The 57,671-nt window shown below is 50.3% G+C and carries 51 protein-coding genes and 1 pseudogene (2 of these 52 only partly in view); 23 read left to right on the top strand and 29 right to left on the bottom strand.

The genetic code is table 11. The features are described 5' to 3' along the window. The 3 genes and pseudogenes from ulaC to ulaA all read right to left on the bottom strand — a co-directional run. Positions 1–263 (bottom strand): annotated as a pseudogene (gene ulaC, locus A7K98_RS21475) (PTS ascorbate transporter subunit IIA); its annotated part reaches 196 nt to the left of the window's first position; the annotation flags it as partial. 9 nt (positions 264–272) lie between these two features. Then, positions 273–578 carry a PTS ascorbate transporter subunit IIB gene (gene ulaB, locus A7K98_RS09315; protein WP_087488305.1) on the bottom strand — a complete coding sequence of 102 codons (306 nt, stop codon included), beginning with the start codon at positions 576–578 and terminating at the stop codon, positions 273–275. Positions 579–590: 12 nt separating this feature from the next. Beyond that, on the bottom strand, positions 591–1,991 hold the full coding sequence (gene ulaA, locus A7K98_RS09310) for a PTS ascorbate transporter subunit IIC (RefSeq protein ID WP_087488304.1): 1,401 nt from the start codon (positions 1,989–1,991) through the stop codon (positions 591–593). Positions 1,992–2,340: 349 nt separating this feature from the next. Here ulaA and ulaG point away from each other — a divergent pair, with 349 nt between their 5' ends. The 3 genes from ulaG (at position 2,341) to A7K98_RS09295 (ending at position 4,727) form a co-directional block, all read left to right on the top strand. After that, the gene (ulaG, locus tag A7K98_RS09305) at positions 2,341–3,405 is read left to right on the top strand and encodes an L-ascorbate 6-phosphate lactonase (protein ID WP_087488303.1); all 1,065 of its coding nucleotides are present in this window, start codon (positions 2,341–2,343) and stop codon (positions 3,403–3,405) included. A gap of 63 nt (positions 3,406–3,468) precedes the next feature. After that, complete coding sequence (ulaR, locus tag A7K98_RS09300) at positions 3,469–4,224, top strand: HTH-type transcriptional regulator UlaR (protein WP_087488302.1); 756 nt, start codon at positions 3,469–3,471, stop codon at positions 4,222–4,224. A 20-nt stretch (positions 4,225–4,244) separates the two neighbouring features. Next, complete coding sequence (locus A7K98_RS09295) at positions 4,245–4,727, top strand: RES family NAD+ phosphorylase (protein ID WP_087488301.1); 483 nt, start codon at positions 4,245–4,247, stop codon at positions 4,725–4,727. 73 nt (positions 4,728–4,800) lie between these two features. Here A7K98_RS09295 and A7K98_RS09290 read toward each other — a convergent pair whose 3' ends face one another. The 5 genes from A7K98_RS09290 to A7K98_RS09270 all read right to left on the bottom strand — a co-directional run bounded on the left by A7K98_RS09290 (position 4,801) and on the right by A7K98_RS09270 (position 8,918). Then, positions 4,801–5,403, bottom strand: coding sequence for an alpha/beta hydrolase (locus A7K98_RS09290; protein WP_087488300.1), 603 nt, complete (start codon positions 5,401–5,403; stop codon positions 4,801–4,803). A gap of 9 nt (positions 5,404–5,412) precedes the next feature. Further along, on the bottom strand, positions 5,413–6,354 hold the full coding sequence (locus A7K98_RS09285) for a glutathione S-transferase family protein (protein WP_087488299.1): 942 nt from the start codon (positions 6,352–6,354) through the stop codon (positions 5,413–5,415). Positions 6,355–6,367: 13 nt separating this feature from the next. Continuing rightward, entirely contained in the window at positions 6,368–6,772 is a 405-nt protein-coding gene (locus tag A7K98_RS09280; protein ID WP_087488298.1) for a DoxX family protein, read from the bottom strand. Positions 6,773–6,875: 103 nt separating this feature from the next. Next, the gene (locus A7K98_RS09275; protein ID WP_087488297.1) at positions 6,876–7,787 is read right to left on the bottom strand and encodes a LysR family transcriptional regulator; all 912 of its coding nucleotides are present in this window, start codon (positions 7,785–7,787) and stop codon (positions 6,876–6,878) included. A gap of 129 nt (positions 7,788–7,916) precedes the next feature. Next, the gene (locus A7K98_RS09270; protein WP_087488296.1) at positions 7,917–8,918 is read right to left on the bottom strand and encodes a zinc-binding alcohol dehydrogenase family protein; all 1,002 of its coding nucleotides are present in this window, start codon (positions 8,916–8,918) and stop codon (positions 7,917–7,919) included. Positions 8,919–9,105: 187 nt separating this feature from the next. Here A7K98_RS09270 and A7K98_RS09265 point away from each other — a divergent pair, with 187 nt between their 5' ends. From A7K98_RS09265 to A7K98_RS09240, 5 genes are all read left to right on the top strand, one after another. Further along, complete coding sequence (locus A7K98_RS09265; RefSeq protein WP_087488295.1) at positions 9,106–10,023, top strand: LysR family transcriptional regulator; 918 nt, start codon at positions 9,106–9,108, stop codon at positions 10,021–10,023. A gap of 60 nt (positions 10,024–10,083) precedes the next feature. After that, on the top strand, positions 10,084–10,698 hold the full coding sequence (locus tag A7K98_RS09260) for a TetR/AcrR family transcriptional regulator (RefSeq protein WP_087488294.1): 615 nt from the start codon (positions 10,084–10,086) through the stop codon (positions 10,696–10,698). Between the two features lie 355 nt (positions 10,699–11,053). Continuing rightward, complete coding sequence (locus A7K98_RS09250) at positions 11,054–11,650, top strand: TetR/AcrR family transcriptional regulator (protein WP_087488292.1); 597 nt, start codon at positions 11,054–11,056, stop codon at positions 11,648–11,650. Positions 11,651–11,752: 102 nt separating this feature from the next. Next, the gene (locus A7K98_RS09245) at positions 11,753–12,787 is read left to right on the top strand and encodes an NADP-dependent oxidoreductase (protein ID WP_087488291.1); all 1,035 of its coding nucleotides are present in this window, start codon (positions 11,753–11,755) and stop codon (positions 12,785–12,787) included. Positions 12,788–12,908: 121 nt separating this feature from the next. Beyond that, positions 12,909–13,199 (top strand): DUF1330 domain-containing protein, encoded by a 291-nt coding sequence (locus A7K98_RS09240; protein ID WP_087488290.1) that lies wholly within the window; start codon positions 12,909–12,911, stop codon positions 13,197–13,199. Positions 13,200–13,265: 66 nt separating this feature from the next. On the opposite strand, the gene A7K98_RS09235 is transcribed toward A7K98_RS09240, so the two are convergent. Both A7K98_RS09235 and A7K98_RS09230 read right to left on the bottom strand, forming a co-directional pair. Continuing rightward, positions 13,266–14,195: a 2-hydroxyacid dehydrogenase gene (locus tag A7K98_RS09235; protein ID WP_087488289.1), complete on the bottom strand. Its 930-nt coding sequence runs from the start codon at positions 14,193–14,195 to the stop codon at positions 13,266–13,268. Beyond that, a complete protein-coding gene (locus tag A7K98_RS09230; RefSeq protein WP_232461612.1) occupies positions 14,195–15,040 on the bottom strand; it encodes a GNAT family N-acetyltransferase in 846 nt (281 codons plus the stop codon). Before A7K98_RS09230 ends, A7K98_RS09235 begins: the two co-directional genes overlap by 1 nt. Before the next feature lie 298 nt (positions 15,041–15,338). Between A7K98_RS09230 and A7K98_RS09225 the strand changes: the two genes are divergently transcribed. Beyond that, positions 15,339–16,115 (top strand): lysine/arginine/ornithine ABC transporter substrate-binding protein, encoded by a 777-nt coding sequence (locus A7K98_RS09225; protein ID WP_087488288.1) that lies wholly within the window; start codon positions 15,339–15,341, stop codon positions 16,113–16,115. 66 nt (positions 16,116–16,181) lie between these two features. Here the strand turns inward: A7K98_RS09225 and A7K98_RS09220 are convergent, their stop codons facing one another. Then, on the bottom strand, positions 16,182–17,357 hold the full coding sequence (locus tag A7K98_RS09220; protein ID WP_087488287.1) for a M20 aminoacylase family protein: 1,176 nt from the start codon (positions 17,355–17,357) through the stop codon (positions 16,182–16,184). 648 nt (positions 17,358–18,005) lie between these two features. On the opposite strand from A7K98_RS09220, the gene A7K98_RS09210 reads away from it, so the two are divergent. Genes A7K98_RS09210 through A7K98_RS09200 form a run of 3 tightly spaced genes read left to right on the top strand, consistent with a single transcriptional unit; the run spans position 18,006 to position 21,533 of the window. Next, a complete protein-coding gene (locus A7K98_RS09210) occupies positions 18,006–18,509 on the top strand; it encodes a sugar dehydrogenase complex small subunit (protein WP_087488285.1) in 504 nt (167 codons plus the stop codon). Positions 18,510–18,561: 52 nt separating this feature from the next. Then, positions 18,562–20,166, top strand: a complete 1,605-nt coding sequence (locus tag A7K98_RS09205) for a GMC family oxidoreductase (protein ID WP_087488284.1) — start codon at positions 18,562–18,564, stop codon at positions 20,164–20,166. Between the two features lie 11 nt (positions 20,167–20,177). After that, positions 20,178–21,533 (top strand): cytochrome c, encoded by a 1,356-nt coding sequence (locus A7K98_RS09200; RefSeq protein WP_087488283.1) that lies wholly within the window; start codon positions 20,178–20,180, stop codon positions 21,531–21,533. Positions 21,534–21,649: 116 nt separating this feature from the next. Here the strand turns inward: A7K98_RS09200 and A7K98_RS09195 are convergent, their stop codons facing one another. The 3 genes from A7K98_RS09195 to A7K98_RS09185 form a co-directional block, all read right to left on the bottom strand. Further along, complete coding sequence (locus A7K98_RS09195) at positions 21,650–23,845, bottom strand: TonB-dependent receptor (protein WP_087488282.1); 2,196 nt, start codon at positions 23,843–23,845, stop codon at positions 21,650–21,652. A 441-nt stretch (positions 23,846–24,286) separates the two neighbouring features. Then, positions 24,287–25,939, bottom strand: coding sequence for a multidrug ABC transporter permease/ATP-binding protein (locus A7K98_RS09190; RefSeq protein ID WP_087488281.1), 1,653 nt, complete (start codon positions 25,937–25,939; stop codon positions 24,287–24,289). Positions 25,940–26,002: 63 nt separating this feature from the next. Beyond that, positions 26,003–28,204: a TonB-dependent receptor gene (locus tag A7K98_RS09185; protein ID WP_087488280.1), complete on the bottom strand. Its 2,202-nt coding sequence runs from the start codon at positions 28,202–28,204 to the stop codon at positions 26,003–26,005. 171 nt (positions 28,205–28,375) lie between these two features. Between A7K98_RS09185 and fhuF the strand changes: the two genes are divergently transcribed. Genes fhuF through fhuB form a run of 4 tightly spaced genes read left to right on the top strand, consistent with a single transcriptional unit; the run spans position 28,376 to position 32,737 of the window. Further along, positions 28,376–29,047 carry a siderophore-iron reductase FhuF gene (gene fhuF, locus A7K98_RS09180; protein WP_087488279.1) on the top strand — a complete coding sequence of 224 codons (672 nt, stop codon included), beginning with the start codon at positions 28,376–28,378 and terminating at the stop codon, positions 29,045–29,047. Positions 29,048–29,051: 4 nt separating this feature from the next. Continuing rightward, positions 29,052–29,864: an ATP-binding cassette domain-containing protein gene (locus A7K98_RS09175; RefSeq protein ID WP_087488278.1), complete on the top strand. Its 813-nt coding sequence runs from the start codon at positions 29,052–29,054 to the stop codon at positions 29,862–29,864. Further along, a complete protein-coding gene (gene fhuD, locus A7K98_RS09170; RefSeq protein ID WP_087488277.1) occupies positions 29,854–30,783 on the top strand; it encodes a Fe(3+)-hydroxamate ABC transporter substrate-binding protein FhuD in 930 nt (309 codons plus the stop codon). Before A7K98_RS09175 ends, fhuD begins: the two co-directional genes overlap by 11 nt. Continuing rightward, positions 30,776–32,737, top strand: a complete 1,962-nt coding sequence (fhuB, locus tag A7K98_RS09165; RefSeq protein ID WP_087488276.1) for a Fe(3+)-hydroxamate ABC transporter permease FhuB — start codon at positions 30,776–30,778, stop codon at positions 32,735–32,737. The genes fhuD and fhuB overlap by 8 nt, the downstream gene beginning before the upstream one ends. A gap of 35 nt (positions 32,738–32,772) precedes the next feature. On the opposite strand, the gene A7K98_RS09160 is transcribed toward fhuB, so the two are convergent. Then, entirely contained in the window at positions 32,773–34,077 is a 1,305-nt protein-coding gene (locus A7K98_RS09160; protein ID WP_087490437.1) for a carbohydrate porin, read from the bottom strand. Between the two features lie 684 nt (positions 34,078–34,761). Between A7K98_RS09160 and A7K98_RS09155 the strand changes: the two genes are divergently transcribed. Further along, positions 34,762–35,976, top strand: coding sequence for an MFS transporter (locus A7K98_RS09155; protein WP_087488275.1), 1,215 nt, complete (start codon positions 34,762–34,764; stop codon positions 35,974–35,976). A gap of 90 nt (positions 35,977–36,066) precedes the next feature. Here the strand turns inward: A7K98_RS09155 and A7K98_RS09150 are convergent, their stop codons facing one another. Then, positions 36,067–36,984, bottom strand: a complete 918-nt coding sequence (locus A7K98_RS09150) for a bestrophin family protein (RefSeq protein ID WP_087488274.1) — start codon at positions 36,982–36,984, stop codon at positions 36,067–36,069. A 372-nt stretch (positions 36,985–37,356) separates the two neighbouring features. Between A7K98_RS09150 and mqo the strand changes: the two genes are divergently transcribed. Continuing rightward, positions 37,357–39,003 (top strand): malate dehydrogenase (quinone), encoded by a 1,647-nt coding sequence (mqo, locus tag A7K98_RS09145; RefSeq protein ID WP_087488273.1) that lies wholly within the window; start codon positions 37,357–37,359, stop codon positions 39,001–39,003. A 118-nt stretch (positions 39,004–39,121) separates the two neighbouring features. Here mqo and A7K98_RS09140 read toward each other — a convergent pair whose 3' ends face one another. The 3 genes from A7K98_RS09140 to A7K98_RS09130 form a co-directional block, all read right to left on the bottom strand. Then, a complete protein-coding gene (locus A7K98_RS09140; RefSeq protein ID WP_087488272.1) occupies positions 39,122–39,958 on the bottom strand; it encodes an aldo/keto reductase in 837 nt (278 codons plus the stop codon). 141 nt (positions 39,959–40,099) lie between these two features. Beyond that, a complete protein-coding gene (locus A7K98_RS09135; protein ID WP_087488271.1) occupies positions 40,100–40,723 on the bottom strand; it encodes a flavin reductase family protein in 624 nt (207 codons plus the stop codon). A gap of 103 nt (positions 40,724–40,826) precedes the next feature. Beyond that, a complete protein-coding gene (locus A7K98_RS09130; protein ID WP_087488270.1) occupies positions 40,827–42,059 on the bottom strand; it encodes an MFS transporter in 1,233 nt (410 codons plus the stop codon). A 235-nt stretch (positions 42,060–42,294) separates the two neighbouring features. Here A7K98_RS09130 and A7K98_RS09125 point away from each other — a divergent pair, with 235 nt between their 5' ends. Continuing rightward, a complete protein-coding gene (locus A7K98_RS09125; RefSeq protein ID WP_087488269.1) occupies positions 42,295–43,770 on the top strand; it encodes a catalase in 1,476 nt (491 codons plus the stop codon). Here A7K98_RS09125 and A7K98_RS09120 read toward each other — a convergent pair whose 3' ends face one another. Beyond that, positions 43,771–44,286 (bottom strand): very short patch repair endonuclease, encoded by a 516-nt coding sequence (locus tag A7K98_RS09120; RefSeq protein ID WP_087488268.1) that lies wholly within the window; start codon positions 44,284–44,286, stop codon positions 43,771–43,773. It lies immediately after the preceding gene. A 224-nt stretch (positions 44,287–44,510) separates the two neighbouring features. On the opposite strand from A7K98_RS09120, the gene eptA reads away from it, so the two are divergent. Genes eptA through pmrB form a run of 3 tightly spaced genes read left to right on the top strand, consistent with a single transcriptional unit; the run spans position 44,511 to position 47,934 of the window. Then, positions 44,511–46,148 carry a phosphoethanolamine transferase EptA gene (gene eptA, locus A7K98_RS09115; RefSeq protein ID WP_087488267.1) on the top strand — a complete coding sequence of 546 codons (1,638 nt, stop codon included), beginning with the start codon at positions 44,511–44,513 and terminating at the stop codon, positions 46,146–46,148. Beyond that, on the top strand, positions 46,145–46,801 hold the full coding sequence (pmrA, locus tag A7K98_RS09110) for a two-component system response regulator PmrA (RefSeq protein WP_087488266.1): 657 nt from the start codon (positions 46,145–46,147) through the stop codon (positions 46,799–46,801). Before eptA ends, pmrA begins: the two co-directional genes overlap by 4 nt. A 29-nt stretch (positions 46,802–46,830) precedes the next feature. Further along, a complete protein-coding gene (gene pmrB, locus A7K98_RS09105; RefSeq protein WP_087488265.1) occupies positions 46,831–47,934 on the top strand; it encodes a two-component system sensor histidine kinase PmrB in 1,104 nt (367 codons plus the stop codon). Positions 47,935–48,123: 189 nt separating this feature from the next. Here the strand turns inward: pmrB and phoC are convergent, their stop codons facing one another. The 9 genes from phoC to yddG all read right to left on the bottom strand — a co-directional run bounded on the left by phoC (position 48,124) and on the right by yddG (position 57,008). After that, positions 48,124–48,870, bottom strand: a complete 747-nt coding sequence (gene phoC / locus A7K98_RS09100; protein ID WP_087488264.1) for an acid phosphatase PhoC — start codon at positions 48,868–48,870, stop codon at positions 48,124–48,126. Positions 48,871–49,017: 147 nt separating this feature from the next. Then, a complete protein-coding gene (locus tag A7K98_RS09095) occupies positions 49,018–49,932 on the bottom strand; it encodes a metallophosphoesterase (RefSeq protein WP_087488263.1) in 915 nt (304 codons plus the stop codon). Between the two features lie 12 nt (positions 49,933–49,944). Further along, entirely contained in the window at positions 49,945–50,787 is an 843-nt protein-coding gene (locus tag A7K98_RS09090) for a carbohydrate ABC transporter permease (RefSeq protein ID WP_087488262.1), read from the bottom strand. Next, positions 50,775–51,698, bottom strand: a complete 924-nt coding sequence (locus tag A7K98_RS09085; protein ID WP_087488261.1) for a carbohydrate ABC transporter permease — start codon at positions 51,696–51,698, stop codon at positions 50,775–50,777. Before A7K98_RS09085 ends, A7K98_RS09090 begins: the two co-directional genes overlap by 13 nt. Further along, entirely contained in the window at positions 51,695–52,963 is a 1,269-nt protein-coding gene (locus A7K98_RS09080; protein ID WP_087488260.1) for an ABC transporter substrate-binding protein, read from the bottom strand. The genes A7K98_RS09085 and A7K98_RS09080 overlap by 4 nt, the downstream gene beginning before the upstream one ends. 37 nt (positions 52,964–53,000) lie before the next feature. After that, positions 53,001–54,089: an ABC transporter ATP-binding protein gene (locus A7K98_RS09075; RefSeq protein ID WP_087488259.1), complete on the bottom strand. Its 1,089-nt coding sequence runs from the start codon at positions 54,087–54,089 to the stop codon at positions 53,001–53,003. A 234-nt stretch (positions 54,090–54,323) separates the two neighbouring features. Then, complete coding sequence (locus A7K98_RS09070; protein WP_087488258.1) at positions 54,324–55,223, bottom strand: Kdo hydroxylase family protein; 900 nt, start codon at positions 55,221–55,223, stop codon at positions 54,324–54,326. 196 nt (positions 55,224–55,419) lie between these two features. After that, complete coding sequence (locus A7K98_RS09065; protein ID WP_087488257.1) at positions 55,420–56,058, bottom strand: glutathione S-transferase family protein; 639 nt, start codon at positions 56,056–56,058, stop codon at positions 55,420–55,422. 44 nt (positions 56,059–56,102) lie between these two features. Then, on the bottom strand, positions 56,103–57,008 hold the full coding sequence (gene yddG / locus A7K98_RS09060; protein ID WP_087488256.1) for an aromatic amino acid DMT transporter YddG: 906 nt from the start codon (positions 57,006–57,008) through the stop codon (positions 56,103–56,105). A gap of 358 nt (positions 57,009–57,366) precedes the next feature. Between yddG and A7K98_RS09055 the strand changes: the two genes are divergently transcribed. Further along, positions 57,367–57,671: the 5' end (the start) of a trimeric intracellular cation channel family protein gene (locus A7K98_RS09055; protein ID WP_087488255.1), read on the top strand. The gene runs 313 nt beyond the window's last position; only the first 305 of its 618 coding nucleotides appear in the window; its start codon is at positions 57,367–57,369; its stop codon lies beyond the right edge, outside the window.

Here is a 57,671-nt window from a genome sequence, read left to right as displayed (position 1 = left end):
GGAGTTTTCAGTGTGACCAGCGAAAACCCCGTCTTTTTGACACCCTCTTCCGGACGTCCATGGGGCATCGCCAGTCCGGGTGCAATAACAAAATACGGCCCGTGCTGCGCAACGCCATCCAGAATTGACTGGTAATACCGGGGTTCCACAACATCTGCCTTAACCAGCAAATCTACCCCCAGTTTTACCGCTTCTTGCCAGTTGCCAGCTTCAGCCTGTAGCAGAATGGAATTATTATCTGTCAGAGAATCACGTAATTTCATGGCGTGTCCTTACTTCACATCCTGCGGAAAATGGGTCTTAATCACTTCCACCAATTTTGGTCCGAAATCCGCCGGCGATAACATGTTGCGAACCCCCACGACATATTTATTACCTGTCACCGTGATTTCGCCCGCGATATGAGTAGAGGCAATGATGATATCCGCGCCATTTAGTTCACTTTTGTATTCGCCCACGGCACAGCTGTTCACTGTATGGTCAATATTTGACTGGGTTAAAAACTGGTCAACTTTCATTTTCATAATCATAGAACTGCCTTGTCCATTACCACACACAGCCAGGATCCGTACGGTCATATTCGATACTCCCTAGTAAACAGAAATGTCTGTTTTTGATTTTTCTGCGGCTTCTTCAGCTCTCAGTTCACGTCCTGCGAAGAACATATAAGCCAGAGCTATCAGAATAATGGCACTGATAAATGCCAGTCCCAGGGTGAAGAAACCCTGCATCATTGGCGGCGCAAGAATCGACCAGTCCGCCATTCCCATCCAGGCACTCATGCCCGTCAGCTTTATCGCCCAGACGCACCCGAATATTTCTACCATCCCCATAATCAGGCAAATTTTGATAGCTGCCCGCCAGCCACCAAAATGATTGGCAAAGACACCGATGGTCGCATTAGAGAAAAACATAGGAATGAAACCCGGAATAATCAGCACAGTGGAGCCACATCCCACCAAAATACCTACCGCGATCAACTGGCCGATGGTGCCCCACATAAAACCCCACACCACTGCGTTTGGCGCAAAGCTGTAAATGGCCGCGCAGTCAATCGCCAACACTGCCCCCGGGATAAGCCTTTGAGAAATACCATTAAAGGCCTCAGACAACTCGGCAACAAACATGCGCACACCCTGGGTGATGATAAAAATAGCCACAGCAAAGGAGAATCCGGTCTGCAGGATATAGACGGTCCAGTGGGTTTTCCCGGCCATCGCCTGGACCACATCAATACCAAAGGAGAGTAGAATGACGCCGAAGAAAACGGTCATCACAATGGCCGTCGACACGATATTGTCATGGAATATATTTAGCCAGCCGGGTAACTTAAGCTCTTCAACACTCTCTTCTTTTTTACCGAGGAAAGGGGCAACTTTACAGGCAATCCAGGAGGCAAACTGCTGTTGGTGACCGATGGAGAAACCACAGCCGTCGGTGACTTCCTGTGTCGGCCGATACATCATGTTGGAGGTGATGCCCCAGTAAAGCGAAACCAGAACCGCAGTACAAATGATGGTGGTCCACATGGGGTAGCCGAAGATATAGAAAGTAACCGCGATCAATCCGGCCTGCTGAAACATGATGTGCCCCGTCAGCATGATAGTGCGAATACCGGTCAGACGGCGCAGTAATACATAGATAATATTCAGTGCCAGCGCCAGCAGAACGGCATACCCTACCCAACTGTAGGCATCCCCCATTCGCTCGATGGCGGCCATCATTGAGGCGTAGGTATCAGAGATAGCTCCGCTTATTCCATACACTTCCGACATTCTGGCGACAACCGGCTTAAAGGTGCTGGTCAGAATTCCTGAACCGGCCTGCAACAACATAAAACCAATGATGGTTTTAATGGTGCCTTTAATAATTACGCTCACACTTTTGCGCAGCAGGATATAGCCCAGACAGGTCACGATACCCAGCAACAACGGCGCGTTAGTCATTACCTGATTAAAAAATACGGTAAAAACGCTATAGAGGATCTCCATAATTCTCTCCAGAAATGAGAACACGAGGGCAATCTCTGAATGATTGCCACCGCAACTCTACCAATCAGAAAAAATCAAAAAAGATCTTATGTGATTATTTGTGACAAAACCCGCAAATTATTTCCATGGTTATTGTATGGTTATATCGGAATCAATAACATTGAAATTAAATCCTTATAATACAACATTATGATTAAATTACATTTGAGTGAACATAGAGTAGCGCGATGTTAAACGTAAACTTTATAGCAGTTTATAACTGATTACCGAGGGGGCTTCTTTAATTACAGGGATGGTTATTAATCAATAATAATCATTTAATGATTACTTATGACAAAGGAGATACACAATGAGTAAAGTGACTACCATCACCCGAGAATCATGGATTCTGAGTACGTTCCCGGAATGGGGTTGTTGGCTGAACGAAGAGATTGAGCAGGAACAGGTTGCTCAGGGAACGTTTGCCATGTGGTGGTTGGGGTGCACCGGAATCTGGCTGAAATCTGAAGGAGGAGCCAATATTTGTGTCGACTTCTGGTGTGGCACAGGCAAACAGAGCCATGGGAATTTACTGATGAAACAAGGGCATCAGATGCAAAGTATGGCGGGAGTAAAAAAACTCCAGCCCAACCTGCGTACTACCCCTTTTGTCCTTGATCCGTTTGCAATCCGCCAGATTGATGCAGTACTTGCCACCCATGATCATAACGATCATATCGATGTCAACGTAGCTGCCGCAGTGATGCAAAACTGTGCCAGTGACGTCCCCTTTATTGGCCCGCAAACCTGTGTAGATATGTGGACAGCCTGGGGGGTTCCCAAAGAGCGCTGCATCGTGATGAAGCCCGGAGATGTCGTAAAGATTAAAGATGTGGCGATACATGCACTTGAGGCCTTTGACCGGACGGCTTTGATCACCTTACCGGTGGAACAAACCGCCGCAGGTACGCTGCCGGATGGCATGGATCAGCGCGCAGTGAACTATCTGTTTAACACGCCTGGCGGAAATCTGTATCACAGCGGTGACTCTCATTACTCTAACTATTACGCCAGGCACGGTAACGAATATCAGATTGATGTGGCACTGGGTTCTTACGGGGAAAACCCACGGGGTGTTACAGACAAAATGACCAGCGCCGATATGCTGCGCATGGCAGAATCGTTAAACACTAAGGTCGTGATCCCTTTCCATCATGATATCTGGTCAAATTTCCAGGCCGATCCTCAGGAAATTCGCGTGCTCTGGGAAATGAAAAAAGACCGGCTAAAATATGGCTTCAAACCGTTTATCTGGCAGGTTGGCGGCAAATTCATCTGGCCACTGGATAAAGATAATCTCGAGTATCATTATCCTCGTGGTTTTGATGATTGTTTTACTATTGAACCCGATTTACCCTTTAAGTCTTTTCTTTAACACTCAGGGGCCGGATAATCCGGCTCCGGCCATGACGGCCGATCAACGTGAACCGGTGCCATTATGACGGAAACACAGAGACATTATCTTTTGCTGGATTTACTGCGTGAACACAATGTTCTCAGTGTCAGCCAGATTACTGAATTGTTGGGTACTTCTCCGGCAACCGCACGGCGGGATATCGCACGGCTGGATAAAGAAGGAAAAGTTCGAAAAATTCGCAACGGCGCTGAAGCGGTAATTCCGGAACGTGAGCACTGGGTACCGCTTAATCCACATCAGGCTTCTAATCATGACGAGAAAGTACGAATTGCCAGAACAGCGGCGACCTTTATCCGTCCCGAGGATAGTGTGGTGATAAACTGTGGTTCCACGGCCTTCCTGTTGGGCCAGGAGATTTGCAATAAACCCGTACAAATCATCACCAATTACCTGCCGTTAGCCAACTACCTGATTGAGCATGATCATGAAAACGTGGTGATTATCGGTGGGCAGTATAGTAAAAAACAGTCAATCATCCTGCCAGCCCAGGAAAGCAGCAACTCTCTTTATGCCGGACACTGGATGTTTACCAGCGGTAAGGGGCTGACAGCCGAGGGCCTGTATAAAACAGATATGCTGACCGCAGTTTCCGAACAGAGAATGCTCGGTATGGTTGGGAAGCTGGGTGTGCTGGTGGACAGCAGTAAGCTGGGACAGCGTGCCGGCATGCTGTTTAGCAACACTGAAAATATTGATCTGGTCATTACCGGGCAACAAGCCGATGCACAGATCGTGCAACAACTCCGGGCACAGGGTGTCGAGGTTGTACTGGTATAAATCGTTGTACTGCAGGTGATATGACAACTCACACTATTTTTACCCGTGTCGATGGCCTGTTTTATCCTGCGACAGCCCCGGCTTTCCGGCAATATGCGCTGTCCGGCCCGGTCACCGCTGGCCGCTATTCTGCCATCGGCCAGCCGACACTTTATCTCAGTTCATCACCCGAAGGCGTAGAAGTTGCCATGCAGGCACATCGTAATCAGCGCTCAGCAGTCACTGAAATACTGTGGATTCGGGTGACTGCCAACAATATTTTCGATCTACGCGACCCGCTGGCTCTGCAATATGCCGGAATTAATATTGATGATGCGATTGCCCCGTGGCAGGAGATTATCGCTGCCGGCAATACTCCCCGTTCATGGCGGGTACGGCGTCAGCTGGAAGCATTAGGGGCCGCAGGACTGATAGATCCTTCGCGCAAAGCGCCTGGACTGTGGCACCTGGTGTTATTTCAATGGAATCAGGGCGCGGGAGTCAGCGCAGAACTGGCTGAATAAAAAATCCGCTGCCGGCCTGATAAACATGACCGGTCAGCGGACAGATATTGTGATCGGTTATCTTAACGCCGGATTACAGTGAGAAACGTTGGCGGATAAAATCAGCAGCCAGTGTGACTCCTTCGGCAGAGATAGTATGTGGAACCCCTGGCTCGAATACCGCGTTGACCTCTACTCCCAGTCCTTCCAGCACCTGCTGCGCATGGCGACTCTCAGTCCACGGGATAACCGGGTCAGACTGACCATGAACCAACAGTGCTGCCACACCTGCTGCTGGGTGAAAAGGCTCAGGTGATGCTAAACGTCCTGAAAACGCCACTACCCCGACCAGCGGTAATGCATTACGCACCAGCGCATCCAGAGACATAATACTGCCCTGAGAGAACCCGACCAGGATCAGTTGGTCCGCCGCGGTAATCTGGTGATCATTCAGGATCTTTTGTAGTGTGGCATCAAACGACGCCCGGGCATCTGCAATGCGTGAAGCACGATTCTGCTCTGTCACACCATTTACGCTAAACCATTGATAGCCAGAACCCATATCACAACGATGTGGCGCATCCGGTGAAACGAAAATCACATCAGGCATGGCCGCTTCCCAGAAATCACCTAATCCCTGCAAATCGGCACCATTACTGCCCACGCCGTGTAACAGTATGACTATTTTTTTACTCATCTTTGCCTCTCACAGTCCCAGATCCACAAGTGAAGGACCTTCGGGAACAATACCATTTGGATTCAGTGCTTTAATAGAATAATAGCCCTGTTTTATATGATCAATATTTACTGTCTCACGAATACCCGGAATATCCAGAATTCTTCGGGTATAGCGGCTAAGCGCCGGATAATCACTAAGGTGCTGCTGGTTGCACTTAAACAGACCGTAATAAGCCGCATCAAAACGTATCAGAGTGACAAATAACCGGATATCTGCCTCGGTTAACTGGCCACCGACCAGAAATTCACGCCCGTCACTCATCCGTTGTTCAAGGCTGGCCAGCATGGCAAATACATCGCTGAACGCTTCCTGATAACTCAGTTGTGTGGTGGCAAATCCGGCCCGGTAAACCCCGTTATTCAGTTTTGGATAGATCTCTGCATTCAGGTCATCAATCTCTTCCCGTAATGCCGCCGGATAAAGATCGATGTCATTGCGAGCCAGGCTGCCGAACCCCTGATTCATTATCCGGACAATATCGGCGGATTCATTATTCACAATCGTGCCAGTCTTTTTATCCCACAACACCGGCACTGTGGCCCGTCCGGTGTAGTGAGGGTCAGCCAGGGTATATATCTGATGGATCCACTGACTGTGATTGACATCATCTGCCACGGCACCAGGATAATCACCGAAATGCCAGCCCTGATCGAGCAACCACGGCTCGACGACCGAAACGCTGATCACTTCTTCGAGCCCTTTAAGCTTACGTGCCATCAGTGTCCGGGAAGCCCAGGGACAGATGTATGCGACATATAAATGGTAACGTCCCGCTTCTGCCGCAAAGCCGGTTTCGCCCCCGGGGGTAATCTGATGCCGAAATCCCGAAGTCTGGCGGACGAATCCGCCTTTTTTATCTACAGCCTGCACCGGATGCCAGTCAGCGCTCCATTGACCATTTACCAGCATATATCCTCCTGAATCAGTGACTAAATGTTGGTTTTAATGCGTATTTTCCGTCACCGGTTAACGCCAGTGCCAGCAGACCAATAATCCAGAAACCAGGGAATTCCCAGCCACCATTAGGATCGGTAAAGAAGAAGCCGGCATGGCCGTGTACCGTAATAATAGTCCCTAACAGTAACGGAATTAAGGCAACAGCCGCAATACGCGCATAAACCCCCAGAATAAGTGCCAGTGCGCCAACAAATTCAATCACCATAACCAGGTAAGCCAGTCCACCTGGCAGTCCCAGTGATTCAAAATATTTCGCGGTACCCGCCGGGGTGAATACGAATAATTTCAGACCCAGATGGGCAAGGAACAGGATGCCGAGAGCAATACGTAACAGCAGAGCTGCATAAGGGGTTGTACGGGTATCAGTCATGATTATTTCCTCAGTAAAGTGTTGTTGAGGAAAAGACTACCTGAATTACTGAGTCCCGATTAGACGCCCTGAAAGCGCATGTTAGTTTCCATTTTGGAAACAATCACCAGCCCTGCTCCCACGCTGGCTGACCGGCAAAAGCACTGGCCAGATAATCAATCATTGCTCTGGATTTATGTGCCAGATATCTGGCCGGTGGATAGAGAGCAAACAGTCCCAGCGGTGCAGGCGCAAACTCATCCAGCACCGTCACGACCCGATGCTTTTTCAGCGCATCACCGGCAATAAACGTAGGTAAACGACCGATTCCCAGCCCGGCAGTCACTGCCTGCAGACACACCTCAGCATTGGAAAATTTGAGCCTGCCGTGAATGGCCTGTTCCTGCAACTGCTTCTCCGGGCCAACGAAGGGCCAGCGATAAGGATCACGGAAATTGGTATCAACAATACAGTCATGATCTGCCAGTTCCGACCAGTGCTTTGGCGTCCCCTTGCGGGCCAGATATTCTGGTGAAGCCACCAGCAGGATTCGGATATCACAGAGTTTTCTTGCCATCAGACTGCTGTCAGCCAGCGCCCCGATACGCAGGGCAAGATCAAAGCCTTCATCAATAATATTCACCAGCCGGTCCGCATAACTGACATCCAGTTCGATATCCGGAAAGCGTTGAGCAAAATCAATCAGATGGGTGGTGAGTTGGGTTGTACCAAAGGTGACAGGCGCGGAAATTCGTAACCGACCGGCAGGAGAATCTGAAGTATTGCGGATAGCATCGTTCAGAGCATCGTACTCGCCAATCAGAGTGCGAATCCTTTCATAGTAGGCCACACCAACATCAGTAATAGTCAGGGAACGGGTACTGCGGCGAAATAACTGCACTCCCAGAATTTGTTCCAGCCTGGAAATTAATTTGGATGCCTGACCGTGGCTGGTGTGCAGACGTTGAGCGGCAGCAGTAAAACTGCCTGACTCTACCACGGCAATAAACATCCGATCGCAATCCAGTCTTTCCACGCGCAATTCTCCCGTACAATTTTTTCACGGCTCCTGGTCAGAGGAACCAGTCCGGCGCAGGCGGACTTGCCGCGCCGGAATTATCATACAGAAAAACAGTGGCGGTGAAAGTCAGTGCCGGATAAGTGTTTAAAAACCTTCCAGCACAATTTTCCCGCGTGCACGACCACTTTCAATCAACTGATGTGCTTTCCGCAGATTTTCGGCACTGATTTTCCCGTAATGCTCACCAAGAGTGGTCTTCAGTGTTCCGGCATCCACCAGCCCGGCAACTTCATTAAGAATTTCATGCTGCCGTTGAATATCCGGGGTAGTGTAAAGTGAACGGGTAAACATCAACTCCCAGTGCAGTGACACAGCCTTGCGTTTCAACGGTAACGCATCGAGTGTTTGTGGGTCATCAATCAGTCCGATACGACCTTGCGGGGCGACAATATCGACCAGTTGCGGGTAATGCAAATCGGTATGAGTCAGACTTGCCACATAATCGACCGCCTCGAGACCCACAGCCTGCAACTGCTGTTTCATCGGCTGGCGGTGATCAATCACATGGTCCGCGCCCAGTGATTTGACCCAGTCGGTAGTTTCTGAGCGTGAGGCAGTTCCAATCACTGTCAGCCCCGTCAGCTTCGATGCCAGTTGCGTCATTATTGATCCAACTCCGCCTCCGGCACCGACAATCAGTAATGATTTTCCCTGACCGTCACCCACTTCCAGCCGGTCAAACAACAGCTCCCAGGCGGTCAGTGAAGTCAGTGGCAGTGCTGCCGCTTCCGCATTGTTAAGACTGGCAGGTTTACGCCCCGTAATTCGTTCATCCACCAGATGATATTCGGCATAAGTGCCGGGACGAACCAGGGATCCGGCGTAAAATACTTCATCTCCTGGTGCAAAAAGTGTGACACCGTCACCTATCGCTTCCACTACACCACTGGCATCCCATCCCAGAATCCGTGGCTGTTCAGGATCGCCGCCATTACGTACCTTGGTATCGACCGGATTGACCGATATGGCATTTATTTTAACCAACAAATCATGTCCTGCAGGCTGCGGTTTAGTCGTTTCTGTTTCATACAGTGACTGTGGATCGGTCAGTGGCAAACCGGCTTTTTGATAAACAATCGCTTTCATAATTCTCTCCGGATATCGTTAACATAGGTTGGCAGTTTCCCGCCGTTGTCCCCATTTTTACCCTCCTTACGCGGAAGAAACAGCCGCTTTGCCGGGTAGCACTTTCACTATTATTGTGAAAATAGCTATACATTCCGGCGAAAAATATTGTAATTAATTCACCGGAAAAACAGATTACGGAGCTGAAATGGTACGTCTTGAAGATATCTGGTTATTTACCCGCGTGGCCGCACTCGGCAGTTTTTCTAATGCTGCCAGAGAGGCGGGTTTGCTGCCAGGTCAGGTCAGTGCCGCTATCGCCAGACTGGAGCAGCGGCTGGATACGCGTTTATTTGCCCGCTCTACCCGTAATCTGCGACTGACCGCAGAAGGCGAAAAGTATCTGCCGTTTGCCAGTGAAATGTTATCCGTTATGCAGGCAGGCCAGCAAAGTCTGAAAAGCGGCACAGATCAGCTACAGGGAACATTGCGGATTGCCCTGCCTTCAGACTGTGGACGTAATCTGTTATTACCCTGGATCAGCGATTTCTGTCAGCAACATCAGGGATTAACACTACAGTTATCGGTATCAGATCAACTGAGTGATGTTTTTCGTGATCCCATTGATGTTGCAATACGCTATGGCATTCCGGACAACCGGAGTTATGTGGCCAGAGTACTGGCTGACAGTAATCGTCGGGTTCTGGCAGCCTCGCCGGAATATCTGAAAAAACATGGCACTCCCGGGTCACTGGATGACCTACATCATCATCAGTGCCTGGTGTATAGCCTGAATGGTCACGTCTATGACAAATGGCAATTCCCTGAACAGGGTAAGCTTCGTCAGTTAAGTTTAAACAGTCGCTGGCAATGTGATGATGCCGACATTGTCCGGCGCTGGGCGGTGGACGGGCGTGGAATCGTTTATAAATCCTGGCTTGATGTCAGCAGTGATGTGCAGGCCGGGCGGCTTGAGATTGTCTTGCCGGAAATCCCCGGTGAAGCGGCCCCGCTGTATCTGATCTGCCCACATCGCCAGCAACTTTCCCCCGCCGTTCGGCAACTGTACAACGGTCTGAGTGATTACCTGCGAAAAATTACCCGCCAGCAGCCAGGCAGTGAATGATTTTTTCAGATGCGACAAATACGGCTTGATTAGGATCTGATCGGTTCCTAATATATCCGGATGAAAACCTCTTCTGAAACTCAACGTGCCGTTGGCCGTCCCCGTGAATTTGATTATGACCAGGTACTGGATGCAGCAATCCGCCAGTTTACTGTGGCCGGTTATCACGGTTCATCAATCAGCCTGCTTAGTCAGGCAACCGGGCTGACAGCCGGAAGCCTGTATAAAGCCTTCACCGACAAGCGCGGGCTGTTTCTGGCGGCACTGACCCGCTATGTGGATATTAACAATCAGCGTCTTGAAACATCCCTGTCAACTGCCGGTAATGGCATGCAACATATCAGGATTTTGCTGGATCACTACCTGGCCAACAGCAGTGGTGAAACAGGCAGGCTTGGTTGTCTGGTGGTTACCAGCGCCAGCGAACTGGCCTCCGGAGACCCTGAGATTGCCGCTCAGATAGCCCGGCTGATGAAACGCTACCATCAGCGGTTTGTGCGCTACCTGCAGCAAGGGATTACTGACGGTTCGGTCAGAGCAGATCTTGACCCGCAGGCCACCGCGTCACTACTGGTGGCTGTTTCTCAGGGGTTGCGGGTGCTGGGTAAATCCGGATTCTCCCTGCAACAGGCTGATGATATTCGCCAGACAATACTGAAGCTGACCCTGCCGTAAGGCATTCTGTTACGGCTTCACCCTTGTCCCGGATTTAACCCATAGCCGGTCTACAAAAGTCACCCGGCTCAGATAGCTGACTAAACGGTGGTGCCGGACCACGCGCATAATCACCCGTCAGTCTGAAGCAGATTATGATGTGAGTGGTTCACTGCCTGATCATGCTGGTCATTATCCCGCACAGCAGACTTCCAGCCTGCTGCTGTTTTATGATTCTCCCCCGCGAATTCGCAGTATCGCACAGCCGGGCTACCCTGTTATCCGGTCAGTCCCCTATACTGCGGGCCGACCGGATTACCGGCACCGGGCCCGGCGGTTTACCGGACCGCAAGCGCGTTAAGAGGTATATAGTCCTATGAATACATCATCCTCCGTTGCCGAAAACCGGCAGCGTGTTCTGCAGGTTGCAAAAGACATAATCAGCTGCAAGGGGTTTGCTGCGGTCGGACTCAACGAAATCCTCACCGCCGCCGGCATACCGAAAGGCTCTTTTTATTACTATTTCTCCTCTAAAGAAGAGTTTGGTGCTGCGATGCTGGAGGACTATTTCAGCCGTTATATGGAAGATATGGACCGGCTGATGAGCCTGAATCTGAGTGCCAGAGAGAGCCTGATGATTTACTGGCAAGACTGGCTGGAAACGGACAGTCAGCATATTCCTAAAGGGCATAAATGCCTGGCGGTCAAACTGGGTTCAGAAGTCAGTGATCTGTCTGACAGCATGCGTGAAGTGCTGGACCGCGGCACCGGTGAAATTATTCGTCGCCTGTCAATGCTGGTGGATATGCTGGCAAACCAGGAAAATTTCCGTATACCGCCGGAAGGCAGCCTGATGTTCGCCAGAAATCTCTACCAGTTATGGATAGGCGCCAGTATGTTAGGGAAAATTTCCGGAGATATTTTACCTTTGCAGTCCGCAATGACCCTGACCCGGCGCTTGCTGGAGTGCTGATTTCACTTGCCAATTAGTGCGACTGAGTGCCTCTGCTCTTACTCAACAGACGCTTTTTGCTTAACATCAAGACGACTGGTCTAATTGAAAGCAGGAGTATTTATGCAACAGACAACAGGGACTAACCGCCGCTGGGTATTGGCTTCGCGACCACACGGCAGTCCGACTGAAGATAATTTTCGTCTGGAAACCATTGATATCCCGCAGCCTGAAGATGGTCAGTTGTTACTGAGAACGGTTTATTTGTCACTCGACCCCTATATGCGGGGCCGGATGAGCGATGCTCCTTCTTATGCTGCCCCTGTCGAGGTTGGCGCAGTAATGGTTGGCGGCACGATTAGTCGCGTGGTGAGTTCCGGGCATCCTGATTTTAAGCCCAATGACTGGGTACTGGCTTATGCAGGCTGGCAGGATTACGCGGTGGCAGATGCAGGGACGGTGATAAATCTGGGTTCCCACCCTGACCATCCTTCATTGTCACTGGGTGTGGCTGGTATGCCAGGCTTTACCGCCTGGATGGGTCTGACCGATATCGGTCAGCCGAAATCCGGCGAAACGCTGGTGGTTGCAGCCGCCACCGGGCCGGTAGGAAGTACGGTGGGTCAGATAGCTAAAATGAAAGGCTGTCGCGTAGTCGGTATTGCCGGTAGTGATGAAAAATGCCGTGACGCCACAGAGAATGCCGGTTTCGACCTCTGTCTCAACCATCGGGACCCGGACTTTTCGCAAAAACTACGCCAGGCTTGCCCGCAAGGTATCGATATCTATTTTGAAAATGTCGGCGGAGCGGTATTTGACGCGGTAGTTCCTTTACTCAATCCCAAAGCCAGAATTCCGGTCTGTGGTGTGGCTGCACGTTATAACAATACTGATTCACCGCAGGGTCCTGACAGACTGCCGGCATTTATTAGCTCTCTGTTAAAAAAACGTATCCGCATTCAGGGTTTTATCATTTTTGATGACTATGCCCCGCATTTCCCCGCGTTTCGTACCATGATGGCAGAATGGCTGCGTCAGGATAAAATTTATTATCGCGAGGATATTGTTGAGGGGCTGGAACAAGCCCCACAGGCATTTAGTGGAATGTTACAGGGTCACAATCACGGTAAGCTGGTGATACGAGTCGCTGCTGACTGACAACCGCAAAGACGGATAGTCACAGTAAAGCCTCCGGTCATCCGGCGGTGAATACCAAACGCTACTGGCCGATTGCGCAGTAACTTTGAAATTTAATCTGGTAAATCAGAAGGACAATAAGATGACTGCTTACGTAATTTTTATTCGCGATGAAACCGTTGATCAGGACGAAATGCAGGTTTACAGCGAAAAAGCCTCTGCAGCACGCGGCGACCATCCGATGACCCCGCTGGCTTTTTACGGCGCGGCAGAAGCACTGGAAGGCCCGGGAACTGAAGGTGTGGTATTACTGAAGTTTCCGGATATGGAGGCGGCTAAAGCCTGGTATTACAGCCCTGCTTACCAGGAAGCGAAGCAGCACCGTCTGAAAGGTGCGAAGTATCGCGTCGTACTGACTGACGGAATCGCATAATTGCAGGTCGCTGCCAGCAGCACGCTGTGACAGCGACCCGAAAAATGCGTTCACGCTACTGATGATTTAGTAGCCGCGGTGGGGATCAATCACCCCGCTCATTTCTTCTCCACGGTCATGGCGAAGAATGTTTTCCAGTAACACTTTTACTGAAGATTCAGAGCGGGTTTCACTGGCCATATGAGGCGTCAGCCAGATTCCGGGATGAGACCAGAACGGATGGCCTACCGGTAATGGCTCGGGATCGGTCACATCGACTATCGCATGGCTTAACTGCCCGCTATCCAGTGCCAGCAGCAAATCGTCATGATTCAGTTGCTGGCCTCTTCCGGCATGAACCAGCGAAGCTCCTGTTGGTAACTGGTCAAACAAAGAGCTGCATAAAATCCCACGGGTGAGTGCGGTCAGTGGCAACAAACACACCAGAATATCAGTGTTCGCCAGAAATTCTGCCAGTTGCTCATCACCATGCCAGCAACGTACCCCGGAAATGGTTTTCTCCGTGCGACTCCAGCCGGCACAGCTGAATCCCAGCGAGATTAACTGACTGGCCGCTGCCTGACCCAGCGTTCCCAACCCCAGAATGCCGACCCGACAGTGCTCCGCCTGTGGTGCCGGATGTTTTTGCCAGAGTTGTTGTTGCTGTTGTTGCAGATAACGAGGCATACCACGCTGTAAGGCAAGCACCGAAAAAGTAATATAGCCCACCATATCCTGTTTGAGGCCTGGCTCAATCATTCTTACTACTTTGACACCTTCCGGTAACAATGAATAATTGAACTGGTCTGCTCCGGCGCCTACCGAAAAGATCACCTGCAGATTAGGAAATAACTGTTGTAAATCAGGCGGGATTTCCCAGCACACCAGATACTTTACTGCCTGTGGGTCTCCGGCCTCCGGCCAGATAAAAAATTGTTGGTCCGGGGCATGTTCTGCCAGCCAGGTTTTCCAGATTTGTCCGCGTTCTGTGTTCGAATGATAATAAACAATGCTCATTAGCCCATCGCTTGTGTCATAAACCCAAAGTCCAGCATGCCACCTTCAGTTTTAACGGGTGGCATACCACGAATCATCAGTAACGGGGTGTCAACTATCGGCAGCCCGCACACTGTCAGCCACTCAGAAAATGAGGTATCTCCATGCGTATCAATACGCAAAAACTCGCCCGCCAGCGAAGCGGCACAATGACTAAATAACAGTCTCGCATCCCGCTCATTGCGGGCGATTAAGGGGCCAGCCTGATATCCATGTCCAAATTTACGCAGACAAACAAAACCGTCGATCTTTCCTTGTTGCTCCAGCACCCACAAGGCTTCTGAGGCAAATAATTGCTGATACAGTGCCGGTCGATAAAGCCCGTGAGCCTGCTGGTCAAAATCAATAATCTGTGGCAGTTCCCCTTCATTCAGACGGCGAATCTGCTGTTCTTTTGCGAGCACTGGTGCTGGCAAAACCGGCAGTTGTGCAAACTGATGCTGGTGGACAGTACCCTGTACAGTAAAACCAAATTTCTGATACAAGCCTTTACCTGCCTCAGTCGCATGCAGCCGAACATTGGTGCCGGCGACTTTTTCCAGCAGAGTACTTAACATTGCTTTACCAATCCCGGCGCCCTGAACCGCAGGATCAACAATCACCAGCCCCAGGGTGCTGCGCTGTTCTCCCCAACGCCAGACCAGCGCACAACCGACAATCTGTTGATCCTGAACAGCAACCACGCCCTCTCCGAGTGAAAGTGCCTGTTGCCAGTCTTGCAGCCGGTGTGGCCAGTGCATCATTTGGGTCAGCCGGTATCCGGCAGGTAAATCCTCCGGCTCCATACGACGCAACTCAAAACTCATCCGGACTCCTTAGACGATTTTCATTTCCACAGCCAGAACATAAGCTGAGCTTCAGCATAAGCGCTTAACCGTTTGGGGTAAATCATCTTTGTCACCGCCAGGCGGCGGAAAACAGGCTCAACCCTGCCTGAGATGTAAACATCCATTAATGATTGTTCACAATATACGATTGTTTTACTATCGAATGTCCGGTGAGCGTGGACAGACACTCGCCGGATAGTGTGATTTCGTGGTCTGCTTCTCCGGAAGCGGAATATCACGGTTCAGGGTATTCATAACTCAGTAAGGTAATAATTCAGTGAAAAAAATCGTATCTGCCGTTTTTCTGGCCGGCTTGTTTTGTGTCAGTGCTACTGCCAGCGCTCAGGAAGTATTACGTTTTGCCGTCGATCCGACGTTTCCGCCATTCGAATTTAAAGGCGCCGATGGTTCTCTGCAGGGATTCGATATTGATATCGGTAATGCGATTTGCAAACAGGCACAGGTAAAATGTGAATGGACAGAACTGGGGTTTGATGCACTTATCCCTGCTCTGAAGGCCAAAAAGTTTGATGCCATCCTTTCTTCCATGTCACGCACTGAAAAACGTGAACAACAGATTGCCTTCTCTGACATGATCTATCACACCCCAAATGCTCTGGTCGTGCCAGAGGGTAGTAAAATCACCGACGATGTCGCGACCATGAAAGGCAAAACTATCGGTGTTGCTCAGGGAACAACCCAGGAAGCCTGGGCTAAAGCCAAATGGGCACCAGCCGGAGTTCAGGTGGTTTCTTATGCGAACCAGGATCAGGTCTATCCTGATTTAGTGGCAGGTCGTCTGGATGGTACGCTGACTGATGCAGTGACCGCGGATAATGGCTTCCTGAAAACCCCGCAAGGCAAAGGTTATTTTATCAGCGCGAAACCGGAAGATAAGGCGTTCTTTGGTCAGGGATCAGGGATTGGCCTGCGCAAGGGAGATACCGCGCGTCTGACGCTAATCAACAATGCGATTGCTGCGATTCATAAAAGCGGTGAATACGATCGTATTGAGAAAAAATACTTCACCTTCAGTGTCTATCCGAAGATGTAATATTTACCCCGGCCTGCTGGCCGGGGATTTAATCTGTAACCACAAAACAGCGACCGGCCAGGCCGGTTAACGGCAATGTTGCTGAACCAGTTTCACAAAAAATGATGCTCCGGCAGAGATAATCTGATCGTTAAAATCATAGCCCGGATTATGCAGTGAACATCCCTGTTTCCCTTCCCCGTCGTTCCCCAACAAAAAATAGGTTCCCGGACGTTTTTCCAGCATAAAGGAGAAATCTTCGCTACCGGTAGATGGAATAATATTGTCTTCAACTGCATCGCGGCCAAAAACTTCGATAGCCAGTGCTTTGGCCTCAGCCGTATGCTTATCGCTGTTGGTCAGCACAGGATAAGACTCATAGACCTGCAGACTGGCGCTGGCACCATAGCTTTTCGCAGTCAGCTCACAAATTTCGTGAATCCGGCGGATCAGTAATTCACGCACCTCCGGCTTCATTGCTCTTACTGTCAGTTCCATTTCCGCAGTTTCCGGAATTACGTTTGAGGCAAATCCTGCATGAAAGGTACCCACAGTAACAATAGCCGTTTCACCCGGGGTAACATTACGGGAAACAATCGTTTGCAGTGACATAACCAGCGCTGAAGCAACCAGAATAGGGTCAACCGTGGTTTCCGGATGAGCGCCGTGGCCCCCTTTGCCCTGCACCGTCACTTTCACTGTATCTGCCGAGGCCATAAAATGTCCGGCATAAAAACCAAATTTACCGGCGGTTAAACCCGGACGGTTATGCAGCGCATAGACTGCATCACAGGGAAATCGCTCAAACAGACCGTCTTTAATCATCAGGTCTGCCCCGCCAATCGCCTCTTCTGCCGGCTGAAAAATAAGATGTACAGTACCGTCAAACTGACACTCATCCTCCGCCAGGTACCTGGCAGCGGCCAGTAATATGGTGGTGTGACCATCATGGCCACAGGCATGCATTCTGCCAGGATGGGTACTGGCGTAGCTTAATCCTGTCGCTTCCTGAACCGGTAGTGCATCCATATCAGCACGCAGGCCAATCGATTTGTCAGAAGTGCCTTTTTTCAGAGACCCTACCAGCCCGGTTTTCCCGAGCTCACGGGTTACCTGATAACCCCACTCTGTCAGTTTTTCTGCCACAAACTGACTGGTTTCATATTCTTCAAGGCTCAGTTCCGGGTGTGCATGCAGATGGCGGCGAATAGCAATCATCTCGGGTTCATAGCGTTTAATTCCCGGAATAACAAAGTCTGACATAGTGCTCTCTCTTGTTCTGTTTATTGTGTTTGCATTTCCACTCTCAGAATATCAGGCATTTTCTAAAAAATAAGCAGAATTCGCCGCCTGCAGCTTATATTTTATCGTTTTTTTTAATCTTATTAGCTGCGATAAAAATATGGGGTTTAAAAAAGATAAAATATATCGCCCTGAATAGTTTTCAGCTGTTCACCGCCGGTGAAAAACTTTGCAACCGTCGGCATTTTTTTTGCACCCGATTGCGTAAATTTATTGCACCCGGTAGCGAAAAAATTGCACCCGGTAGCAACCATTTCTGTATTATTTTGTTACATTACAGTCTGTGGGGTTTTTGTTATCCTTTTAACATTTCAGGAATGATAGTCGTCGCATCAGACAGCCTGTGCAACAACATGATTTATTGATTTATTTTCCAAAAACGCTCTGTACCAGGCAGTGTAACCGCTTCCACAAGATCACCTATTCTCCACCCCCTGTCCGTTTTTGCTTAACAGCACTGTTAAAATCTGTGTGTTTTGGCGTTACGCAAATGATTATACTAACGGCCGTTATTAGTTAACCGATGCAAAATTGTTAACTTTAAATACGCAACGTGTCTCTTTTTACACACTTTTCAGTGAGCAAAATAAATAACATCAGGAAGCCTGAATGATTGATATGTTAAATATGATATCGCGCAGGCGCATATTGCAGGGGATGGGGGCATTGGCCGCCACAACATTACTTCCGTCTGGTATTTTACCGGCATTCGCGGATACTCCTGCAAACAGCGACTTTAACGATATATCCAGGTTGTTAACCGGCCGCAATACTTTATCGGCTGAATTTAGTAGCGCGCTTTTTTCTGCCTTCACGAAAATTGATAGCCGCTTCCCACAGCAACTGGCTCGCCTGAAACAGTGGATCACTGCTAATTCCGTCCCGGCAGCTGACCTGCAGAAACGTCTGACCGCCGACAGCTCTGTCGCGGATCTGGCCGGATTACCGGCACTGATTCTGACCGGCTGGTATCTGGGTATTGCCGGCAGCGGCGACAAAGCTGTCTGCGTCACCTATGTCGATGCTCTGGCAAATCAGGAAGTTGCATCGGTGCTGAACCCGCCTACCTACGCCTATGGCGCCTATGGCAGTTGGGCCACAAAACCTTTTTAACTCCGACGCTCAGCAAGCGTGATCAAACTTATAAACTGTGAGAAGTGAAGGAATGTCTGAGACTATTTCTACTGACATCGTCGTGATTGGTTCCGGCGTTGTAGGTTCGTTAACAGCCAGAAAACTGGCTTTGGCAGGACGTAAAGTTCTGATGCTGGAAGCAGGTCCGCGTATTCAGCGTGACCAGATTGTCAGCAATTTTCGCCATTCGGCACGTAAAGACGATTTTATCGCCCCGTACCCAAACTCTGAAATCGCACCATTTCCTGACTATAAGCCGGAAGATAACGGCTATTTAGACCAGACAGGGCCTAAAGATTACAAGCCGGAATATTTGCGTGTTGTCGGTGGCACCAGCTGGCACTGGGCAGCTCAGGCCTGGCGCCTGGTTCCGAATGATTTTCGACTGAAATCACAGTATGGCGTGGGTCGTGACTGGCCGATCAGTTATGAAGATCTGGAACCCTATTATTATGAAGCCGAGATTTTGTGGGGTGTTTCCGGTCCTGCAGAAATGGCTAAATACTCGCCGCGCAAGCATCCCTATCCGATGGAAGGGGTGAAAATGTCTTATCTTGAACAACGGGTCACCGCGCGACTGGCACCCAAATATGAAGTTCTGACCAACACCACCGGTCGTAACTCCGTTCCTTATGACGGTCGTCCACAGTGTTGCGGCAATAATAACTGTATGCCAATCTGCCCGATTGATGCACAGTATCACGGCGGTATTGCTGCTGCTGCCGCTGAGATTGCCGGGGTTAAACTGATCCCTCAGGCAGTTGTTTATAAGCTTGAACATAACAGTCACGGTAAAATTACTGCTCTGCACTACTATGACTGGAATAAACAATCGCATCGTGTCGAAGCTGAAATCTTCGTGATGGCGGCTAACGCTGTCGAAACCCCACGTATTCTGATGCTGTCAGCCGATGATAAAAACCCGAATGGGTTATGCAATAACTATGATCAGCTGGGACGTAATCTGATGGATCACCCGTCGAATTCCGCAACTTTCTACGTAGACGAGCCTCTCTGGCCAGGTCGTGGACCGATGAGCCCTTCATCTATCCAGCAATTGCGTGATGGTGCATTCCGTTCAGAGTCAGCGGCTTTCCGTATTGATATCTCTAACTCCTCACGGGTTGCCGGTGTTACTGCCGGAGCGATTAAAGAAGGCCTGACCGGAGCCGATCTGGACAGCGCTATTCTGTATCGCGCCTCACATGAACTGAGCATTAAAAACGTTCTGGAGCAGTTACCTGATCCGAAAAACCGCACCATGCTGAGCACCCGTAAAAAAGATGCCCTCGGTCTGCCGGTTCCTGCGTTCTCGTACTCTTTTGATGAATATATCGAGAAAGGCATGCAGCACTCGCTGGAAGTCTATGCCGATATCGCCCGCATGCTGGGTGCCACGAATGTCCGTTATTCGACTCCGGGTGTGTATAGCAACAACCAACACATCACCGGAACCCTGGCAATGGGCACCGATGAAAAAACCTCAGTGACCGACCATGTGGGTAAAGCCTGGGAATACGACAACCTGTATATGGTGTCTACCGGGGTGATGCCAACAGTGGCCACTGCTAACTCCACGCTGACCGCCTGTGCTCTGGGCTTACGCACCGCTGACGCCATTCTTGGCAAAATCTGAGGAGAGCCATCATGAAAAAACTGCTTTCCCTGTGTATCGCGGGTGCCCTGGCCGGGATCATGCTGAATAGTGCCGCCATGGCTGAAGACAGCAATGCTCAGAGCCTGATCGCAAAAGGACAGTATCTTTCGGTAGCCGGTGACTGTGCTGCCTGTCATACCACCAGCGGAGGAAAACCTTTTGCCGGCGGTCTGGCTATTGCCACACCGATTGGCAAGATATTCTCCACCAATATCACTCCGTCAAAAACCTCCGGCATTGGCGATTACTCGCTGCAGGAGTTTGAAAAAGCGGTTCGTCAGGGAGTAAGAAAAGACGGCGCCAATCTCTATCCGGCGATGCCTTACACTTCTTATGCCAAAATTTCCGATGAGGATATGCAGGCTCTGTATGCTTATTTCATGCATGGCGTTGCGCCTGTGGATGAGAAAGGCCCGCAAACTGCCCTGCCATTCCCGTTCAATATTCGTCTGTCGATGGCGGGCTGGAACCTGATTTTTGCCGGAGACAAACCATTTACGCCAGACAGTAACCAGTCAGCAGAATGGAACCGCGGCGCTTATCTGGTTCAGGGTCTGGCTCACTGCTCCACCTGCCATACCCCGCGTAATGCTTTGATGGCTGAAGAGTCTGGCCAGGCGCTGGCTGGTGCTTCTCTCGGTACCTGGTTTGCACCAAATATTACCCCGGATGCCCATGCAGGGATTGGCAAATGGTCAGCCAGTGATTTAGCCACTTATCTGTCTACCGGTCGTTCACCGAACGGTTCTCAGGCTGGCGGCCCGATGCTGGAAGCTATCGATAAAAGCTTTAGTAAACTTTCTCAGTCAGATATTAATGCGATAGTGACCTATGTGCGTTCCGTGAAGCCTCAGTCAGCCAATGCCGCTCCGGGCCAGGTACCTGCCAGTGCCCCGGTAGTGTCCGATTTTGCGCTGATGAATGGAACAGCTTCTGATGGCGCGAAGCTGTATGAAGCTCACTGCTCCACCTGCCACCAGGCCTCTGGTCAGGGCAGCAATGGCTTACCGGCTTTATATGGTAACGCCGCGCTGCATCGTCCGGTAGCGGATAACGCAGTCATGGCTATCCTGGACGGCCTGACTCCGACTCAGGGCCAGGCTATGCCGTCGTTTAAAACTGCCATGAATGATCAACAGATTGCCACCCTGACCAACTACCTGTTTAAAACCTTTGGCGATGCCGGTGTTCAGACCACCGCAGACAGAGTTAAGGTATTACGGGAAGGTGGAGCACCATCTCCGTTACTGGCGATTGCCAAAGGCGGGATGATAGCTGCGGTGATCGTGGTATTACTGCTGATAGTGGGCGGAGTGATGGTTAAATCGCGGCGTAAACGCCGTTAAACCGGCTTAACTTTGCTGAGTGACACAGGCGTCCGGTTAACCCCGGACGCCTTTTTTATCTAAGTAAACACCCGCCAGAGTTACCGACGGGTTAACAGAAATATAGCAGGAGGAGATTAGAAATCGACACTCATTGACAGTTTCACCGTACGCGGATCGCCCTGAGTCAGATAGCCATTGCTCTGACCAACGGTTTCCCAGTATTTCTTATTGGTGACGTTTTCAAGACCTGCACGCCAGGTCAGTCGGGTAGACTGCAACGGCATCACGTACTGTACCCCAAGATCAAGTCTCGTCCAGGAAGGCAACTTCATCGTGTTTTCAATATCATAATACTGGTGGCTGGTATGAATTAATGTACCAGAGACCGTTACGCCTTGCAGACCTGGCAGATCCCATTCCGAACCCAGCACCCACTGATTATGTGCAACACCCACGGCATCCTTACCACTGGAGCCGTCACTGGTATTATGCATTACTGGTCTCAGCCACGTGCTGCCAGCATTAACACGCCAGCCAAGGATCGGTTCACCAAATACGTTAACTTCAATACCCTGGTTTCGCTGCTCTCCGGTCAGACGGTAATACTGGTCACTGTCCAGCCGCCCCACCATTTTACGCATATCAAATACGGCCAGATTTCCGCCAAATATCTCTCTTTGTACTTTAAGTCCGACTTCATTTTGCCGGGTACGACCGATCCCGGGAACCTGTCCGGCATTCAGTGAATTGGATGGTGCCGCCGGTGATGCCTGTAAACCTTCGATATGGTTAGCATACAAAGATAACCAGTCCTGTGCTTTCCACACCACTCCGTACACCGGTGACCAGCGGTGTGCATCGAACGCAGCATCGGTATCTTCAGCTCCTGTGTACTCATAATTACGTACCCTAATTTTCTGGTAACGGGTCCCTACGGTAAACAGCAGTTTATCGTCTAATACACCAACGGTATCAGAGAATGAAGCACCGTTATTGGTGGTACGACTACGTACTGATGGTGCCTGCATGTGGCCGCCGAAATAGATCATATCTCCGGCATAAACATTTGACGGGTTATAGATATTTGGCCCTGTAAAAGCACCTGACATCTCATAGGCACTTGCCGCCCGATTATAAATTCCTGAGTATCCGACGTTGATTTGATGGCTGACCGGGCCAGTATAGAACTTACCACGAACTCCTGCCATTCCTGTCAGTGTGTCGGCGGTGTAGTGAGTATCCAGCCGGTTCATGGTGGAATCGCCCTGCAGATCCGATACCACAGGAGAGGCACTGGCTGACCATTCATTGGTATGGTTAGCACCGATTGCACTGTAGAAAACCCAGTCATCATTCAGATGATAGTCATTCTTCAGCATTGCATAACGGGTCGTCAGGTCGGCATAATTCCAGGGTTGACCGTAATTGGTACGCGGGTCAGGTACTGCCGGTATTTCGGTCAAAGTACTTTTTAGTTTAATACCCTGGCGGCCGTTATGAATTGAGCTTTTGACGTAGCCAAGATCCAGCGAGCTTTCCAGTTTATCTCCATGATAATCCAGACCGAGGAAGGCTCCGGTAGTACGATCTTTCTCGTTGTGGATTTCAGTTTCACCTTCACGATCAACGACGTTGAACCGCACACCAAACTGATCATTATCACCGAAGCGTTGTCCGATATCGGCACTGACACCTGGCTGCTTACGCGAAGTGTAATCCACGCTCACCCGGCGGGTCGGAACGCTGGTGGCATGTTTAGATTCGATATTAATATTACCACCCACTCCGGTTCCGGCAGCCGGGACACCGTTCATAAAGGCACTGGAACCTTTAATAACTTCGACCCGTTCCACATCTTCCAGTGGCAGAATTTGTCGCGGCAAAATTCCGTACAGACCATTCATTGCAATATCGTCACCGTACAGATCAAAGCCACGGATTCGGAAACCTTGTGAAAAGTTACCATAGCCCCGGACGTTCTGAATGGATGAATCGTTCTTAACTACATCCTGAAGCGTTCTGGCCTGCTGGCTGACTATCAGTTTTGAGGTATAGCTGATGACATTAAACGGTACATCCAGCGCTTTCTGCTCACCCAGCACCCCAAGTCTGGCTCCGTTAGCAATGCCCCCGTCAAGAAAGGCCGGCACCTGATCCTGTCCGTTATTGGTAGTATCTGAATTTGGTTTGGCCCGAACCACCAGCGTATTATCTTTGCTGTTAGCACTGTTGTTATCTGCCGCCAGCGCGTAGGTACTGATCGGCAATAATGCCATTAACACTGCCTGTCTCAGCTTGCCGGGTTTAAGGTTACTGCCACGTCTTTTCATCTGTTTGCCTGGTTTAAAATTATGAACTAACCGGAAAGGGAATGCCTTCAAAGTGTAAGTTTTTAAACATAACCGGTAACAATTGGTATAAAGCGTAAGATAGTAATGTAACTTGTTATCATTTGCATTAATATTCAGATGATTTTATTGCGGACAGCAGAAAAGGCCATTTCACGCATTTGAAATAACCACTTAACCGGCATAAAAGGGTTAACGTGTTGTATTTTGGCCCCTTCTCCCTGCACCACTGGCAGTGTCAGGATATTACCGGAAGGCTGCGTAGCCTGTTTGTTGTTGGTAATGACAAAAAACGGAATGATAGCGGAGGTTACCGTAGCTTTGCAGTTGAAAGCGGGTGAAATGATGGTGGAATTGTGGCGCAAACTGCACTCACAGACGATTCTGCTGCAGGCGCCCGGCTGACTCCGGGCGCCCGTTTAGTTACCCCTGTTCTGTGTGACGGCGCCCCAGCTGAGAAATCACATCTCTGGAAACATTAAGCCGTTGCTCAGCGGTTAATTCGCTTAACTGTCCCTGGTGCATTTCCAGAATCCGGTCTGCAACATCGAAGTAATCATCATCGTGACTGATAATAATTAATGTTTTGCCCTGAGCCTGGAACCACGGCAGTAATTCGCGGTAAAAATAGCGCCGGAACTGTGGGTCCTGCTCGGCGGCCCATTCATCAAGAAACAGAATGTCGCGTTTTTCGGCCAGTGCCAGCAACAATGCTACCCGCTTTTTCTGTCCCTGAGACAGTTCCAGGGTACTCAGATGATGGTTTTCCACACTGATTTTGCCCTGCATCCCCATCTTTTCCAGCCACTGTTCCATCAGAGCCTGATCGCCCGGCTGTGGATCGACAAACAAGGTTTTAAACAGATAGGGTTGAGTGAATACCACCGAAAACAGCGATTTTAATCGCGCATTGTCAAGCGGCTCTCCGTCCAGCCAGACCCGCGCCTGTGGATCATGATATAACCCGGCCAGCATCAGACTGACTGTAGATTTCCCCGAACCGTTAGCTCCGATAATAAATACGATTTCACCACGTTGCAGAGTGGCATTGACCGGGCCTACCTGAAATCCGGTTTTCGGATAGTTCCAGCGAAGATTCTCCCAGTGCAGAGTTTTCCAGTCTGACGGCACCGGTGCAGCAGCCCGCTGCTGTTCCGCAGGCTGAGGCGGAAAAATCTCATTAATCTTTTTAAACGCCAGCTCGCCGGTCAGCAAGGTCGGCCAGGCGCCTATCGCCTGCAACAGCGGGGAACGCATAAACAGCACAGTGAGTGAGAACGAGGTGGCAATGGTTTCTGAGATCCAGCCCAGTGCCTGAGATGCCAGGAAAATCAGGCCAATCAGCCCCAGCATCATGATATTTGACCAGTTAATAGCCGACAGATGAAAACTATCGGCACGAATAATATGTTGCCGGTATCCCAGAGCTGCCTGCTGGTAGTCATTATCATAGAAATGTCTGGCTCTGGCCGGATTCAGCCCCAGCTCTTTTTTACCGTGAATCACTACCTGAAACACATCCTGCAAATCACTCTCAAAATCACGGACATGGCGGATATGTTCATAGACCCTGGCGACCATCCGGTATCCCAGATAAAAAGTGAGGCCCATCCAGACCACCACAATCGCCAGTACCGGTAATGACAGATAGCCAAGATAGATAACAGCCACGCCACCCAGCACCACACCCTGAATCAGTTCCGGCAACCGGACAAATGCCAGAGTAATATTACGAATATCCGGCCCCAGCAGCGACAGTAATTCACCATTGCCCTGCTGTTCCAGTTTATCCAGTGGGGTTGCCATCATTTGTAAAATCATCCGGCTTCGTTTTTGCCAGATAAAATGATGACCAAGTGCCGTGAGTGTCCATTGTGCCGCCAGGGTGATCAATAACAGCAGAATCAGCAACCCTGCCAGTCGGGCCAGCCCGCCATACAGTGAACTTTCATGAGACAGTGTCTGATTGATATAAGAAATGGTGAAGATGCCAAGGCAGGCACTGAGCAGATTCAGCAGGATAATGCCGCTGATCGCCAGGAAATGTTGTTTAAGAATCGATTTTAGTAGCGACATAATTCACAGTAAAAAAATCCCGCCGGGAATACCGGCGGGTTAACAGGAATATCAACGGGCGGATTAGAAATCGACACTCATTGACAGTTTCAGAGTACGTGGGTCTCCCTGCACCAGATAACCATCGGCCTGATCGACCTGAGCCCAGTATTTCTTATTGGTCACGTTTTCGATACCTGCACGCCAGGTCAGACGGTTATTCTGCAACGGCATCACATATTGCACGCCCAGATCCAACCGCGTCCAGGATGGCAGCTTCATCGTATTTGAATCATTGTAGTACTGGTGACTGGTATGCAGCAGCTTACCGGAAACAGTCACTCCCTGCACCCCAGGCAGATCCCATTCAGAACCCAGTACCCACTGATTACGTGGTACACCGACCGCATCCTTACCATCGTTGCCATCCTGAGTATTATGAACCACCGGTTTTAGCCAGGTACTTCCGGCATTGATGCGCCAGCCGAGAATCGGCTCACCAAATACGTTAAACTCAACGCCCTGGTTACGTTGTTCACCATCCAGAGTATAAAGCGTGGTGCCATCTGTCTGCTTCACGCTTGTGCCGTACATTTTGCGCATATCGAACACAGCCAGGTTTCCGCCGAAGCGCTCACGCTGAACTTTGATGCCCACTTCGTTTTGCCTGGTGCGCATAATACCTGGAATCTGACCGTAATTAGAATCACCGTAAGGTGCTGAAGAAGCTGCCTGCAAACCTTCCACATGGTTGGCATACAGAGATAACCAGTCCTGAGCTTTCCAGACTACTCCGTAAACCGGAGACCAGCGGTGTGTATTAAACTGACTTGCAATCACCGGAGTATAATTGTAGTTAATCACCCGCAACGTCTGATAGCGCGCACCAGCAGTAAACAGCAATGTATCGTTCAGCACACCAAGTGTGTCAGACAGTGAAATACCGTTATTGGCGGCACGACTACTCACTGTAGGGGCCTTCAGATTACTACCTGAATATATCCAGTCCTCAGTATTCGCATAGCCTGGATTATAAATATTAGGTCCCGGGATATAACCGGTCATCAGATATCCGCTGGCCGCCCGGTTATAGATTCCGGAATAGCTCAGGTTAACCTGATGGCTGACGTCACCAGTGTAAAACTTACCGCGAATCCCCGCCTGGCCACTGATAGTATCGGTGGTATAATGCGTATCCAGCCGGTAGAGCTGTGTATTACCTTTTAAATCTTCGACAATCGGTGAGCCGGTAGCCGACCATTCATTGTTATGACTGGCACCGACCGCAGTATAAAATACCCAGTCATCATTCAGATGATAGTCATTTTTCATCATCGCATAACGGGTAGTCAGATCAGAATAGTTCCATGACTGACCATAGTTAGTGCGTGGGCTGGGTACGTCCGGAATGCCGGTTAATCCGCTGTCCAGCGTAATTCCCTGGCGACCGTGATGGATGGTCGATTTAACGTAACCAAGATCCAGCGAGCTTTCCAGTTTATCGCCATGATAATCCAGACCAATGAACGCAGCAGTAGTACGATCCTTCTCTTTATGAATCTCAGTTTCACCTTCGCGGTGAACCACGTTAAACCTGACGCCAAACTGATCGTTGTCACCGAAGCGTTGACCGATATCGGCACTAATCCCTGGCTGTTTACGTGAGGTGTAATCCACTGTCACACGGCGGGTTGGCAGGCTGTTAGCGTGTTTTGATTCAATATTAATATTGCCGCCTACCCCGGAGCCCGCAGCAGGGACGCCATTCATAAAGGCACTGGAGCCTTTAATCACTTCCACACGATCCACATCTTCCAGTGGCAGAATCTGGCGCGGCAGAATACCGTACAGACCATTCAGCGAAACATCATCCGCATCCAGATCAAAACCACGAATACGGAACCCCTGCGCAAAGTTACCGAAACCACGGACGTTCTGGATAGAAGCATCATTGGTTACGATATCTTCCAGGGTTCTGGCCTGCTGGCTGTCGATCAGTTTTGAGGTATAGCTGATTACGTTAAACGGCACATCCAGCGCTTTCTGCTCACCGAGCGCGCCCAGCCGTGCACCGTTGGCAATCCCGCCATCAAGGAACGCCGGAACCGGGTCCTGTCCGTTATTAGTAGTATCTGCATTTGGTTTGGCACGCACCACCAGCGTATTACTGGCAGAGCTGGTGTTGGTATTGTCTGCCGCCAGCGCATAAGTACTGATCGGTAGCAGTGCCATCAGCACCGCCTGACTCAACATTGCCGGTTTAAAAGAGTTGTTGCGTTTGTTCATTTTTTTGCCTGGTTAAGAAATAAAATCACAAATAGCGAGGACAATGGTCGTCGCATGTAAATATTCCAACAGTAGGTATTAAAAATGGTACAAAACGTAAGATAGTAATGTAACTATTTATCATTTGCATTATTATTCATCAGATTTTAATGCGCATAACGGAAAAAGGCCATGTCATTAATGGAGACCACCGCTGAACCGGTATTTACTGGGGTTCCTGCCAGCATCGTTTGCCAGCCGGAAACGTTCAGCAGCCTGTTGCCTGCTCACTGGCAGACGCTCTCTGCCGCAGGGAAGACTGCCTGGATGTCATTATGGTCACAGTGGTACTTCGCCGGCACTCTTTTAGGCTGGGCGGATCAGTTATGTAGCGAACATCAGTCCTGCCCGCTCTGGGAATTCAGAGGACAACTGCAGATTAATGACCGGGGCTGCCCGGAACACTGGCTTAATCGTGGCAATCTCAGCGCCTCGCCGACCGAAAGCCAGCAACGTCAGCATTTGGATCTTCTGATCCACCGCTTTATCACCCCTGTCTGCCAGACCCTGGCAGCATTTGCCGCCGATAATCTCACCGTGTTCTGGAGCAATGCTGCCGTCCGGCTATGGCAGGGAATGCAACGAGCTATTGAGAAACAGGCTGATGTCAGGGTATTGCAGGAGCTGTTCTCTGCCCCTCGTCTGGCCGATGACCAGGTCAACCGGCTATTTTCTCCTCTGCGCAGTGTGGTGAAGGAAGATGGCACTGAACAGATGCAGCGCCGCCATTGCTGCCTGATATTCCGGCTGGATGAATTTGAGAAATGTCCCTCCTGTCCGTTGCAGAAATGCACCAAAAATTAATCCCATGAGACATCACGTGAATAATCAGCAAACTGCTGCTGCGGCAGCAACTTTTAGCCTGACACAGGCGCAGGTCAGTATTGATAATCGCCAGTTACTTAAACCGCTATCCCTGGAATTTACTCCTCACCGGGTGACAGGATTAATTGGTCATAACGGCTCGGGAAAATCTACGCTTATCAAGTTGCTCAGCCGGCAAAACCCGGGGTTCTCCGGTACCGTGCAATGGAACGGCAAACCGCTTTCTGAGTGGGGTGCCAGAGAATTTGCCCGCCAGGTTGCTTACCTGCCGCAAAGTCTGCCTGCCGCTGAGGGAATGACGGTTGCAGAACTGGTCGCCCTTGGTCGTTACGCCTGGCACGGTGCGCTCGGTAAAATGAGTGAGCATGACCGGCAGTCCATCGACCAGGCGATTGCCAGTGTTGATCTGAGCTGGGCTACCGACCATCTGGTCGAAAATCTCTCGGGTGGTGAGCGTCAGCGTGCATGGATTGCGATGTGTGTGGTTCAGGGCAGCCACTGCTTATTACTGGATGAACCGACTTCCGCTCTGGATATCGCTCATCAAAAAGAAGTGTTATCGGTGATTCAGCAACTGTGCCGCCAGCGGCAGTTAACCGTTATTATGGTGTTGCATGATATCAATATGGCGGCGCGTTTTTGCGACGAATTTGTCGCCCTGAAACAGGGTGAGCAGATCTTCCACGGCAGTGTGGCCGACCTGATGACTGAGCAACGACTGGAACAGATTTACAGCGTCCCGATGGGAGTTATTCATCATCCGGATAGCGGGGATCTGATCAGTTATGTCAGATAGTGTTTACCACCCTTTGCTGTCAGGTAATTACAGCCGCAGGCAGTTAATCTCGAAATCGGCTCTGCTGCTGGCTGCCGCGGGATTACCCGCCTTTGCCCGTGCCGGTCAGTTATCCGGCAGGACTTCACCTCGTACCGTGGCACTGGAATGGTCCGCAGTAGAAACGCTGTATGCTCTGGGGCTGACTCCGGTGGCAATGAGTGATATTACCGGTTACAACAACTGGGTTTCCCAACCGGCAATCCCCCCACAGGTTGCAGAACTCGGGTTACGTACCGAACCTAACCTCGAACTGCTGGCCAGTTTAGCCCCGGATTTACTGATCCTTCCTGAACATTCGCCGTTATCAGTGCCCCGCCTGCAACAGATTGCCCCGGTGTGGCAATACCCGTTTGCTGTTGCCGGCAAATCGCTGCTCAGTGTAGCCACAGATAACATCCTGCAACTGGCATCACGACTGGACCGGCAAACTCAGGCCCGACAATATTTGTCCGGTTATGCACAGCAACAGGATCTTTACCGCCAGCAACTGCAACCTTTTGCCGGTAAGAAAATACTGATGTTTTCGTTGATGTCATCACGCCAGGCGCTGGTTTTAACCCCGGACAGTATTTTTGGCGAAGTACTGCAACATCTTGGCCTGCAATGTGCGTGGCAAGGAGCGACCAGTATCTGGGGCAGCGTGATTATAGGGATAGAACAGTTACTCACTTGTGACGCTGACTATGTTTTGCAGTTTTCTCATAATGATCAGTCCTTACTGGACAGCCTGGCCGGTTCACCGGTCTGGCAAAAAATGCCGTTTAATCAGAATCACCGGCGCTGGCTGGTCGAGCCGGTTTGGCTGTACGGCAGTCTTTATTCAGCACAGCGCTTTGCAGCAACACTGACGCAGGTATCAAAGGAGTGGCATGCGTAAATCCACGGTAGTCCCGATTATTCTACTGTTAGTTGCCGTGGTTGTGACTTTGCTGGTAATTAACACCCTGCACTATTTTTTTCCGGGGCATGGCGAGTCTCTGTCTCCCCTGGCGGCACACAATCTGCAGCTGCAAAGTATGCTGTTGTTCCAATACAGCTTCCTGCCACGGATTGCCGTTGCGTTACTGGCCGGAGCCTCCCTGGGTCTGGCCGGATGGTTATGCCAGCTGTTGCTAAAAAACCCGTTAGCTGAACCGGCCACACTTGGGATTGCATCGGGGGCGCAACTGGGGCTGACCGTCGCTACACTGCTGGGTGGCAGCGTCATGCTGAGTCAGGGCCTGTCCCTGACCGGTGCGATGATCAGCGCTTTGATCATTTTTGTGCTGAGTAGCCAGCGTCAGTTATCCCCACTGACCCTGCTGCTGACCGGACTGATTATCGGTTTGTTTTGTTCTGCATTGCAAAACGGTATTGCCTTGTTCAGACATGAACAATTGCAAAGCCTGTTTATCTGGAGCAGCGGTAATCTGACTCAGAATGACTGGTCGGTCGCAAAGGTGCTGGCTCCTGTCCTGCTGCTGATCGTGCTGCTGGTGTTACTCTTTTCCAGACCGCTGAATCTGCTGCGATTGTCCGACACTATGGTTAACAGCCTCGGGGGACGCAGCCAGCGTATCCGGCTGGGGGGATTGTTGCTGGTCACTCTGGCCGCAGGCTGGACGGTCAGCCAGGTGGGCATCATCGGTTTTATCGGGCTGTTTGCCCCACAGATCTGTCGGTTGTTGCCTCATAAACGTTTTATCAGCCATCTGCTGCTGGTGATGATGTTTGGTGCGTTAGTCCTGCTGGCCTGTGATCAGCTCTCGGTACTCAGCCAGTATGCCGGCTACCAGTTTACCGCAGGTAATATTACGGCTATTGGTGGTATTCCGCTGATGCTGTTTATCATTGCTAAAGCGCGGTTTATAACCACTCCTGATTTACGACCCCCGGTTCGTCATACCGTGATGATGACCGGTACAAAATACGTACTGACAGGTCTGTTACTGCTGCTGGTCACTTTACTGGCCGAAAGTATTACCCGCAACGCTCATGGGCTGGTACTTAACTGGCATGATCCTCTGGCTTTCCGGTGGCCGCGGGCTGTGGTCGCAGGCAGTTGCGGCGCTCTGCTGGCTATCGGCGGGGTGATTTTGCAGCGGCTGACCGCTAACCCGCTCGCCAGTCCGGAAGTTCTGGGGGTCAACAGTGGTGCGGCTTGCGGCGTGGTGTTAATGCTGATCTTTTTCCCTGCTACCGGCAGTATCGGTATTTTCCCTGCGGCACTGGCAGGCGCGTTACTGAGCCTCGCCATAATCATCTGTTTTGCCTTCGGCAGTTATTCATCGTCTTCACGTATTCTGCTGGCTGGTACCGCGTTAAGTGCGCTGGCCGCAGCGGTGATTAGTCTGTTACTGGCCAGTGGTGCCCCTAATGCCAGTCAGATTATCAGCTGGCTTTCCGGTTCGGCCTGGGGAGCCACTCCGCAGATGGCACTGAGCGGCTTGCTGATTGTGGTTATTGCCCTGCCACTCTCCCTGCTGTTCAGCCGCTGGCTGACGCTGTTGCCGCTGGGTAGTCAGGTGGCATCTTCGCTCGGCCTGGCGTTGCGCCCGGTCACCGGGGTGCTGTTGGTCTACTGTGCAGTGCTGAGTGCCTGCGCCACTTTGCTGCTCGGCCCGATGAGTTTTATCGGATTACTGGCACCCCAGGTAACCCGCCAGACAGGCGTCCGGCATGTAGCCGTGGCATTACCTGTCGCAGCGACGACAGGCGCAGTTCTGATGATTCTGGCAGATACTCTGGGGCGGATGGTCATCTGGCCGTTTCAGATTCCGGCAGGGGTAATGGCGGTACTGCTTGGAACGCCGGTATTTGTCTGGCTGTTATGTCGTAAAAGCAGCGGATAAGGGTTAACCGCCCGTCGGTGACGGGCGGTGTTTGTTCAGAATGTCACCACGGTTTTAAAACCCGCAACCCAGCCATCTGAAGTATTTCGATCACCGGCTGGGTTATGCCAGTATTGCAGATCCGGTTGCAGTTCCAGCCAGGATGCAGCCCGAATCCGGTAATAGATTTCAGCATTCACCGAGTGGCTGAGATCGGCAATTTGCTGCCCCGGCATTCCACCTTGTGGTGCGGCATATTGCAGTTGTTCATTGGCATAACGGCTCATTTTAATATAACCGACACCTAACCCTAACCAGTCCTCCGGACGAGCGTCTAACATCCCACGGTAACGCATTGACAGGGAAGTACTGATCTGTACACGATTGCTGCGGTGATCAGAAAGACTGCCGCTCCACGAAAGACTCATTCCTCGTTGTGCGTCGTCCTTATGCCGGGTCACCTGCTGATTCGCTGAAGCCCAGATAAATCCGGTGGAGGAGTACCGACGATAGCCTGCCGGGTCTGTACTGCCATCGATTTGTGAATTTCCCCGTGACAAATGCTGCTGGCTGGCATTGGTCAGCAGAACACCGATGTTATAAACACCTGGCAACTGATTAAGCGTGGTCTTGAGTTCAGCTTCCAGCGGAAACAGTGCACCACGACTGCCACGGGTAGACCAGCTCCACGCATGGTTACGGTCAGCGACCTGCGGATTCTGTTCCATCACCCCGCCTTTAAGTGTCAGTTGCGGGGTGACACGCCAGGCCAGAGTGGTTCCCCAGCTGTGCACATTCCAGTTATTCCATAGCATGGCATTAGCTGATTTTCCGCCACACTGAGTCAGTACCTGAAAATCACAGGGAATCGACTGGTCAAAGGTCTGAACTTTGTTCATCATCCCGACCCGCCAGAACAGCTGTTGATCGAAGAAGCTACGCGAGAAGGTCAGCCAGCCCAGCCGGGTTATCGATTGCCCTCCCCAGCTTTCCTGCGCCAGATCGTTGATAGGTAATCCCGGGTTTTGCAACCGATCAACCGTCAGATTACTGTTATGGTTACGGTTGACGATATTACCTTCAATCTTTGCATCGGGAATCCCCGTAAGCTGTTGCAGATCCTGACTAAAGGTCAGAGCTAACTGGTCAATATAGGCCAGTTTCTGCTTATGGTTGTACCCTCCGCCGATATTGGTCGCTGCCTGGCTGAGATAGCCAAGATTAAAATTAAAACCCGCATCGGTTAAGTCGCTGCGAAGTCCAAACATATTGCCCAGCAGTCCCTGCTGAGGAGCTTCAAAACCCAGAGCTGTCCCGTCCCATTGTCCGGCATGCCCCGGTGAAGAAAACATACATAGCATAATTGCGGCTGATAATGGCCGGAGATATCTTTGCTTATTTGATATATTCATCATCTCATCCTGAAATTAACCTGGTCCATAACTCCGCGTCTGCGGAATGAATAAATCAGCAACAGCTTATTAGTGACATCAGTTATCAAAAACCCGCCAGCCAGTAAAATAATATGAATGGCGACGACTAATTACCTCGAAAAATAATTATCAATAAAAACTAATATAACTCACTGGTATCATGCTGATAATACGGAATATCTCTGCGAAAACTGCCTTACCACTTTACCATCCGACAGACTGCTGAAAACCTGATTTGCATGGCGAAAATTATTATTGTGACGAACGTCATATCCCCCAGGGAATTAAATAGGAGTATTTCGGATTAATAAAAAACTGAGATGCTAATTCTGAGTAGTGATGGCATCACTGAGTGTTAACCCCTCCGGTGTTGGAGGCAGCAGCGGAGCAAATCACAGCACAATATCGTTTTTGAATTGCAGCTGTCCGGCGGGACTTCAGTTATCCGTCGTCGTGGAAAGAGGGCTGGTAATGCGGGAGGAAAGCTAAAAAATGCTTATTTTGCTGCCGGCCACTGATTTTCAAGGGGTTAATCCGGGTTCACTCTGCCAATTATTGCGGAGCTGACGTATACTTTTTCCTCCGACAGCTGAACAGACCCTTTTGTTGCTTATGATTTCCTGGAAAAAGAACCTGTTTTCCCTCTGGCTGGGATGTTTTATTACAGGTTTAGGCACTAGCCAGATTCTACCGTTCCTTCCGCTCTATATTTCACAATTAGGGAGTTACGACACCGCCAGTTTAACTCTCTGGTCCGGGATGACGTTCAGTATTACTTTCCTGGTCTCTGCCATAGTTTCTCCGATGTGGGGACGTCTGGCTGACAGTAAAGGCCGAAAACTGATGCTTATCCGGGCTGCTGTCGGAATGGCAATTGCGATTTTTTTCCAGGGGATGGTCACCCATGCCTGGCAGCTGTTTATGCTGCGAGGGTTAATGGGCCTGGCTTCAGGCTATATTCCTAATGCGATGGCGCTTATCGCCACCCAGGTTCCGAAAGGAAAAAGTGGCTGGGCACTCAGCATTTTATCTACAGCCCAGATCAGTGGGTTTCTTGGCGGCCCACTACTCGGTGGCTATCTGGCTGACCACGTCGGTTTACGCCCCGTTTTTCACGTGACGACCTCACTGTTGGTACTGGCAACGCTGGTTACCATCGCGTTTATTAAAGAAGAACCTCGCGTCGTTCCGCAAAATGTACAACGCAGTAAGCCGGTTTCAGTGTGGAAAACAGTTCCCTCAGCAAGAATCATCCTGTGCCTGCTGTTCTGTACCCTGGTGGTGCAGTTATGTAACGGCTCAGTCAATCCTATTCTCTATTTATATGTCCAGCATCTGTCACCGGACAGTAATAACATCGCCTTTATCAGTGGTTTTATTGCTGCATTACCTGGCATGTCAGCCCTGATATCAGCACCCATCTGGGGGCGAATGAGCGACAGAATAGGACCGAAGCGTATTATTTCGGTAGCCTTTGTGATGTTCATCATTTTACTGACGTTGATGTCACTGGTTAACAGCATACCGCAGTTCTCGATATTGCGCTTTTTACTGGGATTTGCTGACGGAGCCATGTTCCCGGCCATTCAGTCGCTGTTGCTGACCTACTCTTCACGGGAAGTGTCCGGGCGGGTTTTTGGTTACAACCAGTCGTTTATGAATCTGGGCAATGTGACCGGTCCGCTGTTAGGTTCGGTCACTTCGGCAGCCCTGGGAATGCGCTGGGTGTTTCTCGCTTCGGCGGTAGTTATCCTGATAAACCTGATTTATCTGAGCATTACATTCCGCTCAGCTAAACAGGCCGGAAAACTGATTGCTTCGGAGTAACTCCCTTCCAGTCCTGGCGACCTGCTGGCCGCCAGTCACTGATCCTGCTGCGGCTCTCCGGGCGCCATCGCTCCACCCGTTTTCCTGCCATCAGGTCAGATTAAATTTACTGTCCGGCATCCACATCTCTGGCAGCGGTGACTGATCATTCATCTCCAGCATATGCCGTTCAATGACAATACACATCGCATCCAGTGGCAGTTGATTAGATTCGGTGCCAAACGGATGTTCAAGCTCTTCTGCTAACGCTTCCAGCGACAGGAAAGTATAAGAAATAAATACCGATACCAGGATGGTCAGATAGTGTAATTCGGTAATCAGAGCAAACGGCAACAGGGAACAAAACAGATACACCGTCCGGTGGAGAATCAGGGTGTAAGCAAACGGTATAGGGGTGTTTGCCAACCGTTCGCAGGCACCCAGAATGATTTCCAGCTGTCGAAAGGCCTGATCCATTTCGATAAAAATAATATCAGAGATAGCGCCCTGGCGACGTAATTCACCCAGAAACATTCCGGTAACCAGCAATATGCGATTGGCGCGAAACGGGCTTTCCATGACCTGCTGGTGATATTCTTCGGGGAGCAAGCGTAACAAATCCTCATCCGATCCGGTTTTCCTGAGCTGATGTTTTAAGGCATAGGCAAACGCGGTCAGTAATTTAGCAAACTTAATAAATTCCGGAGAGTTTTTCGGCAATACTGAATGCAACTGTCGAAGTAATATCCGGTTATGAATCAGCAACGTTCCCCATAACAAGCGAGCCTCAAGAAAACGCGAATAGCTGGCGTTATTTCTGAAGCCAAGAAACACCGCGATAGATACTCCGAGCAGGCTGAAAGGAGCCGTGGTTAGCCTGACATTCAGGGTTTCATACCACGGCAGGCTAAACAGTGCGATCACTGACATCATAATATTGAGCGTCAGTTGAAAAGAAATTTTTGGCAGAACAGAACCATGCCAGTCAAACAGGCGAAGAAACCAGTGCTGAGGTTTACGGATAATCATAATTACTTAATTTCAGGCATTGAATTTAAAGGATTATACAATAAATCTGATGTGACGCAGCACCGGCAAGCTGCCTGAACAGAGTAAAATTTCTCCGGACAGCACTCAATTCTCTGTTCACATTCAGGGGATGATGTTGAAAATTCCATCAGAATATCTGTAACATTTATCCGGCCCCCCCCGGAGGTGTTATAAGACACATCCACGCCACCGGATACCGAAATTCAATATAATCACTTAAAATCAACAACATAACAAAAATAGATTAATTTACATACAGATATCAATTAAAATAAACAGATAAACTAATTCACATATAGACATAATTACCGTTACACTTCTGCCCAGTTTTTCACAATGACCAGGCGTAATATGACTTTTTCAAAAAAAATGGCTTTTAGCCTCTCCCTGCTCGCCCTGACCACCGTTAGCCAGAGCGTCAGCGCTACCAGCGAAAAAACCGATGTGTTACTGATTGGCGGCGGAATTATGAGTGCCTCCCTGGGCACATGGCTGAACGAACTCCAGCCAGACTGGAAACAGATCATGGTGGAAAGGCTGGACGGTGTTGCCGAAGAATCATCGAATGGCTGGAATAATGCCGGTACCGGTCACTCGGCGAATATGGAGCTTAACTATACGCCGCAGCGTGCCGATGGTTCGATTGATATCAGCAAAGCGCTGGAGATTAATGAATCGTTTATGGTTTCACGCCAGTTCTGGTCTTCGCTGGTCAGACAGGGAGCGCTTAACAACCCCCACTCTTTTATCAATTCAGCACCACATATGAGTTTTGTCTGGGGTGATGCTAATGTGGAGTACCTGACTAAACGTTATCAGGCTTTGCAGACCAGCACTCTGTTCCAGGGCATGAAGTTTTCCACCGACCAGAATCAGATCAAACAGTGGGCTCCACTGGTTATTGAAGGCCGTGACCCGGCGCAGAAAGTCGCAGCCACATGGACGCCACTGGGTACAGATGTGAACTATGGTGAAATTACCCGCCAGCTGGTTTCCTCGCTGAAAACCCGTCCGGGATTCCGCCTGGAACTGTCCACCGAAGTGACTGCATTTAGTCGTAATCCGGATAACAGCTGGCATGTCACTGTGAATGATTTGAAAAATCATACCAGCCATGAAATTGATGCCCGTTATGTATTCATCGGGGCCGGTGGTGCTGCACTGAAGCTGTTACAGGAAACCGGTATTCCGGAAGCCGAAAATTATGGTGGTTTCCCGGTGGGCGGTTCTTTCCTGGTCACAGAAAACCCGGAGGTTACCGAACGTCATGCCGTGAAAGTGTATGGCCAGGCGTCGGTTGGCGCACCACCAATGTCAGTTCCACATATCGATATTCGTAATCTTGACGGGAAAAAAGTGGTGCTGTTTGGCCCTTTCGCGACCTTCTCAACCAAATACCTGAAAAATGGCTCATTGTTTGATCTGCTGAGTGCCACTACCACTCATAACTTCCTGCCAATGGCTCATGTCGGTATCGATAACTTTGACCTGGTGAAGTATCTGATAGGCCAGGTGATGCTGTCTGATGACGATCGTTTTGCAGCATTAAAAGAGTACTATCCGCAAGCCAGACAGGCTGACTGGCATCTGTGGCAGGCCGGACAACGTGTGCAGATCGTCAAAAAAGATCCGCAGAAAGGCGGTGTTCTGAAACTGGGTACCGAAGTGGTCACCGACCAGCAAAAAACTATCGCTGCATTGCTGGGAGCATCACCAGGAGCATCTACTGCAGCACCGATCACACTGAATGTGATTGAACAACTGTTCCCTGCACAGGTAAAAACACCAGAGTGGCAACAAAAAATACGCGACATCGTTCCGACTTACGGACAAAAACTGAATGGTAATGTCCAGCTCACGCAGCAGGTCTGGGACAACACTGCACAGGCCCTGCAACTGACTAAACCACCTGTTATTGTGATGCCAGGCGCTGAAACCACCGCCACAGAAACCGCTCCGGCTCGCCAGCCGAGTCCTCAACAGGATATGGCGCTGTAAATCAGAGTCCATACAAAGCGTTAGCTACAGCTCCCCACGATCACGGGGAGCTGTTTTCTGGCAAATTATCCGCTTAAAATTCTGCCTTTCAGCCTGCTTAGCCGGTATCAACAGCCAGCTAACGTATTTCTAACGGCTGTTCACGCCCCGGAGGCGGGAAGTGCCTGTCTATCTCCTGAAAATCCGCATCACTGAGCTCAATATTCAGCGCCTGCAGATTTGCCGCGATATGAGTAGCCGAGCCCGATTCAGGAATGGCCAGCACGTTACCCTCACGGATAACCCAGCTCAGCACGATGGCGGCACGGCTGCACTGATACTTATCCGCCAGCTGACAGACTAAAGGATGATTCAGTAACTCTCCGCCATGCCCTCCCAAAGGGGAATACGCCATAACGGCTACCTGATGTTCAGCACACCAGGGTAACAAAGAGAACTCAGTGCCACGCGCCTGCGGATTGTAGAAAATCTGATTGACCTGACACTGCTGCCCCCCCGGAGTCTGCCAGAGCTGTTTCATTGCCCGGGTATCAAAATTGGAAACGCCCCAGCCTTTGATTTTACCCTGCTGTTGCAGTTGCTGAAATCTGTCGACGATTTCTTCCAGCGGATATTCCGAAGCCCAGTGCAGCAGATAGAGATCGAGGTAATCGGTCTGCAATCGTTTCAGGCTCTGTTCACAGGCCGCCTGCATTCCAGATCGCGAAGCATTCCAGGGATAAACTTTGGAAACCAGAAACGCTTTTTCACGCTGATTTTTCAGCGTATTACCTATCAGGATTTCTGAGTCACCGTCGCCATACATTTCTGCGGTATCAATGACCTTTAGTCCATGTGACAGACCGTAATTGAGTGCTGCGGATTCCTCTGCTGCCGGATATCGTCCTTGTCCCAAACGCCAGCTACCCATACCGATTGCCGGCAGGGTTTGACCATCAATTTTCAGGCTCTTCATCGTTTTTCTCCGGGGCTGGTTGTTTAACCAGCAATTGAGTGAACGTCTGAATGATCATGTATAGTGCCTGGTGGGCTGAATTGCCAGTCACGGCATCCGGCAGGCATAACCTTCGCTGCCACTGACCCGGCGATAGTCCGGTTACAGGGTTGGCCGGAACAGGTCGAAACGCTGTTCTTCACTAATGCCGTAATAAGCCGATGGTCCGCCTGCTCGAAGGATTGGCTGGGCGCGACTGGTCTGGTAAATACCTTCTTCCAGCAGATGCTTGTCAATATGCACCCGCACGACTTCACCCAGCACCAGCCAGGTTTGCAACGCATTGCCATCCGCGTCCTGCAGACGCAGACACTGGGTTAACCGGCATTCAAAATGCACAGGGCTTTCCGCCACCCGTAATGCGGATACCTGTTGCGAAGGCAGTGTGGTCAGTCCTGCGAAACGGAATTCATCCTGATCCGCCGGCAAAGGAGCTGAACTGGCATTCATTGATTCGGCCAGTGGCCTGGTGGCCAGATTCCAGACAAATTCGCCGGTCTTATCAATATTGGCGATACTGTCTTTCCAGCCAGTGCTGGAGAAGCCAATCAGCGGGGGGGTGTAATTAAAACAGTTAAAAAAACTGTAGGGTGCAAGATTATGGTTACCCTCCCCGTCATGTGAACTTATCCAGCCAATGGGCCGGGGGCCAATAATCGCATTCAATGGGTCGTGTGGTAGCCCGTGGCCCTGACGGGGCTGATAGGTATAATGATCAGTGGACATCCGCCGCTCCTTATTCAGAAATAAGGAAGCAGTGTAAAATATTGATCAAAAAGCGGCGAGACGAATCTTGCCGCTTTATGAACCGTAAATGCGGAGGTCAGGATCAGTGATTTTCTGCCAGCTTTTGCCGACGGCGGAGTTGAGGAAACATCACCATCCATAAACCAACCACGACAATAGTCCCGATTCCTCCCAGTACCGATGCCGGGACGGCACCAATGGCACTTGCCATTAATCCGGTCTCAAACTCACCAAGCTGATTAGAGGTATTAATAAAGATAGAGTTGACCGCATTGACCCTGCCCCGCATTTCATCAGGAGTATCCAGCTGGACCATTGCTCCACGAATCACCATGCTGACCATGTCAAACCCGCCTAACGCCACCAGCGCCAGCAGTGATAGCACCACATTATGAGATAAAGCGAAGACCAGGGTTGCCAGGCCAAAGCCAGCAACACAGCCGAACATAATCATCCCGGTATGTTTGTGAAAACTGTTGCGGCTAATCCAGATGCCGGTGAGCAATGCCCCGACAGAAGGAGCGGCCCGTAAAGCACCCAGCCCCCAGGCTCCGGTATGCAGTACATCGTGGGCAAATACCGGTAACAGTGCCGTCACCCCGCCCAGCAATACAGCAAACAGATCCAGAGAAATCACCCCAAGCACATCTTTACGTTTAAAAATGAAATCCAGACCGGCAAACAGATTAGTGAAATTCATCGGCAGAGGTTTCACCGCTTCACGTTCATAACGCAGCCCACGGATAAACAGTAAAGAAATCACGTAAGCGACTGCCGCTGTACCATAGGCCGCCAGCGGCGAAACCACAAACAGTATGCCACCCGCCATAGGGCCGGCAATCACCATCGCCTGGCGGCAGACCTGAGTGGTAGCCATTCCCTTCGGTAATAACCCGGCGGGCAACAGCGCGGGCAGCAGTGACGTCATGGACGGGCTCTCAAACGCGCGAGCCAGTGAGAACAGAAATACCAGTGCCAGCAAGAGTGTTGTACTGTTGGCTGCCAAAAACGGCAGTAATGCCAGCCCTGCGACCGACAATAACTCGACCGTCTGCCCACCGATAATCAATGTCTTACGGTTATACTGATCGGCCAGATGGCCTGCGGGAAGCGCCAGTAACACTGAAGGTACAAACTGCATCAGCCCAATCATCCCCAGCATAAAAGCGCTGTGGGTCATGGCATACAGTTCCCAGCTGACAGCGAGAGAAATAATCTGAAAACTAAGTGTCGAACAGGTTTGTGCCACTACATAAGCGCGGAAACCCGGATGATGGAAAATACGTGACGAAGGCTCTCCGGAGGAAGAGTCCATAGCAAAACTCCAGATTAATATGCAGGGTTATAATTAGCAGGCAAGAATAACGCATCCGTTCCCTCAAACTAAAGAACAGATAGTCATAATTATTTCCACAACCGCACAAATCGGCGCCCGTACCCTTTTCCTAAACCTGCCACGGTGCTTTTTTACACTATTTTCTGACTAGCCCTACATTTCAGCTATGCTTAGACGGTGTCTGATAAACCTGAAATAAGTATGGAGAAGCAGCATGAGCAATGATAATAAACCTAAAATAACAACAACCGACGCTGGTATTCCGGTAGCCAGTGATGAACATTCCCTGTCCGTAGGGCCTGACGGCCCGCTGGTATTACATGATCACTATCTGATTGAACAGATGGCGAACTTTAACCGTGAACGCATTGCAGAACGCCAGCCTCATGCCAAAGGCAGTGGTGCTTTTGGCCGGTTTGAGGTTACCGAAGATGTCAGCCAGTACACCCGTGCGGCGCTGTTCCAGCCAGGCGTTAAAACAGATGTAGTGATGAGATTTTCGACCGTCGCCGGCGAGCGAGGTAGCCCCGATACCTGGCGTGATCCGCGTGGTTTCGCCGTGAAATTTTATACCACTGAAGGCAATTACGATTTGGTGGGCAACAATACTCCGGTTTTCTTTATCCGCGACCCGATGAAGTTTCAGCATTTTATCCGTTCTCAAAAACGCCGGGCTGACAACAACCTGCGCGACAATGAAATGCAGTGGGATTTCTGGACATTATCTCCGGAGTCTTCACATCAGGTAACCTGGCTGATGGGTGACCGCGGTATTCCTAAAAGCTGGCGTCATATGAACGGCTATTCCAGCCATACCTATATGTGGGTAAATGCCGCTGGTGAGAAATTCTGGGTTAAGTATCATTTTAAAACCTGCCAGGGCGTTGATTTTCTGACTCAACAGCAGGCCGACCAGTTGGCGGGGGCTGACGGCGATTTTCATGTCCGTGACCTGTTCAATGCCATTAAACAGGGTGAGTTTCCGCAATGGACTTTATATATGCAGATCATGCCGTTTGCAGAGGCCGAAAATTACCGGTTTAACCCGTTTGACCTGACAAAAGTCTGGCCACACGCCGATTACCCGTTAATTAAAGTTGGCACGCTGACCCTGGACCGCAATCCGACCGATAACCATGCCCAGATTGAGCAGGCGGCTTTTGAACCCAATAATCTGGTACCAGGCATCGGGCTTAGCCCGGACAAAATGCTTCTGGGTCGCGTATTTGCCTATGCGGATGCCCACCGCGCCAGACTGGGGGTAAACTATAAGCAAATTCCGGTAAACGCCCCACAGTCTCCGGTGCACAGCTACAGTAAAGATGGTGCCATGAGAATGACCCCGGTGAGCGATCCGGTGTATGCCCCTAACTCCAAAGGTGGCCCGCAGGCTGATGGTCAGAATTACCCTACCGATTCTTCCTGGAAAACCAGTGGCGATTTGGTCCGCCAGCCTTACACTCTGCATGCGGAAGATGATGATGTAGGCCAGGCGAATACATTGATTAATCAGGTGATGGATGAAGCGGCCCGTCAGCGTCTGGTCGAAAATGTCAGCGGGCATTTGCTCAATGGCGTCGAAGAACCCGTATTGTCACGGGCTTTTGACTACTGGCGTAATATTGATCGTACCACCGGTGATCAGATTGCTGCCAGGGTAACGGCGGCACGAGCTTCCGGCAAGAAATAGTCAGTGTTCCTCCGGTTGCTGTTGATCGGCCGGAGGAATCGTCTGACGATTAAGCAGGCTAATCCCCTGCTCACCAATTTCCGCCGACAACTCTGAAACGCAAATCCACTCTTCAACCCGATCACTCAGTTGGCTTTCACTCAGCCGGTTTTTGCCCTTCAGGGCACATTCCCAGATAATCAGCACCGTCCAGCCCTGCTCCTGCAATCTGGCAAGATTCTGCTGATCACGAACCACATTTCGGCCAATTTTATCCAGCCAGAACTCTCTGCGGGTAGCCGGCGGTTTATACAAACCACAGTGATGCCGGTGCCAGAAACAACCATGAGTAAAAATGATTTTTTTTCTCTCCGGTATCACAAAATCCGGACGGCCCGGTAATTCCTTAACCTGCTGGCAGGCCGCTACCCCTAAAGACTGAAGCACCTGCAATAGTTGCTTCTCTATGCGGGTGCCCTGTGGGCGGATAGCGCGCATATTTTTGCTACGGGTCGCGGGGTCGTGAACATCAGCCATGAATACTCTCCGGGTCTGCAATCTGACGGCGCCCTGCCTCAGGGTTACGGGGCTTAAAATGTGAAACAGCTAAAAGCTTAAGCCTCTTAATCCCGGCAACTGTTCCGAAATATAATAAATCAACAGCTTAGCGATTAAGAACGGCCTGTAATATTAAGTTACTTAAGGTTTTCCTAATCTTCATCTTTCACAATACGGCGAAAATAATCCTGTCAGGTGTATCGATGTCCTATTCTCTGTTCAAACGACCGCAACTAAGTCGTTTAAGCTTTTTACTGCTGTTCGCTGCTTATATCAGCATCTGTCTGAATATTGCCTATTACCGGCAGGCCTGGAAACTGGTCCCGTTTGACTCGCTGTCTCACGGGCTGTTTTTCCTGTCTATGCCGCTGGTGGCTTTCAGTGTTATTAACATACTGCTCAGCCTGTCATCTTTTCTCTGGTTAAGCCGCCTGCTGGCTTCCCTGTTTGTGATTGTCAGTGCAGCAGCACAATACTTTATTATTCACTACGCCATTGTGTTAGATCGTTCAATGATCGTGAATATGCAGGATACCACGGCATCAGAAAGTATGGCGTTGTTAACCCCGCAGATGTTTATCACTCTGCTGTTAACTATTGTGCCTGCAGTGATCCTCGCCTGGTGGATAAAATTCCGTCCGGAAAAATCGCTGTTACGCAGCCTCGGCAAACGGGTAGTAAGCATTATCCTCAGTGTGGCCTGTATTGTGCTGGTGGCGACCTTTTTCTATAAAGATTATGCCTCGCTGTTCCGCAACAATAAGGAGCTGGTGAAAACTCTCAGCCCTTCAAATTCGATTGTTGCGACCCTTTCCTGGTACAAACATCAGCGACTGGCTCATCTGCCACTGGTGCATATTGGTGAAGATGCGCACCAGAACCCTTTGATGCGTCAGGGTAAACCCAATCTGACCATTATGGTGCTAGGGGAAACCTCCCGTGCACAGGATTTCTCATTGTCCGGCTATAACCGCGACACCAATCCACGGCTGAGTCAGGATCAGGTCATCTATTATCCGCATACCTCTTCCTGTGGCACCTCGACGGCCGTCTCTGTGCCCTGCATGTTCTCGAATATGCCGCGGGTAAACTATGACGATGAGCTGGCCAGTCATCAGGAAGGTGTGCTGGATATCCTGCATCGTGCCGGAGTCCAGGTACTGTGGAACGATAATGACGGTGGCTGTAAAGGCGCCTGTGACCGACTGCCACATCAGGATATGACAGCTCTGAATTTGCCGGGCCAGTGTATTGACGGTGAATGTTATGACGAGGTGCTGTTCCACCAGATTGAAGACTACATCAGCCATTTACAGGGTGACGGGATGATTGTGCTGCATACCATCGGCAGCCACGGACCGACCTATTACAACCGCTATCCGCCACAGTTCAGAAAATTCTTGCCTGATTGCCAGACCAATCAGATTCAGAGCTGTTCCCGTGAGCAGCTGGTTAATACCTATGACAACACTATTCTCTATGTCGACTATATTGTTGATAAAGCGATTAATATCCTAAAATCACATCAGGATAAATTCACCACCAGTCTGGTGTATCTGTCTGACCATGGTGAATCGCTCGGCGAAAATGGCGCATGGCTGCATGGTATGCCCTATTCAATTGCTCCTTCCCAGCAGACCCATGTCCCGATGTTGTTATGGTTATCACCGGATTATCAACAACGCTATCATATCAGCCAGACCTGTATGGAAAAAATGAGCCAGAGTCAGCAATATTCACAGGATAATCTGTTCTCCACACTACTGGGTTTGTTTGGTGTCGAAACTACGCAATATCACCCGTCAGATGATTTATTACAGCCATGCAGGAGCAGCCAATGAAAATACTGATTGTTGAAGATGATGCCTTGTTGTTGCAGGGATTGATCATCGCAATGCACGATGAGGGATACACCTGTGACGGCGTGACAAATGCACGTGATGCGGAACAGAGCCTGAAAGCTTCCCAGTACAGTCTGGTGATACTTGATCTCGGGCTGCCGGATGAAGATGGTATTCATTTGTTACTGAGACTGCGCCGCCAGAAAGTTAGCGTGCCGGTACTTATTCTGACGGCCAGAGATACCCTCAGTGACCGTATTATCGGACTCGACAGTGGCGCAGATGATTATCTGATTAAGCCATTTGCTCTGGAAGAACTGAATGCCCGTATCCGGGCACTTATTCGCCGTCACAATAACCAAAGCATTAACCTGCTGACGGTGGATGATCTGTCACTGGATACCACCCATCGTCAGGTATTTCGCGAAGGGGAATTACTGGAACTGACGCCCAAAGAGTACGCTTTGCTGGCCCGGCTAATGATGAAAGCCGGCAGCCCGGTACACCGTGAAATTCTGTATAACGATATCTATAACTGGGACAATGAGCCTTCCACCAACACGCTGGAAGTGCATATTCATAATCTGCGCGATAAAATCGGCAAAACCCGTATCCGTACCGTACGCGGCTTCGGCTATGCATTGATTAAATAAGCGCACCATCTACTGAGGCTCCGGCAACGTTGAAAAAGAACCGTAAACCCACCACTCTGCGTCGCCGGCTGCTGATCACCATCGGCTCCATTTTACTGTTTTGTCAGGCCATATGTGTACTGTGGCTGTGGCATGAGAGTAAAGAGCAGATAGACCTGCTGGTGAAAGGCGTGCTGCAACATCAGAACGAGCACTCACATGTGGAAAAGGAGATCCACGAAGCGGTTGCCAGCCTGGCACTGCCCAGCCTGATTATGATTTCTATTGCCTTATTGCTGTGCTGGCAGGCAGTGAAACGTATTACCCGGCCACTCACCGAACTGCGCTGGCATCTGGAAAAACGTACCGAATTTAACCTGCAACCGATTGAATACCAGAGTGCCATTCTGGAAGTCGATGCAGTTATCCATTCGATTAATGAAATGGTCGAGCGGATGACCGCAACCCTGGAACGTGAAAGGTTATTTACTGCCGATGTGGCGCATGAGCTACGCACCCCGCTTGCGGGTCTGCGCCTGCACCTGGAACTGATCGCTAAACAGCAACATATTGATATGTCAGCATTGATACTGCGTCTGGATCAGATGACCAGCAGTGTTTCTCAGTTGCTGCAACTGGCTCGTATCGGCCAGTCTTTCGATGCCGGCAGCTATCAACAGGTTCCGCTGGTCAGTGCAGTAACTCAGCCACTGCGTGACAGTTTGCTGACGATGATTAAGTTGCGGCACCAGCAGCTGATTCTGCCTGAGCAGCCTGCCGATTATACGGTGAAAGGTGATCCAACCTTAATTCAGCTGATAGTGCGTAACCTGGTGGAAAATGCCTATCGGTATAGCCCGGAAAATACTACGTTGCAGGTCAGTGTTCAACGGGTAACAGCAGAAGATGGCAGCCCACAGATTGAACTGGCCGTGGAAGATGAAGGTCCGGGAATTGATGAAACTAAAGCCGGCGAACTGAGCAAAGCATTTAGCCGGATGGACAGCCGTTATGGCGGGATAGGACTGGGATTGAGTATTGTCACCCGTATCTGTCAGTTACATGATGCCAGTTTTTATCTGGCCAACCGTACTGACCGACAGGGCTGCCGGGCAACCGTCAGATTCCATGCCCCGGCGGTAGTATCCGACTAGTAACTGCTAAACCAGACCGCCAGAAAAGTGGCTACCACACACAGACTAAACAATGTGGCACTTAATTCAGAAAAAGAAACAGCAATCGCTTTGTTCATCGTACTCTCCTGTCTGGTTTGTCAGGAGAGTATCGCGGTTAAAAATTAAGAAAATATTAAGCTAATAAAAAACTTCAGTTTGCCGGCCATATTAGTGCGCCGCAAATTCCGTCTTAGCTTTCGCCAGTTGCTGCATAAAGGCCGGAGAAGTATGTAAAGCAGCCACAATCGCCGACGCCACTATCCTTGCAGCATCCACATCACTCTGCCAGTGATAACCGCAAATCACCCGACTTTCACCCAGTTCATAACCACGTTTCAGAATCTGATTCTGCCGCTGTGGATTGATTTCTGCCAGCACCAGAGCAGTTGCCCAGCCTATAGAGGTATGTCCGGACGGATATGACCCGTTGGTGGACAGTTCCCCCTGCTGACGGGTGTTACAGGTAGAAACCTGATAAAAAGCAAACGGACGGATTCGCATGTAATGCTGTTTGGCTGAACGTGTTGCCAGATCACCGGCATCTTCAATCATATTGGTGAGTAGTTTGTGCAGTTGCGGGGTATCTTTAGCCGTAATATCCCGACCAAAAGCACCCGAAAATGCCGTCGCAATACCGCCACTGTCTAAGTTGGCATCTTCCGCAGCCAGTTTCCCGCGTGGTGTATTACGCAGTAAACGGCCCTGCTCATACATCGCCTGATCATTAAGAAAAGCAATACTGCCGATAGCTGGCGGAGGTGGCAACAGAGCAAGACTATCAATTGACTGACTGTTGGTAAGGTAATAGAGATGGGGTTTAGTGGTGGCATCATCCCCTGCAGGATTGACTGCTGCACCTGCTGTCACACTAAAAAGCAAAGCTGAAATAAGTAACGCCGTCGATTTTTTTGTCATTGTTAAGTCCTGTTATCGGTACATTCCCGGAGAAAGGTAACGTTACCATGTCACGTTTACTCCGTTCTCATGTACCGATCACAGTTCAAAACAACCGTTTAACCTGCCGAAAGCAGACAATTCATCTGCAAAGTTAACGATAACTAATCAGTTTTCTTCGCTGTCGGGGGTAATCAGTATCTGGTGTTCAGTCAGCGTCATCCCCTGCTCACTGAAATCAGCCACCATAAAGGGAACACAACTTGCTCCGTCCAGTAAGCCACGCAATGTGACAAACCGGGTTTTATGCCGGGTTTCAAGACTACCCCGATGATCGTGGCCGTGAAAACTGGCGACCACCTGGTGACGGGTCAATAACTCAGCAATTTGTTCACCATTCCACAGGCGATGGATACCTGCCGGGGCCAACGGAAAATGTCCCATCACTATCACCTGCTGTTGCTCGCGGTGTGCTTCCTTCAGTTGCTGCTCAAGCCACAGGTACTGCTGCTGTCCGATGCCACCATTCCAGGTTTGCGCTTGCGGTTCGCGGGCAATGGAGAGAGCTGCATAAAACTGCTCTGCCTGGCGGCGATCTTCGGGTTGGGCAGAGGTGGCATAAAAACTGATATCGTTGCCATCCAGCGCCAGTAACCGATAATTTGGGGTCTGCAGGGCAAAATAATGTTTAGGTAGCGGTAATACCGGGGAATGTTGCTCCAGCTGGCGGCTGATCACCGCCGCATCATGATTACCGGTAATAAACAGATGCGGATGTTTCAGCTGATCATAAAGCGGTAATATCTGCTGATAATCCTGCCATTCGCGATCAATAATATCTCCCAGTGTCACCACCAGATCGAGATCCATAGCATTTAGCTGGCTAAACAATGTGGGAAGTTTTTTCAGTGCCGAAGGATAATATAATCCTTTGCCATAATCCGGGCTAATATCGGCAAACTGCGGGTCGGCCAGCAGAGCTACCCTTAAACGCTGTGATTGTTTTTCGCCGATCTCCGGTAACTGATAGACCGGCGCAATCTCTGCCAGAACCTGCCATTGGGCAGCACTTAACTCACACATGCAATACTCCGGTTAGCGGATCCCTGCCCGCATAAATGACTGAACAAACTGTCGCTGAAACAGCAGAAACATCACCAGTAACGGCGCAGAAGTCATCAGCGTACCGGCGCTGATCAGCGCCCACTGAATACCCTGTTCCGGCGCCGAAAACAGCTGTAATCCCACGGTCAGCGGTCTGACGTTAACAGAATCGGTAATCACCAACGGCCACAGAAAATCATTCCAGTGGAAGCTGACTGATACCAGGATAAAGGCGACATACACCGGAAAGGCCAGCGGGACATAGACTCGCCACAGAATCATCATCCGGCTGGCACCTTCGATAATTGCAGCCTCTTCCAGCACCAGAGGAATCCCTTTAAAGGTCTGACGCAGCAAAAAGATGGCAAAGGCCGAGGCAAAATACGGTAAAGCAATTCCGGTGAGAGTATCCCTGAGACCCAGCGCACTGATGGTTTTGTAGTTATTCAGAATCAGTACGTCGGGGCTTATCATCAGTTGCAGCAGAATTAGCGCAAAGATAAAGCCCCCGCCCCTGAGGCGAAACCTCACCAGTGCATAGGCTGCCAGAGTCGCCAGCACCAACTGTGCCGAGACAATCAGCAGAACCTGCAATGTGGTGTTAATAAAGTACTGTGCGAAAGGAGCGCTGTGCCATGCCGTGACAAAGTTTTGTAACGTCACCGGAGAGAACAACCGAAAGCTGGCCTGATCGCTGACCGGATGAAAAGCAACCCACACTGCGATTAACAGCGGCAAAGCCCAGAAAAGTGCGCCGCCCCAAATCAACAGACTGACCAGCAGATTCAGTCCGGGGCGACGGGAACTGCGTCCGGAAACGGCTATTGATACCATGCGCGTTTATCCATAAAACGAAATTTGAGGATGGCAACCGTTCCAAGCAGCACCAGCAATACCATAGTCATGGCTGCCGCTGAGGAGGTGTCCCAGAAACTAAAGGCAGTCTGATAGATATAAAACAGCAACAGACTGGTACTGTTATCCGGACCACCATTGGTCATGGCTATCACCTGATCAACAATACGGAAGGCATTCATCGTGGCATTAATCAGAATAAACAAAGTGGTGGGCATCAGCAGTGGCCACTGCACCCGTCGAAAGAAATAGCCCCTGCCAGCGCCTTCTACCCGTGCCACTTCAGCCAGACGTGGATCTATCTGCTGTAATCCGGCCAGGTAGAAAATCATAAAAAATCCGGCTTCCCGCCAGACAGTGACGGCCATCAGGCAGTACAACGCGCTGTCCGGATCACCCAGCCAGTTATGTGCCGGTAATCCCAGCCAGGCCATCATCTGGTTTAATAAACCAGTTTGCGGTGAGTAGAAGAACAACCACAGGTTGGCAATAGCGACCATCGGCAGCAAGGCAGGCATGAAAAATATGGTTCTTATCCAGCCATTGCCTTTCATTCCCCGGTTGACCGCCAGCGCCATCAGCAACGCCAGCACTACCGAGGCCGGGATGGTAATCAGGGCGTATTGCAGGTTATTCATTAATGACTGGCGGAACACATCATCACTGAATATCGACAGATAGTTGGCTGCCCCGACAAACTTGCCGGGGGTTGTGCCATGCGGTGCACTTCTGAGGCTGTCCCACAGTGTTGCCAGTGCCGGGTAGTGGGTAAATGCCAGCAGAAAAACCAGTGCCGGCATTAACAACAGATAGCCATACAGCTGGGTTCTTAAGGCCGACGCTGACCGTATTGTCCTGGCAAAGCTCAGTGTGGAGGTTAGCTGAGTCATTGGTAGCGCTTCAGAATCCGGTCAGCCTGTTTCTGGGCCGATTCCAGTGCCTGCGGCGCAGTTTTACTACCGGTAACCACCGCTTCTACGGCACGATTTAACAGATCCTGAATCTGGACACTGTTATAGGTTGATAACTCGGGTTGTGAGTATTTCAACTGATCACGGGCCACCAGCGCCTGAGGGAACTGTTTAACATAGTCCTTCATTTGCGTGGTTTCCCATGCCGCAGGTGAGGTAGCCACATAGCCGGTGGCAATGCTCCAGCGCGCAGCCTGTTCCGGTGCTGAAACCCAGCGTATAAAGCTTAATGCTGCCTGCTGTTGTGCCGGAGTTGCCCCTTTAAACAGATAAAGGTTGCCGCCGCCGGTCGGACTGCCACGTTGAGTTTTTTCAGGCAACATCGCCACACCAAACGGGAACTTAGCACTGTTGCGTACCGTACCGAGGTTACCTGTTGTGGTTACCATCATGGCAGTTTTGCCTTCGAGGAAATCCTGCGGCGTCGTGCCCCAGTTTATCGCCCCCGGAGGAGAAACGGCGTATTTACTGGCCAGTTCGTGCATCCAGTTAAGGGCTTCCACGGTTTGCGGGGTGTTGAACGTGACCGCTGTCCCTTTGTTATTATCCAGCGTCGCGCCATTGGTTGCCGCTATTGCCTGTAATACCCAGTAGCCTATCGGCGTGGATGGCAGTTCAATTCCCCACTGGCTGACAGTATCGCCCTGCTTTACCACCAACTTGCGGCCAAAATCTTCGACCTCTTGCCAGGTTTGTGGCGCTTTTTCCGGGTTTAGTCCGGCACGCTTAAAGGCATCTTTATTCCAGTACAACACCACGGTTGAACGCTGGAACGGGATACTCCAGACCTTTCCGTCAATATGACGGATAAATGCCGGATAAAACCCATTAATCCATTTTTTACCGTCGGCATCGCTGGCCAGATCAGAAACCGGAATAATCGCTCCGGCATCTTTCAGGGAATAGACCTCAATATCACCAATTACCGCCAGTTGAGGCGGATTTCCTCCACGGAAGGCCGTCAGAGCCTTAGTGACCGTGGTCGAATAGTCTCCGGTATAAACTGGCTTAATCACAATATCCGGATGAGTTTTCTCAAAATCTGACACCAGACCGTCAACAGTGGCGGTAATTTTTCCGCCTACCGCTATCGGATAATACATTTGCAGAGTGACGGGTTCAGCCGCACAGGCACAGCTTGTTGCAAACAGTGCCGCCATCAGCGACAGACGTAATGGAGCCATAAATTCCTCAGAGTGTCAGAAAGTGAACAAAGTTGAGTTAAGAAAACGCATGAAAAGTAAGACCGTGATCCGTTGTGCTCACTGGCCCCGGGATCCGCAAGCCGGTGGAACGATCGAAGCGGTATTCTGCCTGCGCCGGCCAGTCCAGTCCGGCCAGGGTTCCGGGGGTGAAATGACGAAGCCCGTTCATTTTCACCGTAAGCACCGCATGGTTGCCCTGCGGCTGGCAGAGTATCCGGGTATCCGCGCCCATAAACTCATGGCTGATAATGGTGACTTTTAACCGGCCATCGGTCGGCGCTGTAAGCGTCAGTGATTCGGCCCGCAATCCCAGAGTGACTGATTCAGCATCGGCGACAGTCGGAGGGAAGCAACGTTGCGGGTTAACCAGCGACAAAGGAAATAAGTTCATCGGGGGTGCTCCGATAAATCCGGCGACAAACTCAGAGGCCGGTTGCAGGTAGAGTTCTGCGGGAGTTCCCAGTTGTTCTGTACGACCCTGATTCATCAGCAGAATGCGGTCGGCCATACTCATGGCTTCAGTCTGGTCATGGGTGACGTATAACATGGTCAGACCAAGTTTTTGTTGTAGCTGACGGATTTCACGGCGCATTGTCTGGCGTAACCGGGCATCCAGATTCGACAGTGGTTCGTCCATCAGACAGAGTTTAGGGCGTGCAATAATCGCCCTGCCAAGGGCAACCCGCTGCTGCTGGCCGCCTGAGAGCTCGCCGGGCCGACGGTCGAGATAGTTGCCCAGCTCCAGTAATTCAACGACCTCATTCAGCCGTTGCTGAAAACTCTGTTTATCTTCCCGTCGTGCTCTCAGCCCGAAAAGCAGGTTCTCGCGTATGCTCAAATGCGGGAACAGTGCATAGGACTGAAACACCATGGATAACTTGCGTTGCGACGGAGGCAGGTGGCCGACTTCCTGCTGTTGCAGGTAAATCTGCCCGTGATCAGCTGTTTCCAGCCCTGCGAGAGTTCGGAGTAAGGTGGTTTTGCCGCAGCCTGAAGGGCCGAGGATTGCCATAAATTCGCCTTCAGCCACCTGGAAGTTCATATCATTGAGGATGACTTTGTGTCCCCGGGTGGTTTGAAGCTGATGTAATACCAGATAAGTCATAAAGATATCCGACTAAAAACATACGCAGCCAGGCTACGCGTATCTGATGTCAGACAGGTGAACTAAATATGTAATTTTTATGACAAAACAAATGATGTCGGAAAAGAGCAAGGAAGTGGATAGTGGTCACGACTAAAAACCGCGCCAGAAGATAGCAGCAGAACAGGACAGTCAGTGAAAAAACAGTAAGTTATTATGCCAAAGGGTCGGCGAAACACCGCCGCCCCTTTGGATTCAGATTAACGATTTGCCCAGCATCGCTTCGAGGGTACGCAATGGCGAATACTGTGGGTTAACCATATCTTTAGCAGGTAACAAAAAGGTTTGCTCCAGCATAAACTGCCCCGACATTGCCGCATGAGGCGTCTGGTCTGAAAAGCAGATCCAACTGCTGCCCGGCGGAAACTGAACTTCAAGCTGGAGTCCGGATTTCTGGTAATCCGTATCTGCCTTCATAGCATCGTGCAGACCCAGCATAATATAATCATAACGGGTCCGGTAACTCTTAGTGATACCCAGTTTTTGCTGAACCCAGCTGCTCAGTGCGTGGTAACGCCCAACCTGTGGCAGGAAATGTTTAGCCAGTGACGGAAACGGCTCTCCGACGCGCCAGACACGAGACTCACCATTAGGGTTAATATTGGTGAAGATCCTTAATATCCGCTGACCCTGAATAGGGCGTGAAGGGAAAGCATCCACATGCAGACGGCTGTCATCTTTTCGCCATGAGCTGCCCTTTTTCCAGACCGCTACCGGATGCACCCGTAATGTATTGATCGGGGTATGCAACACAGGGACATAGGCCGGGAGCAGGCTGGAGATCAGCTGGTTGCAGGCCTGATAATGACGTTGCAACAATCCACGGATCACCGGCTCATCGGCCTTATTTGCCACACCAAACAGTTGATCGCTTTGTGCCCGGTAACTGATATTTTTACGTCCAGGTTCAACAGTTTCTTCCCTTAATCGCAACTGTTCTTCGTCGGTCAGCGGAAAACCGAGCTGAGGCAGGCTGAGTACCGAACCTTGCTCCAGCGCTGACAATGCCTGGCTGCTGAAGTTATCTCCCCCTGCCCAGTCAGTGAGAGGCAACGTAAAGATAACATCGTCATAACGCAGCTGATTTTTCAGCATTGTTGACTCCTTGTTTAATAATCTTATGAAGCAAAGAGTAATAGAGTTTAATTCAGAATGGAAAGCCAAAAATGCGAGTTAGTCTCATTTGAGCGAAATGCAGACAACTGCTTACTTGCTATTTGCTAAGGTCAGAGGGGAAATTCAGGAAAAAACAGAGCCGCGCTTGGCCGCCGGAACGACGGCCGGATGCGGTTCAGGCACGCAGTTCTTCGTAGCTTACCATGACATGTGCACGGTAAGCCGGACGTTCGGTCATACGTTGATAGTAAGCGGCCAGCGCAGGAAGTTCGGGGCGCTGAAAATCCAGATCGAAATAGCGGTACAGTGTGTGTCCGAACTGAATATCTGCCAGTGTCAGATTTGGCCCGGCCAGATATTGATGTTTACTCAGTTGCTGTTCTGCAATTTTCAGAAAATGGACCAGTTTCTGAACACCGGCAGTCAGTGCCTGGATATTGCGTTGTTCCGCAGGTGTGCGCACCAGTACCCAAAAAACCGGCGCAGTAAAATTCAGCGCAATATTAATTTTTGACCATTCTGCCCACTGATCAACGATACAACGTTGCGACGGTTTTTCCGGCCAGAATTTGCCATCACCGTAAAGTGAGGCCAGATAGCGCAGAATTGCCCCGCTCTCCCACACCGGTTCGCCGCCATTTACTTTTATCACCGGCACGGTGCCATTGGGATTCATGGCAAGAAATTCGGGAGTATCATTACCACCAAACCGGTGGCCGATATCATAACGTTTGTAGTGCTGCTCTAACTCAGCTACCGCCCACATGACGGCCTGAACATTGGACGAGGTTTTACGTCCCCAGATTTCAATCATTACAGCCTCCGGACAACCAGAAATTACATAATTCACTGCTATTTTCAGGCAGTGGCTGATCTTCTTTTGCCTGCAGTTCTGGTTGCCAGCCAGCAAACCAGTGAACCCAGGCAAACCATCGCAGTACCTTGCCAGAAAGAGAGTGTCAGTGCTGAACGCAGCATCATCGATGCCAGTAATGACGAAAGTACCGGAATAAAATAGGAAACAGTGGCCAGCAGGCTGGCATTACCGCGCAAAATACCAATATTCCATGCTCCGTAACCCAGCCCCATCGCCAGGGCCGCCAGAACCAGACTGATGGTGGAAGGCACAGAAAAACTGAAACCGGCATCCTGAGTAAACAGGTATTTCACCCACAGTGTCACGGCAGTGAGAATAAAAAAGAAGGTTATCCCGTTATTACCGTTGGCAAGTTTTTGCGTCACGGCACAGTAAACAGCCCAGATAATCGCTCCGGCAAATGCCAGACCATAACTCAGTGGGTTGATACTGATATTAGCGATGATTTGTTGTAATGACAGCGGTTTATCACCCGAAAGCACCAGTAAAATGCCCGCCAGTGAAACCACAATCCCCGGGATAATCATCCAGTGAACCCGTTGCCGGTTAACGATAATACCTAATACCACCGTCATTGCAGGCCACAGGTAATTCACCATACCCACTTCAATAGCCTGTTGAGCATTCTGAGAAAAACCCAGCGACAGCGACAAACAGACTTCATAGCTCACGAACAATACTGGGCCTGTCAGTAAATAGCGGCGTGGAAAAGCTTTCAGATTCGGAAAACCCGCCGTGAAGAGCAGAACCAGAGAACTACAGGTATAAATCAGAGCGGCACCGCCCACTGCACCAAAACCTTCACTGACATGTTTTATTAAACCGACATTAGCACTCCACAGCACAATGGCGGCTAAGCCAATCAGGGTCGCTTTAGCAGAACTCATTAATCATTCTCATCATTCAAAACTCTTACCATAACCCGGAAGACTATCAGCAATAGCCAGCCTGCACAGACCGGCGCGACTGCGGGGGCAGAAAGAATAAGTAAATTTCACAGGTGCACCAGAGTATCTGCCGCCTGAACGGCTGTCACGCTTTTCATGGTAGTTTTGTTACCACTAAGTTAATCATTGCAGGGGCTCCCGGCAAAATCCTCTGAGAGCCAGTTAAGGCAGGGATAAGGCCGGTGTTGAAAGGATTGCGCTGCCGGGCCGAAACCTTTATTGTGCCTGCGCTGGCTGGCAGGCCGGTGCTGCCGGTAAGCCCGGCCAACTCATCCGCAGCCCTGTTTACTGAGAACTTATGAGCTTACTTTTACATTTCATCGATCTGTTTGGTACTTTTGTGTTTGCACTGAGTGGCGCAACAGTCGGTGTCAGAAACCGTTTTGATTTGTTCGGTGTTTTCGCACTGTCATTTGTCACTGCTATTGGCGGCGGATGTATCCGTGATCTCTGTCTGGGTGCCACCCCTCCGGCCGGTCTGGTTAATATTGAATATTTTGGCTGCGTTATCCTGGCGATTACCCTGCTCTCTTATTTCCAGAAACTGGTGTTTTCCTTCGAAAAGCCGGCCATGTTCTTTGATGCTCTGGGTCTCGGCTTTTT

It is taken from the genome of Tatumella citrea (assembly GCF_002163585.1).
Taxonomy (GTDB): Bacteria; Pseudomonadota; Gammaproteobacteria; order Enterobacterales; family Enterobacteriaceae; genus Tatumella; species Tatumella citrea.
This window is presented reverse-complemented; position numbering and strand designations above follow the sequence as displayed.

What these genes read in the sequence shown, in the direction of transcription:
- ulaB (WP_087488305.1), bottom strand. Translation starts at nt 578, where the DNA reads ATGACCGTACGGATCCTGGCTGTGTGTGGTAATGGACAAGGCAGTTCT.
- ulaA (WP_087488304.1), bottom strand. Translation starts at nt 1,991, where the DNA reads ATGGAGATCCTCTATAGCGTTTTTACCGTATTTTTTAATCAGGTAATG.
- ulaG (WP_087488303.1), top strand. Translation starts at nt 2,341, where the DNA reads ATGAGTAAAGTGACTACCATCACCCGAGAATCATGGATTCTGAGTACG.
- ulaR (WP_087488302.1), top strand. Translation starts at nt 3,469, where the DNA reads ATGACGGAAACACAGAGACATTATCTTTTGCTGGATTTACTGCGTGAA.
- A7K98_RS09295 (WP_087488301.1), top strand. Translation starts at nt 4,245, where the DNA reads ATGACAACTCACACTATTTTTACCCGTGTCGATGGCCTGTTTTATCCT.
- A7K98_RS09290 (WP_087488300.1), bottom strand. Translation starts at nt 5,403, where the DNA reads ATGAGTAAAAAAATAGTCATACTGTTACACGGCGTGGGCAGTAATGGT.
- A7K98_RS09285 (WP_087488299.1), bottom strand. Translation starts at nt 6,354, where the DNA reads ATGCTGGTAAATGGTCAATGGAGCGCTGACTGGCATCCGGTGCAGGCT.
- A7K98_RS09280 (WP_087488298.1), bottom strand. Translation starts at nt 6,772, where the DNA reads ATGACTGATACCCGTACAACCCCTTATGCAGCTCTGCTGTTACGTATT.
- A7K98_RS09270 (WP_087488296.1), bottom strand. Translation starts at nt 8,918, where the DNA reads ATGAAAGCGATTGTTTATCAAAAAGCCGGTTTGCCACTGACCGATCCA.
- A7K98_RS09265 (WP_087488295.1), top strand. Translation starts at nt 9,106, where the DNA reads ATGGTACGTCTTGAAGATATCTGGTTATTTACCCGCGTGGCCGCACTC.
- A7K98_RS09260 (WP_087488294.1), top strand. Translation starts at nt 10,084, where the DNA reads ATGAAAACCTCTTCTGAAACTCAACGTGCCGTTGGCCGTCCCCGTGAA.
- A7K98_RS09250 (WP_087488292.1), top strand. Translation starts at nt 11,054, where the DNA reads ATGAATACATCATCCTCCGTTGCCGAAAACCGGCAGCGTGTTCTGCAG.
- A7K98_RS09245 (WP_087488291.1), top strand. Translation starts at nt 11,753, where the DNA reads ATGCAACAGACAACAGGGACTAACCGCCGCTGGGTATTGGCTTCGCGA.
- A7K98_RS09240 (WP_087488290.1), top strand. Translation starts at nt 12,909, where the DNA reads ATGACTGCTTACGTAATTTTTATTCGCGATGAAACCGTTGATCAGGAC.
- A7K98_RS09235 (WP_087488289.1), bottom strand. Translation starts at nt 14,195, where the DNA reads ATGAGCATTGTTTATTATCATTCGAACACAGAACGCGGACAAATCTGG.
- A7K98_RS09230 (WP_232461612.1), bottom strand. Translation starts at nt 15,040, where the DNA reads ATGAGTTTTGAGTTGCGTCGTATGGAGCCGGAGGATTTACCTGCCGGA.
- A7K98_RS09220 (WP_087488287.1), bottom strand. Translation starts at nt 17,357, where the DNA reads ATGTCAGACTTTGTTATTCCGGGAATTAAACGCTATGAACCCGAGATG.
- A7K98_RS09210 (WP_087488285.1), top strand. Translation starts at nt 18,006, where the DNA reads ATGATTGATATGTTAAATATGATATCGCGCAGGCGCATATTGCAGGGG.
- A7K98_RS09205 (WP_087488284.1), top strand. Translation starts at nt 18,562, where the DNA reads ATGTCTGAGACTATTTCTACTGACATCGTCGTGATTGGTTCCGGCGTT.
- A7K98_RS09200 (WP_087488283.1), top strand. Translation starts at nt 20,178, where the DNA reads ATGAAAAAACTGCTTTCCCTGTGTATCGCGGGTGCCCTGGCCGGGATC.
- A7K98_RS09195 (WP_087488282.1), bottom strand. Translation starts at nt 23,845, where the DNA reads ATGAAAAGACGTGGCAGTAACCTTAAACCCGGCAAGCTGAGACAGGCA.
- A7K98_RS09190 (WP_087488281.1), bottom strand. Translation starts at nt 25,939, where the DNA reads ATGTCGCTACTAAAATCGATTCTTAAACAACATTTCCTGGCGATCAGC.
- A7K98_RS09185 (WP_087488280.1), bottom strand. Translation starts at nt 28,204, where the DNA reads ATGAACAAACGCAACAACTCTTTTAAACCGGCAATGTTGAGTCAGGCG.
- fhuF (WP_087488279.1), top strand. Translation starts at nt 28,376, where the DNA reads ATGTCATTAATGGAGACCACCGCTGAACCGGTATTTACTGGGGTTCCT.
- A7K98_RS09175 (WP_087488278.1), top strand. Translation starts at nt 29,052, where the DNA reads ATGAGACATCACGTGAATAATCAGCAAACTGCTGCTGCGGCAGCAACT.
- fhuD (WP_087488277.1), top strand. Translation starts at nt 29,854, where the DNA reads ATGTCAGATAGTGTTTACCACCCTTTGCTGTCAGGTAATTACAGCCGC.
- fhuB (WP_087488276.1), top strand. Translation starts at nt 30,776, where the DNA reads ATGCGTAAATCCACGGTAGTCCCGATTATTCTACTGTTAGTTGCCGTG.
- A7K98_RS09160 (WP_087490437.1), bottom strand. Translation starts at nt 34,077, where the DNA reads ATGCTATGTATGTTTTCTTCACCGGGGCATGCCGGACAATGGGACGGG.
- A7K98_RS09155 (WP_087488275.1), top strand. Translation starts at nt 34,762, where the DNA reads ATGATTTCCTGGAAAAAGAACCTGTTTTCCCTCTGGCTGGGATGTTTT.
- A7K98_RS09150 (WP_087488274.1), bottom strand. Translation starts at nt 36,984, where the DNA reads ATGATTATCCGTAAACCTCAGCACTGGTTTCTTCGCCTGTTTGACTGG.
- mqo (WP_087488273.1), top strand. Translation starts at nt 37,357, where the DNA reads ATGACTTTTTCAAAAAAAATGGCTTTTAGCCTCTCCCTGCTCGCCCTG.
- A7K98_RS09140 (WP_087488272.1), bottom strand. Translation starts at nt 39,958, where the DNA reads ATGAAGAGCCTGAAAATTGATGGTCAAACCCTGCCGGCAATCGGTATG.
- A7K98_RS09135 (WP_087488271.1), bottom strand. Translation starts at nt 40,723, where the DNA reads ATGTCCACTGATCATTATACCTATCAGCCCCGTCAGGGCCACGGGCTA.
- A7K98_RS09130 (WP_087488270.1), bottom strand. Translation starts at nt 42,059, where the DNA reads ATGGACTCTTCCTCCGGAGAGCCTTCGTCACGTATTTTCCATCATCCG.
- A7K98_RS09125 (WP_087488269.1), top strand. Translation starts at nt 42,295, where the DNA reads ATGAGCAATGATAATAAACCTAAAATAACAACAACCGACGCTGGTATT.
- A7K98_RS09120 (WP_087488268.1), bottom strand. Translation starts at nt 44,286, where the DNA reads ATGGCTGATGTTCACGACCCCGCGACCCGTAGCAAAAATATGCGCGCT.
- eptA (WP_087488267.1), top strand. Translation starts at nt 44,511, where the DNA reads ATGTCCTATTCTCTGTTCAAACGACCGCAACTAAGTCGTTTAAGCTTT.
- pmrA (WP_087488266.1), top strand. Translation starts at nt 46,145, where the DNA reads ATGAAAATACTGATTGTTGAAGATGATGCCTTGTTGTTGCAGGGATTG.
- phoC (WP_087488264.1), bottom strand. Translation starts at nt 48,870, where the DNA reads ATGACAAAAAAATCGACGGCGTTACTTATTTCAGCTTTGCTTTTTAGT.
- A7K98_RS09095 (WP_087488263.1), bottom strand. Translation starts at nt 49,932, where the DNA reads ATGTGTGAGTTAAGTGCTGCCCAATGGCAGGTTCTGGCAGAGATTGCG.
- A7K98_RS09090 (WP_087488262.1), bottom strand. Translation starts at nt 50,787, where the DNA reads ATGGTATCAATAGCCGTTTCCGGACGCAGTTCCCGTCGCCCCGGACTG.
- A7K98_RS09085 (WP_087488261.1), bottom strand. Translation starts at nt 51,698, where the DNA reads ATGACTCAGCTAACCTCCACACTGAGCTTTGCCAGGACAATACGGTCA.
- A7K98_RS09080 (WP_087488260.1), bottom strand. Translation starts at nt 52,963, where the DNA reads ATGGCTCCATTACGTCTGTCGCTGATGGCGGCACTGTTTGCAACAAGC.
- A7K98_RS09075 (WP_087488259.1), bottom strand. Translation starts at nt 54,089, where the DNA reads ATGACTTATCTGGTATTACATCAGCTTCAAACCACCCGGGGACACAAA.
- A7K98_RS09070 (WP_087488258.1), bottom strand. Translation starts at nt 55,223, where the DNA reads ATGCTGAAAAATCAGCTGCGTTATGACGATGTTATCTTTACGTTGCCT.
- A7K98_RS09065 (WP_087488257.1), bottom strand. Translation starts at nt 56,058, where the DNA reads ATGATTGAAATCTGGGGACGTAAAACCTCGTCCAATGTTCAGGCCGTC.
- yddG (WP_087488256.1), bottom strand. Translation starts at nt 57,008, where the DNA reads ATGAGTTCTGCTAAAGCGACCCTGATTGGCTTAGCCGCCATTGTGCTG.